This window comes from Leptolyngbya sp. FACHB-261 (assembly GCF_014696065.1).
GTDB lineage: Bacteria > Cyanobacteriota > Cyanobacteriia > FACHB-261 > FACHB-261 > FACHB-261.
The window spans coordinates 1-56,796 of the sequence record NZ_JACJPL010000023.1; the positions used below are offsets into that span (position 1 = coordinate 1).

The 56,796-nt window shown below is 52.6% G+C and carries 54 protein-coding genes and 1 pseudogene (1 of these 55 only partly in view); 30 read left to right on the plus strand and 25 right to left on the minus strand.

What is annotated here, in order from left to right; all coding sequences use genetic code 11:
• Positions 1 to 140 (minus strand): annotated as a pseudogene (locus tag H6F94_RS14150) (photosystem II q(b) protein); the annotation flags it as partial.
• Positions 141 to 351: 211 nt separating this feature from the next.
• Between H6F94_RS14150 and H6F94_RS14155 the strand changes: the two are divergent.
• The 4 genes from H6F94_RS14155 to H6F94_RS14170 all read left to right on the plus strand — a co-directional run bounded on the left by H6F94_RS14155 (position 352) and on the right by H6F94_RS14170 (position 3,340).
• Positions 352 to 915, plus strand: coding sequence for a photosystem I assembly protein Ycf4 (locus H6F94_RS14155; protein WP_190802892.1), 564 nt, complete (start codon positions 352 to 354; stop codon positions 913 to 915).
• A gap of 91 nt (positions 916 to 1,006) precedes the next feature.
• Complete coding sequence (locus H6F94_RS14160) at positions 1,007 to 1,828, plus strand: peptidylprolyl isomerase (protein ID WP_190802893.1); 822 nt, start codon at positions 1,007 to 1,009, stop codon at positions 1,826 to 1,828.
• Positions 1,829 to 1,912: 84 nt separating this feature from the next.
• The gene (locus tag H6F94_RS14165; RefSeq protein ID WP_313949293.1) at positions 1,913 to 3,037 is read left to right on the plus strand and encodes a beta-ketoacyl-ACP synthase; all 1,125 of its coding nucleotides are present in this window, start codon (positions 1,913 to 1,915) and stop codon (positions 3,035 to 3,037) included.
• Between the two features lie 3 nt (positions 3,038 to 3,040).
• Positions 3,041 to 3,340 carry a hypothetical protein gene (locus H6F94_RS14170; protein WP_190802895.1) on the plus strand — a complete coding sequence of 100 codons (300 nt, stop codon included), beginning with the start codon at positions 3,041 to 3,043 and terminating at the stop codon, positions 3,338 to 3,340.
• A gap of 58 nt (positions 3,341 to 3,398) precedes the next feature.
• Here H6F94_RS14170 and truB read toward each other — a convergent pair whose 3' ends face one another.
• On the minus strand, positions 3,399 to 4,307 hold the full coding sequence (gene truB, locus H6F94_RS14175; RefSeq protein WP_313949294.1) for a tRNA pseudouridine(55) synthase TruB: 909 nt from the start codon (positions 4,305 to 4,307) through the stop codon (positions 3,399 to 3,401).
• A gap of 312 nt (positions 4,308 to 4,619) precedes the next feature.
• Between truB and H6F94_RS14180 the strand changes: the two genes are divergently transcribed.
• Positions 4,620 to 5,429, plus strand: coding sequence for a metallophosphoesterase family protein (locus H6F94_RS14180; protein ID WP_190802897.1), 810 nt, complete (start codon positions 4,620 to 4,622; stop codon positions 5,427 to 5,429).
• Between the two features lie 107 nt (positions 5,430 to 5,536).
• Positions 5,537 to 6,643 (plus strand): AI-2E family transporter, encoded by a 1,107-nt coding sequence (locus H6F94_RS14185; RefSeq protein WP_190802898.1) that lies wholly within the window; start codon positions 5,537 to 5,539, stop codon positions 6,641 to 6,643.
• A gap of 74 nt (positions 6,644 to 6,717) precedes the next feature.
• Here the strand turns inward: H6F94_RS14185 and H6F94_RS14190 are convergent, their stop codons facing one another.
• Positions 6,718 to 7,617: a pentapeptide repeat-containing protein gene (locus tag H6F94_RS14190; RefSeq protein WP_190802899.1), complete on the minus strand. Its 900-nt coding sequence runs from the start codon at positions 7,615 to 7,617 to the stop codon at positions 6,718 to 6,720.
• Between the two features lie 212 nt (positions 7,618 to 7,829).
• Here H6F94_RS14190 and H6F94_RS14195 point away from each other — a divergent pair, with 212 nt between their 5' ends.
• The 3 genes from H6F94_RS14195 (at position 7,830) to H6F94_RS14205 (ending at position 11,483) form a co-directional block, all read left to right on the plus strand.
• Positions 7,830 to 8,489: a Uma2 family endonuclease gene (locus H6F94_RS14195; protein WP_190802900.1), complete on the plus strand. Its 660-nt coding sequence runs from the start codon at positions 7,830 to 7,832 to the stop codon at positions 8,487 to 8,489.
• Positions 8,490 to 8,771: 282 nt separating this feature from the next.
• Positions 8,772 to 10,124: a 30S ribosomal protein S12 methylthiotransferase RimO gene (gene rimO, locus H6F94_RS14200; protein WP_190802901.1), complete on the plus strand. Its 1,353-nt coding sequence runs from the start codon at positions 8,772 to 8,774 to the stop codon at positions 10,122 to 10,124.
• 153 nt (positions 10,125 to 10,277) lie between these two features.
• Entirely contained in the window at positions 10,278 to 11,483 is a 1,206-nt protein-coding gene (locus H6F94_RS14205; RefSeq protein WP_190802902.1) for a hypothetical protein, read from the plus strand.
• Between the two features lie 49 nt (positions 11,484 to 11,532).
• Here H6F94_RS14205 and cysS read toward each other — a convergent pair whose 3' ends face one another.
• A complete protein-coding gene (gene cysS, locus H6F94_RS14210) occupies positions 11,533 to 13,035 on the minus strand; it encodes a cysteine--tRNA ligase (protein WP_190802903.1) in 1,503 nt (500 codons plus the stop codon).
• 106 nt (positions 13,036 to 13,141) lie between these two features.
• Between cysS and crtD the strand changes: the two genes are divergently transcribed.
• Positions 13,142 to 14,650, plus strand: coding sequence for a C-3',4' desaturase CrtD (gene crtD, locus H6F94_RS14215; RefSeq protein ID WP_190802904.1), 1,509 nt, complete (start codon positions 13,142 to 13,144; stop codon positions 14,648 to 14,650).
• A gap of 17 nt (positions 14,651 to 14,667) precedes the next feature.
• On the opposite strand, the gene H6F94_RS14220 is transcribed toward crtD, so the two are convergent.
• Complete coding sequence (locus H6F94_RS14220; protein WP_190802905.1) at positions 14,668 to 15,270, minus strand: chromophore lyase CpcT/CpeT; 603 nt, start codon at positions 15,268 to 15,270, stop codon at positions 14,668 to 14,670.
• 275 nt (positions 15,271 to 15,545) lie between these two features.
• On the opposite strand from H6F94_RS14220, the gene H6F94_RS14225 reads away from it, so the two are divergent.
• Positions 15,546 to 18,041: an EAL domain-containing protein gene (locus H6F94_RS14225; protein ID WP_190802906.1), complete on the plus strand. Its 2,496-nt coding sequence runs from the start codon at positions 15,546 to 15,548 to the stop codon at positions 18,039 to 18,041.
• A 70-nt stretch (positions 18,042 to 18,111) separates the two neighbouring features.
• Here H6F94_RS14225 and H6F94_RS14230 read toward each other — a convergent pair whose 3' ends face one another.
• Positions 18,112 to 19,032: a M20/M25/M40 family metallo-hydrolase gene (locus H6F94_RS14230; RefSeq protein WP_199320435.1), complete on the minus strand. Its 921-nt coding sequence runs from the start codon at positions 19,030 to 19,032 to the stop codon at positions 18,112 to 18,114.
• A 280-nt stretch (positions 19,033 to 19,312) separates the two neighbouring features.
• On the opposite strand from H6F94_RS14230, the gene H6F94_RS14235 reads away from it, so the two are divergent.
• Together H6F94_RS14235 and H6F94_RS14240 are read left to right on the plus strand one after the other, a co-directional pair.
• Positions 19,313 to 19,468, plus strand: coding sequence for a hypothetical protein (locus H6F94_RS14235; RefSeq protein ID WP_190802907.1), 156 nt, complete (start codon positions 19,313 to 19,315; stop codon positions 19,466 to 19,468).
• Between the two features lie 73 nt (positions 19,469 to 19,541).
• On the plus strand, positions 19,542 to 20,060 hold the full coding sequence (locus H6F94_RS14240) for a DUF1643 domain-containing protein (RefSeq protein WP_190802908.1): 519 nt from the start codon (positions 19,542 to 19,544) through the stop codon (positions 20,058 to 20,060).
• Here the strand turns inward: H6F94_RS14240 and H6F94_RS14245 are convergent.
• From H6F94_RS14245 to H6F94_RS14285, 9 genes are all read right to left on the minus strand, one after another.
• A complete protein-coding gene (locus H6F94_RS14245; RefSeq protein WP_190802909.1) occupies positions 20,039 to 20,905 on the minus strand; it encodes a 6-carboxytetrahydropterin synthase in 867 nt (288 codons plus the stop codon). The genes H6F94_RS14240 and H6F94_RS14245 overlap by 22 nt on opposite strands.
• A gap of 66 nt (positions 20,906 to 20,971) precedes the next feature.
• A complete protein-coding gene (locus H6F94_RS14250) occupies positions 20,972 to 22,435 on the minus strand; it encodes a TM0106 family RecB-like putative nuclease (RefSeq protein ID WP_190802910.1) in 1,464 nt (487 codons plus the stop codon).
• A 142-nt stretch (positions 22,436 to 22,577) separates the two neighbouring features.
• Entirely contained in the window at positions 22,578 to 24,719 is a 2,142-nt protein-coding gene (locus H6F94_RS14255; RefSeq protein WP_190802911.1) for a pentapeptide repeat-containing protein, read from the minus strand.
• A gap of 106 nt (positions 24,720 to 24,825) precedes the next feature.
• The gene (locus H6F94_RS14260) at positions 24,826 to 26,022 is read right to left on the minus strand and encodes a DUF3095 domain-containing protein (RefSeq protein WP_190802912.1); all 1,197 of its coding nucleotides are present in this window, start codon (positions 26,020 to 26,022) and stop codon (positions 24,826 to 24,828) included.
• A gap of 191 nt (positions 26,023 to 26,213) precedes the next feature.
• Positions 26,214 to 27,125 carry a hypothetical protein gene (locus H6F94_RS14265; protein WP_190802913.1) on the minus strand — a complete coding sequence of 304 codons (912 nt, stop codon included), beginning with the start codon at positions 27,123 to 27,125 and terminating at the stop codon, positions 26,214 to 26,216.
• A gap of 105 nt (positions 27,126 to 27,230) precedes the next feature.
• The gene (locus tag H6F94_RS14270; RefSeq protein WP_190802914.1) at positions 27,231 to 28,145 is read right to left on the minus strand and encodes a Uma2 family endonuclease; all 915 of its coding nucleotides are present in this window, start codon (positions 28,143 to 28,145) and stop codon (positions 27,231 to 27,233) included.
• A 213-nt stretch (positions 28,146 to 28,358) separates the two neighbouring features.
• Complete coding sequence (locus H6F94_RS14275; RefSeq protein ID WP_190802915.1) at positions 28,359 to 29,705, minus strand: dihydrolipoamide acetyltransferase family protein; 1,347 nt, start codon at positions 29,703 to 29,705, stop codon at positions 28,359 to 28,361.
• 99 nt (positions 29,706 to 29,804) lie between these two features.
• Positions 29,805 to 30,260: a YlqD family protein gene (locus H6F94_RS14280; protein ID WP_190802916.1), complete on the minus strand. Its 456-nt coding sequence runs from the start codon at positions 30,258 to 30,260 to the stop codon at positions 29,805 to 29,807.
• A 113-nt stretch (positions 30,261 to 30,373) separates the two neighbouring features.
• Positions 30,374 to 32,251 (minus strand): AMP-dependent synthetase/ligase, encoded by a 1,878-nt coding sequence (locus H6F94_RS14285; protein ID WP_199320436.1) that lies wholly within the window; start codon positions 32,249 to 32,251, stop codon positions 30,374 to 30,376.
• Positions 32,252 to 32,390: 139 nt separating this feature from the next.
• Here H6F94_RS14285 and H6F94_RS14290 point away from each other — a divergent pair, with 139 nt between their 5' ends.
• From H6F94_RS14290 to H6F94_RS14305, 4 genes are all read left to right on the plus strand, one after another.
• Positions 32,391 to 34,076, plus strand: coding sequence for an AsmA family protein (locus tag H6F94_RS14290; RefSeq protein ID WP_190802917.1), 1,686 nt, complete (start codon positions 32,391 to 32,393; stop codon positions 34,074 to 34,076).
• Positions 34,077 to 34,139: 63 nt separating this feature from the next.
• A complete protein-coding gene (locus H6F94_RS14295; RefSeq protein ID WP_190802918.1) occupies positions 34,140 to 34,817 on the plus strand; it encodes a hypothetical protein in 678 nt (225 codons plus the stop codon).
• 278 nt (positions 34,818 to 35,095) lie between these two features.
• On the plus strand, positions 35,096 to 35,254 hold the full coding sequence (locus H6F94_RS14300) for a hypothetical protein (protein ID WP_190802919.1): 159 nt from the start codon (positions 35,096 to 35,098) through the stop codon (positions 35,252 to 35,254).
• Positions 35,255 to 35,444: 190 nt separating this feature from the next.
• Positions 35,445 to 35,651, plus strand: coding sequence for a hypothetical protein (locus H6F94_RS14305; RefSeq protein WP_190802920.1), 207 nt, complete (start codon positions 35,445 to 35,447; stop codon positions 35,649 to 35,651).
• Here H6F94_RS14305 and H6F94_RS14310 read toward each other — a convergent pair.
• Positions 35,648 to 36,640 (minus strand): HEAT repeat domain-containing protein, encoded by a 993-nt coding sequence (locus H6F94_RS14310; RefSeq protein ID WP_190802921.1) that lies wholly within the window; start codon positions 36,638 to 36,640, stop codon positions 35,648 to 35,650. The genes H6F94_RS14305 and H6F94_RS14310 overlap by 4 nt on opposite strands.
• Before the next feature lie 358 nt (positions 36,641 to 36,998).
• Between H6F94_RS14310 and cofH the strand changes: the two genes are divergently transcribed.
• The 4 genes from cofH (at position 36,999) to H6F94_RS14330 (ending at position 41,193) form a co-directional block, all read left to right on the plus strand.
• Entirely contained in the window at positions 36,999 to 38,159 is a 1,161-nt protein-coding gene (cofH, locus tag H6F94_RS14315; protein WP_190802922.1) for a 7,8-didemethyl-8-hydroxy-5-deazariboflavin synthase subunit CofH, read from the plus strand.
• A gap of 42 nt (positions 38,160 to 38,201) precedes the next feature.
• Positions 38,202 to 38,522, plus strand: a complete 321-nt coding sequence (gene trxA / locus H6F94_RS14320; RefSeq protein ID WP_190802923.1) for a thioredoxin — start codon at positions 38,202 to 38,204, stop codon at positions 38,520 to 38,522.
• 99 nt (positions 38,523 to 38,621) lie between these two features.
• Entirely contained in the window at positions 38,622 to 38,822 is a 201-nt protein-coding gene (locus tag H6F94_RS14325; RefSeq protein ID WP_190802924.1) for a hypothetical protein, read from the plus strand.
• Positions 38,823 to 38,928: 106 nt separating this feature from the next.
• Positions 38,929 to 41,193, plus strand: coding sequence for an SBBP repeat-containing protein (locus tag H6F94_RS14330; protein WP_190802925.1), 2,265 nt, complete (start codon positions 38,929 to 38,931; stop codon positions 41,191 to 41,193).
• A gap of 57 nt (positions 41,194 to 41,250) precedes the next feature.
• Here the strand turns inward: H6F94_RS14330 and H6F94_RS14335 are convergent, their stop codons facing one another.
• A complete protein-coding gene (locus tag H6F94_RS14335; protein ID WP_190802926.1) occupies positions 41,251 to 42,927 on the minus strand; it encodes a right-handed parallel beta-helix repeat-containing protein in 1,677 nt (558 codons plus the stop codon).
• Between the two features lie 240 nt (positions 42,928 to 43,167).
• Between H6F94_RS14335 and H6F94_RS14340 the strand changes: the two genes are divergently transcribed.
• Positions 43,168 to 43,791, plus strand: coding sequence for a M23 family metallopeptidase (locus H6F94_RS14340; RefSeq protein WP_190802927.1), 624 nt, complete (start codon positions 43,168 to 43,170; stop codon positions 43,789 to 43,791).
• A gap of 66 nt (positions 43,792 to 43,857) precedes the next feature.
• On the opposite strand, the gene H6F94_RS14345 is transcribed toward H6F94_RS14340, so the two are convergent.
• Positions 43,858 to 44,763 (minus strand): Npun_R2479 family HD domain-containing metalloprotein, encoded by a 906-nt coding sequence (locus H6F94_RS14345; protein WP_199320437.1) that lies wholly within the window; start codon positions 44,761 to 44,763, stop codon positions 43,858 to 43,860.
• A gap of 591 nt (positions 44,764 to 45,354) precedes the next feature.
• Between H6F94_RS14345 and H6F94_RS14350 the strand changes: the two genes are divergently transcribed.
• Positions 45,355 to 46,065 carry an endonuclease III domain-containing protein gene (locus tag H6F94_RS14350; protein ID WP_313949295.1) on the plus strand — a complete coding sequence of 237 codons (711 nt, stop codon included), beginning with the start codon at positions 45,355 to 45,357 and terminating at the stop codon, positions 46,063 to 46,065.
• Between the two features lie 238 nt (positions 46,066 to 46,303).
• Here H6F94_RS14350 and H6F94_RS14355 read toward each other — a convergent pair whose 3' ends face one another.
• Together H6F94_RS14355 and H6F94_RS14360 are read right to left on the minus strand one after the other, a co-directional pair.
• Positions 46,304 to 46,558: a hypothetical protein gene (locus H6F94_RS14355; RefSeq protein WP_190802928.1), complete on the minus strand. Its 255-nt coding sequence runs from the start codon at positions 46,556 to 46,558 to the stop codon at positions 46,304 to 46,306.
• A 315-nt stretch (positions 46,559 to 46,873) separates the two neighbouring features.
• Positions 46,874 to 47,395 (minus strand): hypothetical protein, encoded by a 522-nt coding sequence (locus H6F94_RS14360; RefSeq protein WP_199320438.1) that lies wholly within the window; start codon positions 47,393 to 47,395, stop codon positions 46,874 to 46,876.
• 199 nt (positions 47,396 to 47,594) lie between these two features.
• Between H6F94_RS14360 and H6F94_RS14365 the strand changes: the two genes are divergently transcribed.
• The 3 genes from H6F94_RS14365 (at position 47,595) to H6F94_RS14375 (ending at position 49,327) form a co-directional block, all read left to right on the plus strand.
• Entirely contained in the window at positions 47,595 to 48,083 is a 489-nt protein-coding gene (locus tag H6F94_RS14365; protein WP_190802929.1) for an MOSC domain-containing protein, read from the plus strand.
• Between the two features lie 27 nt (positions 48,084 to 48,110).
• A complete protein-coding gene (locus H6F94_RS14370) occupies positions 48,111 to 48,836 on the plus strand; it encodes a glutamine amidotransferase-related protein (RefSeq protein ID WP_313949296.1) in 726 nt (241 codons plus the stop codon).
• Positions 48,837 to 49,000: 164 nt separating this feature from the next.
• Positions 49,001 to 49,327 (plus strand): hypothetical protein, encoded by a 327-nt coding sequence (locus H6F94_RS14375; protein ID WP_190802930.1) that lies wholly within the window; start codon positions 49,001 to 49,003, stop codon positions 49,325 to 49,327.
• A gap of 239 nt (positions 49,328 to 49,566) precedes the next feature.
• On the opposite strand, the gene H6F94_RS14380 is transcribed toward H6F94_RS14375, so the two are convergent.
• Positions 49,567 to 49,794: a hypothetical protein gene (locus tag H6F94_RS14380; protein WP_190802931.1), complete on the minus strand. Its 228-nt coding sequence runs from the start codon at positions 49,792 to 49,794 to the stop codon at positions 49,567 to 49,569.
• Positions 49,795 to 50,207: 413 nt separating this feature from the next.
• Between H6F94_RS14380 and H6F94_RS14385 the strand changes: the two genes are divergently transcribed.
• From H6F94_RS14385 to H6F94_RS14395, 4 genes are all read left to right on the plus strand, one after another.
• The gene (locus tag H6F94_RS14385; protein ID WP_190802932.1) at positions 50,208 to 50,420 is read left to right on the plus strand and encodes a hypothetical protein; all 213 of its coding nucleotides are present in this window, start codon (positions 50,208 to 50,210) and stop codon (positions 50,418 to 50,420) included.
• A gap of 147 nt (positions 50,421 to 50,567) precedes the next feature.
• Positions 50,568 to 50,780: a QAALIT motif small membrane protein gene (locus H6F94_RS33740; RefSeq protein ID WP_524537852.1), complete on the plus strand. Its 213-nt coding sequence runs from the start codon at positions 50,568 to 50,570 to the stop codon at positions 50,778 to 50,780.
• 591 nt (positions 50,781 to 51,371) lie between these two features.
• Positions 51,372 to 51,713 (plus strand): hypothetical protein, encoded by a 342-nt coding sequence (locus tag H6F94_RS14390; protein ID WP_190802933.1) that lies wholly within the window; start codon positions 51,372 to 51,374, stop codon positions 51,711 to 51,713.
• 1,081 nt (positions 51,714 to 52,794) lie between these two features.
• Complete coding sequence (locus H6F94_RS14395; protein WP_190802934.1) at positions 52,795 to 53,373, plus strand: rhomboid family intramembrane serine protease; 579 nt, start codon at positions 52,795 to 52,797, stop codon at positions 53,371 to 53,373.
• A gap of 25 nt (positions 53,374 to 53,398) precedes the next feature.
• On the opposite strand, the gene queF is transcribed toward H6F94_RS14395, so the two are convergent.
• The 4 genes from queF to H6F94_RS14415 form a co-directional block, all read right to left on the minus strand.
• A complete protein-coding gene (queF, locus tag H6F94_RS14400) occupies positions 53,399 to 53,860 on the minus strand; it encodes a preQ(1) synthase (protein ID WP_190802935.1) in 462 nt (153 codons plus the stop codon).
• A 102-nt stretch (positions 53,861 to 53,962) separates the two neighbouring features.
• Positions 53,963 to 54,883 carry a methylenetetrahydrofolate reductase gene (locus H6F94_RS14405; protein WP_190802936.1) on the minus strand — a complete coding sequence of 307 codons (921 nt, stop codon included), beginning with the start codon at positions 54,881 to 54,883 and terminating at the stop codon, positions 53,963 to 53,965.
• A 140-nt stretch (positions 54,884 to 55,023) separates the two neighbouring features.
• Positions 55,024 to 56,031 carry a tryptophan--tRNA ligase gene (trpS, locus tag H6F94_RS14410; RefSeq protein WP_190802937.1) on the minus strand — a complete coding sequence of 336 codons (1,008 nt, stop codon included), beginning with the start codon at positions 56,029 to 56,031 and terminating at the stop codon, positions 55,024 to 55,026.
• 72 nt (positions 56,032 to 56,103) lie between these two features.
• Positions 56,104 to 56,796 carry the 3' portion of a hypothetical protein gene (locus H6F94_RS14415; RefSeq protein WP_190802938.1) on the minus strand. Its footprint extends 108 nt past the window's final position, so 693 of the gene's 801 nt are visible here — the last part of the coding sequence; its start codon lies off the right edge, out of view; it ends in the stop codon at positions 56,104 to 56,106.

Here is a 56,796-nt window from a genome sequence, read left to right on the forward strand (position 1 = left end):
CAGGTGGTAGCAGCTAGCAGGGTGGGGATCATCAGCACGCCGAACCAGCCAATGTAGAGGCGGTTGTTGGTGGAGGTGACCCACTCGCAGAACTGGTCCCACACGCTCACGCTGCCGCGGCGCTCAAGGGTTGCAGTCATGATTGCTTATGTCCTCTAAGGGGAAGACGAATGTTTCGTTGTTTTATATAGATAACGGAATTCTTACGAAATATCAAGCTGTTTAACATTCTTTCTCAGCAAAAGAGACCTGACCGAGAAAGACAGAACTTAAGGGAATTCCAATTTAGACGAGCAGTGCTTTACCCATATGCTTCAGAATTAAAGATGACGTGATCGAGATGTATTGCCCGTGCAAGTAGCTTCTGCGACTAGTGGCCGTCAGCTGCGCTACGCCGTGTTGGGCTCGCGTCGGCCTAGCAATTACCTTTGGGCAGCGGTGATTACCCTGGGTGGTTTGGGCTTTCTGCTGTCTGGCCTGTCTAGTTATCTCCAGATCAATCTGCTACCGTTCGCCGAGCCAACCAAGCTGATTTTTATTCCGCAAGGGCTGGTGATGGGCCTGTACGGTGTAGCCGGTCTACTACTGGCCACCTATCTGTGGCTGGTTGTCCTATGGGATGTAGGAGGTGGCTACAACGAGTTTGACCGGGATAAAGGAGAAGTCAAAATCTTCCGCTGGGGCTTCCCTGGCAAGGACCGCCGGGTCGAGCTTACTCATCCCCTCTCAGACATTCAGTCTGTGCGAGTTGACATTCGAGAAGGTCTTAATCCACGGCGGGCTCTCTACCTAAAACTGCGCGGTAAGGGTGAAATCCCCCTGACTCGCGTTGGGCAACCGCTGGCCCTTTCTGAAATTGAGGACCAAGGTGCCGATTTAGCACGCTTTTTAGGAGTGCCTCTAGAAGGGCTGTAGGATCGAGTACTGACTGTAAGCGAAAAGCGCAACCGGCTTTGGCTGAGGCTGCAAGCCGGCACATCTGCAACTGAACACAGGGACTGAACGCATGCATAAACGGGTCCAATTCTGGCGACTAGCCGTTCCGCTGGTTGTCCTCCTGCTGACATTGAGTGCCTGTCAGGCCTCTCAATCGACTGCGCAGCCTGAGGCAACAGCTGGCGTAGCAGCTTCTCCCAGTGCTGCAGCAACAGGCCCCCTCTGTTCGACTCCGCCAGTCGCTCAGCATGCAAGCCTATTGCCCTGCCTCAATGGCAAGGCAACTGTCGAAATGAAAGTGAATGGCGGCACGATCACCGTTGACCTAGACGGGGCTCAAGCACCGATCACAGCTGGAAACTTTGTAGATCTAGTCAACAAGGGGTTCTACAATGGCCTGACGTTCCATCGGGTTGTGAAAGAACCTACGCCTTTTGTAGTGCAAGGCGGCGACCCAAATGGCAATGGCACCGGCAGCTACACAGATCCCACCACTTCTCAGACTCGTTACATTCCTTTAGAAATCCGTCCAGCGGAATCCAACGCTGAGAACCAGCCTCTGCCGGTCTACAGTCAGGTATTGGATCCAGCAAGTGGTTCTGGCCCCGCCCTGCGCCATATCCGAGGCGCGATTGCCATGGCTCGCTCCCAACAACCCAACTCTGCCTCTAGCCAGTTCTACTTCACCTTGGATGACCAGGGCTTCTTAGATGGCAGTTACGCTGTCTTCGGCTTTGTAACCCAGGGAATGGAAGTTGTTGACCGCATTAAGCAGGGGGACAAGATCGAGTCGGCGCAAGTCGTCAGTGGTCTGGAAAATCTCCAGTTGCCTGGAGGCGGTGCTGCCACCCCTGGGGCTACTTCGCCAACGGCCTCACCTAGCACTCCCTAAGCTGAGCCTGTTGCAGCAAATGTAGAGGCAACTTTGGGACTCAAGTCAGGAGGGAGCCCGACAAGCTCCTGCGAAGAAATCGTCGTGACTGGCCTAGGCATCGCTTGCGCACTAGGAGATAAAACTACCTCAGTGTGGTCTCGACTGCTCCTAGGAGAGTCTGGAATTGAGACGCAACCAGTCATAACTGGGCCAGGGCAAGCAAGAACTCTACCGCTAGCAAGTCTGATTAAACCCTCTAGTTCGGTGGCGGCTCTGGCCTTGCAGGTAGTGCAGCAAGCCCTTGCCGACGCTGAACTAGAGCCGCCCTTGGCCACCTGTGGTGTGGTTGTGGGCTCCAGTCGTGGCAATCAACGCATCTGGGAAACCCTGAGTAGCGGCCAACCACCTGACTTCACCCAGCATGCCTGGTTAGACTCTCTCCCTCACATGCCTGCCTTGAGCGTTGCAGGTTGGTTAGGTACAGGCGGGCCACTGCATGCGCCAATGGCAGCCTGTGCTACTGGCAACTGGGTGATTGCTCAAGCCGTGCAACTATTACAGACTGGACAGTGCCAACAAGTAATTGTTGCCGCCGCTGAGTTGCCTATTTCGCCGTTGACTGTGGCTGGTTTCTCGCAGATGGGAGTGCTAGCCTCGACTGGAGCCTATCCCTTTGATCAACAGCGCCAGGGCTTGGTTCTGGGCGAAGGGGCTGCAGCGTTAGTGATGGAAACGCAGGCATCTGCCCAAGCACGTCAGAAAAGAGGCTATGGCCGTGTGCTGGGCTTCGGCTTGAGTGCGGATGGCTATCACCGTAGCACCCCAAACCCCAATGGGCTGGCGGCAGCAACAGCTGTACGTCTTTGTCTCAAGACAGCCGGTTTACAGCCAGAAATGGTGAGTTATATCAATGCCCACGGCACCGGTACCTTACTGAATGACCAGACCGAAGCCCGGCTGATCGAACATCTTTTTCCTCCAGATGTCGCCGTCAGTTCAACTAAGGGGGCAACTGGACATACCTTAGGCGCATCGGGCTTAATCGAAGCAGTGTTCTGTCTGCTGGCGCTGAAAGACCAGACCTTACCTCCCTGTGTAGGTTTGCGAGAGCCTGCTTTTGACTTGAATTGGGTGAGAGTAGCAGGTTGCACTCCTGTAAAAGCTGCTCTCAGCTTCAGTTTCGGTTTTGGCGGGCAAAATGCTGTTGTGGCCTTTGGGGAGGTTTAAACCTTGCGGGCCCGAATCGTGGACGATGTGCTATTTCTACACCGAGAGGACGTTCCCCAATTTCAACGGGGTGGCCCAATTGTGCGCAACACCTTCTTTTGGGCACTGCGATCGATCGCAGGTCGCGCCACTACTAGTAAGGATTGGGAGTTCGAGTCAGAAGTCTGGCTAGCTTTGGCTCGAATGCTGCTTTCATTTGGCGAATCGGGCTATTTGGGCTTGAGAGAGACAACCCTAGAATTCTCAACCGAAGAAACTGGCATGATTCCTGAGGTCTTGCGCTCCGTCTCTAGCTTTAGCTGAGTTGCTTTTCTGACCCACTGACTCTGGCCATTGACCTTAAGGCGCTTTATGTAACAGTTTAGATTTCCTCACTGGGCACCGGCGGCTGAGCCGTGACCACAATCGGCTTCAGTTGCCCCTCCCGAAGCTCAGCAATCCCTAGAAAGCTGCCGTTTGCTTCGTGGACCCGCAAAGGTGTTCCGTCTGGTACTACCTCTGCTGCAACGGTGGCTGGTGGCAAGGCAATGATTTGTCCCCAAGCCCAACGACGGGCTGCATCAAACTCCAGGCTAATCGCTGTCAGGTGGCTCAATCCCTTTTCTACTGGTAGCAGACAGTCTTCGGTCGCCGCCAGTTGCTCAAAAGTTAGGCTGGTTGCCAAAGTAAAGCCACTGCTTCGGGTCCGTTGCAAGTGAGCTAGGGTGCCACCGGTGCCTAAGCGATGACCAAGATCGCGAGCAATCGAGCGAATATAAGTCCCTGGTCCACAGTCAATATCAAGATCGAGTTCAGGCAATGGTCCCGGTCGCCAACCCAGTACAGTGAGACGTTGAACGTTCACTGTGCGCGGGCTCACTTCCACCGTCTGCCCAGCGCGGGCAAGATCGTAGAGCCGTTTACCCTGCACTTGAATCGCACTGTATTGAGGGGGCACCTGTTGCAATGTGCCCTGAAAGGAGGGCAATACTGCCTCCACCTGAGCCAAAGTAAGGTGAGCCGCACTAGCACAGGGCAATTGGCTTCCCTCCAAATCATCTGTCGTTGTGGCTACACCCAAGCGGATTGTGGCTCGATAGGCCTTATCCGAGGGCAGAAAGCGCAACAGCCGAGTAGCCCGTCCAACAGCCAGGGGCAAAACCCCCGTAGCGGCCGGATCGAGAGTACCGGCATGACCCACCTGACGAGTCCCCAACAGACGGCGCACCCGTGCCACGCAATCGTGGGAGGTCAGCCCAGGAGGTTTATTAAGGTTTAGGAAACCGTGCACGGAGACAGTCCTTTCAAGAGCTTTTACAGAGCAGTACAAATGCTGCATCGAATCATCTTGGCAAAGGACAGCTCCGTTTTTTGTCAGAGCTCAAGATTTGCCTTATTTAAATTTTTAAATTTCAACCCAATTGAAGAGCAGTAACTTCAACAACTCTGCAACTTTGTGAGGTGAGTACCCCAGAATTTTGGGGAACTCTCTCTAACAAAGGTCCTTCCAGATCAGTAGATCCTGAGCCAGGATAGATGGTTAACCACGGGGAGGTGCAGCTATCAGACCAAGCCAGGCAGTTCAGCTGGGACGAGCTAGTTTATGAATTCATCTCATCAAGATTTTCCACATCAGAGCCCAGAGAGGGGCTCGCAACTCAGCAGCCCTCGCCGGTTGGTCATTGGAGATGTCCACGGTCATTATGGTGGTCTGCTTGCTCTACTCGATCTGCTACAACTGCAAGCCTCGGATCAGGTGTACTTTCTGGGAGACCTAATTGACCGAGGTCCGGCAAGTGCCCAGGTTGTAGAACTGGTGATGAGCCGAGGTTATACCTGTCTGCTAGGCAACCATGAGCAGATGTGTCTCAACGCTCTTTACGGTCGCCCGTTGTCAAACTCCTGGCAGGCCTGGTTAATGAGTGGCGGCAATGACACCCTCGATAGCTATGGTAGTAATGGCATTCCCCGGGACCATCTGGACTGGTTGAGAAACTTACCCCTGTATCTAGACCTAGATGATGTCTGGCTAGTGCATGCGGGTTTAGACCCGACCCGAGAAATTGAAGAGCAGTCTATCCAGGAGTTCTGCTGGATCCGAGAGGCATTCCATAGTTGCACTGCCCCCTACTTTCACGACAAACTGATTATCACTGGGCATACCATTACCTTTACACTGCCTGGTGTACAACCGGGCCAAATCGCTCAGGGACAAGGTTGGCTGGACATCGACACAGGGGCCTACCACCCCCGTAGCGGTTGGATGACAGCTCTAGACTTATCAACAGGCATCGTCTACCAAGTCAATGTCTTTCTGGAGCAACGCCGGAAACTACCGTTGAGTGAGTTGGTAGCAACCGTGGAGCCTAGCCGGATCGGTCGTCCCTTTCACCGCTCAGCTTTTAGGGGTTAATGCCCAACTGAATATAGAATTTCCCTCTCAGCACTGATAGTCAATGGAACTGGCTGTGGGAATATAAAGCGCAGTTGATCTGTGCGTATGGGAGTGTGAAGGGAATCATGACGCTGGCTCGCTGGATTGGTCTGATTGCCCTACTCACATCCGTTTTCATTCTTTGGCAAATTCGGCAAGTACTGCTGCTGCTGTTTGCAGCCGTGGTTCTAGCAACAGCGATTAACACGCTAGCAATGTGGCCGCAGAAGTGGGGCTTACCTCGTTTCCCAGCTTTGCTAGTAACGCTGGCTGGACTGGTTATTGTGGCCTTGGGCTTAGGAAATTTAGCTTTTCCACCCTTTGCTTCCCAATTGGCCGAGTTGCAAATGCTGCTGCCTTCTGGTCTGGCACGACTTGAGGGCCTAATCGAGAGAATGGAAACTCAAATTCCCTTTCTCTCCAGGGATACGCTGGACATTCAAAACTTTTTGCAGGGCGCTCAACCCATTGTGACCCGGGTTTTGGGTGGTGGGTTTACAGTCTTTTCTACTACGTTGGGAGTGTTGCTCAATGTGCTGCTGGTTCTGGTTCTAGCACTGATGCTGCTAGCCAATCCACGTTCCTATCGGCAGGCTTTTATCAGCTTATTTCCGTCGTTTTATCGACGTCGGATTGATACCATTCTTGACCGTTGTCAGCACGCTTTGCAGGGCTGGCTCAAAGGCATCTTGTTCAACATGTTCGTGATCACCTCGCTGAGCTTGATCGGCTTGCTGTTTTTAGGGGTTCGTTTGCCGTTAGCCAATGCAATTCTGGCAGGGCTATTAACGTTTATTCCTAATATTGGCCCAACGCTGAGCGTGATTCCGCCTGCGGTAGTGGCTTTGCTAGATGAACCCTGGAAAGCTGGAGCTGTGGTCGGGCTTTATGTTCTGATTCAACAGATAGAAAGCAACTTGCTTACGCCAGTGGTGATGGCCCAGCAGGTAGAGTTGCTGCCTGCTGTCACGCTGCTGGCTCAAGTGGTTTGTGCGGTCTTTTTTGGGTTTGGGGGTTTGCTGCTGGCATTGCCAATCACGGTAGTTTCCCAAGTCTGGCTACAAGAAGTGTTAGTTCGAGACGTGCTGGACAAGTGGCAAAAAGGCGATGACCGTCCAGTAGTTGAACTGACAAATAGCAGTACCGAAGCAGATGATTTAGCAGACAAACCAGATGGCAAACAAAAGGATTAAATGGGCAAAATTATTGAAGATTTCGAAGAGGATTTAACACCCTAATCACTAATCATTCTGTACTTTTCTGTACTTTAGGAATGGACAGTACCATCCGGCATTTGAGCACCGGTTAAATTAGCGCCCCGCAAATCTACATTGGGCATGTAGGCACCACTGAGGTCTGCATCGGCAAGATTAGCTTCGCTGAGCATTGCCATACTGAGATGGGCGCAGCAGAGGTTAGCGCCGCTCAAGCTGGCACGGTGCAAGCTGGCCTGTCTGAGGTTGGCTTCGCTCAGGTCAGCTCCGTTGAGGTTCGCCCGCCGCAGATCTGCTTCTCGCAGAATTGCCAGACTTAGATCGGCTCGTACTAAGTCAGTTTCACTGAGATTTGCTTTTTTCAAATTAGCGTTGCTGAGATCGGCACCGCTGAGATTAGCCCGTCGCAAGTTGACCCCACTCAGATTGACGCCGCTGAGATTGGCGCCAACCAAGTTGGCACCTACCAGGTTGGCACCTACCAGGTTGGTGTGGCTGAGATCAACATCGATTAGGTTAGCCTCGCTCAAGTTAGCGCCAATCAGGTTAGCCTTTCGCAAGTCGGCTCCATTCAGGTTGGCCTGGCGCAGATCGGCACCGCTAAGGTTCGTTGCCGTGAGATTGGCACCCACTAGACCTGCGCCGCTTAAGTTGGCACTGCTCAGATCAGCCTCACTCAGGTCGGCTTCGGTCATATCCGCTTGGCGCAAGCTTGCACGCCTCAGCAGAGCTTGTCGCAGAACTGCTCGGCGCAGGGTAGCCCGTCGCAAGCTTGCCAAACTCAAGTCGCTACCGCTGAGATCAGCGCCGTTCAGGTTCGCCTGATTCAAGTTTGCCCGGCTCAGCTTAGTGCCAATTAGGCAGACCAAACTCAGGTTCGCCCAGCTCAGAGACACTCCTGGGAAAGTGCGCTCTCCAGATGCATACCGTCTCAGTAGGTCTTCAGCTGACATTATGCTAGGGGCTAATCTTTCACAGACTTCAAGGATTTAGCCTGCGCTCAGGAGTGCTGCCCCCCAGATTTGACCGAGTCGCTTAATAACCGCTAGTTTGACCGGTCTATGAACAAAGAGATCCAGCGCCTTGAGGGTATCTGCGATACTCCAAAGAGGACAGAAGTCTTCCCGTTGCGCTGGAGCTTTTGTAGGCGAGAGGTTTAAACAAAATGGTTAATCTGCCTGCTACTGCCCAAAACTTGCAAACAGATACCTGGATTAAAGCAACCTGGGAAGAGTTTCTGGCGTTGGAAAATGACCCAAGCTGGGCTGAGGGCAAATTTTACTATGACCAAGGTTATTTAAGAATCGAAACGTCACCCCTAGGCTTTGCTCATAGTCGGGATAGCTCGATCATCTCCACGGCAATCATTTTGTTCGCGGCCCTTAAGAACCTCCGCATCGTTGAACTGACCAACGCTAGTTTCAGAAAAGCAGGAGCGCAAGAGTGTCAGCCTGATACTGCTTTTTATATCGGCGCAGACTTTAGTCTGCCTCCTCGTAACAATGAACCTGTTAATCTTGACGAGTTTGACCCACCGACCCTAGTAATCGAAACAGCTGCCTCCTCTCTGAACGACGATCTTGGCCGCAAGCGCCTTCTTTACGAACGCTTGGCAGTTCAGGAATACTGGGTGGTTAATGTCAATACTGAAGAGGTGATTGCCTTCTCTATTGCTAATGGCCGGAGTGGTCAAGTTCAAGAATCTGAAGTCTTACCCGGCTTGTCAATTTCCTTGATTGAAGAAGCCCTCAAACGTAGCCAAACCGAAGATGATGGAGCAATCACGCGTTGGTTGCTTGAAACCTTCAAGGGAGCATCTATTTGAATTAGAAAGCAATACTTTCTGATGCAAAAACGATGCGCTTTATCAGATTGACCAATCTCGCTCTCTGCAATAGATGAACAGTGACTAGAGAGCTTTAGGATCAATACTCAACTCAGATAATCTGATGGCTGACTGCTCCACTTGTTGGCACTCCTAGTCCCTGTAGCGGACTGTAGTAGGCCACGGCAAACTCCCTTCTTGCCTTGGGCGCTTATTTCCGCTATGAGGTTTGGGCTTGCGTTACGCTAGAAAAGCTGCAATTTCCCAGAGCTATCGCCTTCTATGGGCACCAAACCCACCATTGCCATTTCCCACTTGGGCTGCGAGAAAAACCGCGTCGATACAGAACACATGCTCGGCTTGCTGGTGCAAGCAGGCTATCAGGTTGATAGCAACGAAGAACTCGCTGACTACGTAGTGGTCAACACTTGCAGCTTTATCCAAGCGGCCCGGGAAGAGTCGGTGCGCACGCTGGTAGAAATGGCCGAAGCTGGCAAGAAAGTTGTAATCACCGGCTGCTTGGCGCAGCACTTCCAAGACGAACTGCTCGAAGAACTACCAGAAGCCGTGGCTGTAGTAGGAACGGGAGATTACCACAAGATTGTAGAGGTGATCGAGCGAACGGAATTAGGTGAACGGGTCAAGGAAATCTCAGCTGAGCCGACCTACATTGCCGATGAAACCGTACCCCGTTACCGCACTACCAACGAGGCTATCGCCTATTTGCGCGTGGCTGAGGGCTGCGATTACCGCTGCGCCTTTTGCATCATTCCGCATCTGCGTGGTAACCAGCGCTCACGCACCATCGAGTCACTGGTGACTGAAGCCAAGCAACTGGCGGCAGAGGGTGTACAAGAGCTACTCCTGATCTCGCAAATCACCACCAACTACGGCCTAGACATCTACGGCAAGCCCAAACTAGCTGAGCTGTTAAGGGCGCTAGGTGAAGTAGACATTCCCTGGATTCGGATGCACTACGCCTATCCAACCGGACTGACGCCAGACGTGATTCGCGCCATCCAGGAAACGTCCAACGTGTTGCCTTATCTGGATCTGCCGCTCCAGCATTCGCACCCTGAGGTGCTGAGAGCGATGAACCGTCCCTGGCAGGGCCAAGTCAATGACAGCATTATCGAGCGCATCAAAACGGCATTGCCCAACGCCACATTGCGTACCACCTTTATCGTTGGCTTCCCTGGCGAAACAGACGAGCACTTCGAGCACCTGCTGGAATTTTTGGAACGCCATGAGTTCGATCACGTTGGCGCCTTTACCTTCTCGCCAGAAGAAGGTACACCGGCCTTCAGCTTGCCCAACCAGCTACCACAAGCCGTCATGGATGAGCGACGCGATGCGCTGATGGCGCTCCAGCAGGAAATCTCCTTGAAGAAAAACCAGCAACAGGTGGGCAGAACGGTTCAGGTCTTGATTGAGCAAGAAAATCCTGAGACTGGCGAGTTCATCGGACGCTCAGAGCGTTTTGCGCCAGACGTGGATGGACTAATCTATGTGCAATCGCAAGATGCAGAGATTCGCCTGAATAGCTTTGTGCCGGTCACCATTACCCACGCAGATGCCTACGATCTGTTTGGTCATGTAGCCACTGCAGCATCACTGCTGCGTCCAATGGTTTAAGCTAGCGACTGAAGGCTGTAGTCAGCTTTACAGTGTGGGGACAACGACGGATGGTATGTCTCACTGCGAGCATTCATCGCCATCATCCGGCCCTAGGATTAGCAAGTGAGCGAGACAACTCTCGGATTAGAGGTCAGGCCAAGGGAATCTCCGGTGAATGAACAACCCCCGGTGAGTGAGCATACCCTAACCAGCAAGCACATCGTCCTGTTAGACCAGCCGGACCCATTCCAGCAGCGTTTATGGCAGGCGGCCCTGGCAGCGCAGGAAGCGCAGGTAATCAATCGGGAGGGTCAGGAACCCGTGGAGTCGCTGCTGGTGCGTTACCGCCCACAGTTGCTGATTCTGGACATGAACTCGACCTACCGGGCTGAGTTGAATCCCTATTCCTTCTGCCGTCAGTGCCGACACCTTTATTCAGATTTGCATATTCTGCTCACGAACCATCGCAAGCCCCAGATTGAAAATGTTGAGGTGCGCTGGGCCAAGTACCAGGGTGCTGTCGGCTTACTACCTGGCTTTCGCCGGGTTAGTGATGTGATTTATGCAGCTCGCCTAGTCAATGAATTGTGCCTGGGCGGTGCGCCGCTTGATTCGACCACCTTAAAGCGCTACATCAGTCAGGCAACGCAGGAAGCGAGAAGCAGGGATCAAACGGTAGGTGAAATAGAGCCGATTGGTCGCTCTGTCCCTAAATACCCAGAGCTGGTTGATCAACGACCGCTTCCTCAGATCTCGTTGGTCCCTAAACCAGCAGGTACTCCGGCTCCCAGGCCAATTTCTAGCTTGCGGCCTCCTCTGTTCGGCCTGAACTCGGTTGCTAAGCCACCAGAGGAACCAGAGGTTCTAAAGGACTCTTTAGCAACCGGACCTCAAGATGGCTCTGAGGATGATCCACTAGCGTCTATGGTTGAGCTGCTCAACGAAACCTATCCTAGCCAACCAGGCACTCCGCCAACTCAGTCCACTCAGGAGTCTGCCCCCAAGCTTAGCTTTGGACAAAACTCTGCCTCGAATGGTTCTGGCTCAGGCCTTAAACCAAATCCCCGTCGCTCACAATCCAGCAATGGTTCGTTGCCGGTACAACCCGATTCAGCGTTGACGGCACGTCCCCCTAGGCATGAGCCCAGTTCGCCAGCCAGCAAAACCCGCCTGATGTTCCGGGGCCGTCCGATTGAGCCCGATGAGATTGAGCCAGAGAACATCCCTGCGGCTCCAACTATCCCTCCGGCTCCGGCCCCTCCGGCTGCGGCCCTGAATAGCACCCCCATCGAACCTGTACGGCCACCTGAGCCAAAACCAGCCCCCGAGAAGCGAAGTGTGATGCGCTTTCTCAAGCGCCTCCGTCCTAACGACTAAGCAACGGGTAAGTCGGCATGAGAGCCCAGGCGAAAGTCAGTGAAGTCGCTTAGCTATCCTGCCAATGCCAGAGAGTAGTGCCGTCGGGCTGGTCAGTGAGGAGCACACCCTGAGCAGCTAGCTCCTGACGAATACGGTCAGCTTCGGCAAAGTTGCGAGCTTTACGAGCAGCGGCTCGTTGGCCAATGAGGGATTCTATCTCGGAGTTACTGAGCGGGCGCCCAGCAATGCCCGCCGTCGCTGGACCTGCAGTTGCGCTTATTTCACCAGTAGGAATTTCACTAGTAGAACGGACTTCCAGCCCCAAAGCCTTTGCTAAATCAATCAACGTGCGCCATTGTCGCCCTAGCACATCGGTTGAGGCGTCTGTTTTACCTTGATGAATCAAAAGATTGCCCTGCCGATTTAACTCCTTAGCTAACTCAAACAAGACAGAGAGAGCTATCGAGGTGTTGAAGTCATCGTCCATTGCCTCCCTGAAGCGGCTTACAGCTTCGGAGTCTAAGTCTGCTTCAAGTGCGTTCTCGGATAGGTCGAGTTGTTTTGAGAAGCGACTACCGAATAGGAGCGCTGATTCTAGAGTGCGCCAGCCACTTAAAGCAGCATCTAAACCCTCCTGGGTAAAGTCAACCGGCTTGCGGTACTGGGCTTGGCAGACGAACAGGCGGAAAGCCATCGGGTCATAAGAGGCCAGAAGATCGCGGGCGGTGCGGAAGTTGCCCAGGGATTTGGACATCTTCTCGCCATCGATATTGATGAAGCCGTTGTGCAGCCAATAGCGGGCCAAGGGCTTGCCAGTCACAGCCTCGCTTTGGGCAATCTCGTTCTCGTGGTGCGGAAATTGCAGATCGACGCCACCAGCATGGATGTCAATCGTTTCACCTAGCGTGTCGCGCACCATTGCTGAGCACTCGATGTGCCAGCCCGGTCTTCCTGGTCCCCAAGGCGACTCCCAAGCAGGCTCACCTGGCTTGGCAGACTTCCACAAAGCAAAGTCAAAGGGATCCTTCTTGCACTCGGCTTCCTCTTCGACATCGACCCGACCACTGGCACCGGCTTGCATGTCCTCAAGCTTGCGGCCTGAGAGCTTGCCGTACTCGGGAAACTGACGTACCGCATAGTAGACATCGCCACCGGCAGGGTAGGCGTAGCCCCCTTGCTCCAACTCATGGATTAGACGTTGGATCCCATCTAGCGAGTGAGTAGCGCGGGGGTACTCGTCAGCCCGCATGATATTCAAGCGATCGGCATCTTCAAAGTAGGCAGTGATGTAACGCTCGGCGATCTCCTGCATGGGGACCCCTTCCTCAGTAGCCCGCTTGAGGATTTTGTCGTCGATATCAGTGAAGTTCTGCACATAGTGAACGTCGTAGCCTCGCCATTTGAGATAGCGACGGATGACATCAAAGGCAACAAAGGCACGGGCGTTACCCACGTGAAAGTAGTTGTAGGCAGTAATGCCGCAGACATACATGCTCACTCGACCGGGCTTCAACGGCTCGAAAGGCTCTTTGCGGCGCGAGAGGCTGTTGTAGACAGCGAGGGACGACATGGGTACTCAAGAGGGTGATTATTTCGAGGCTACCACTGGCTCCTAGTCTCAAGCTGCAATTCGCTTCTACACTAAGAAGTATTGCAAAGTGTAAAGGAATTTTCAGGTGGCAAAGTCGCGTGAAAAGGTAGTGGTGGTTGGCGCTGGTATCGGCGGACTCACAGCGGGAGCGCTGCTCGCTAAGCGTGGCTATGAGGTCATCATTTTTGATCAAGCGCTCGTGCCAGGCGGCTGTGCTTCTACCTTTAAGCGACGAGGCTTCACCTTCGATGTTGGGGCGACTCAGGTTGCCGGGTTGGAGCCGGGGGGCATCCACCACCGCATCTTCAGCGAACTGGGTGTAGAGCTGCCCGAAGCTACAGAGTGCGATCCAGCCTGTGCTGTGTTTCTACCCGGCGAACGGGAGCCAATTTCAGTGTGGCGCGACCCAGAGCGCTGGCGGGCCGAGCGGCAACGGCAGTTTCCTGGCAGCGAACCGTTTTGGCAACTTCTAGAGAGCCTGTTTACTCACAGCTGGGCATTCCAAGCTCGCGACCCGGTTTTACCACCTCGTAATCTGTGGGATCTGGGGCAATTAGTGCAGGCCCTACGCCCTGACACCCTGCTGACCGTGCCCCACACCTTCTCAACCGTGGGCGATGCTTTGGCAGGCTACGGCCTACAGGACAATCAGCGTCTGCGTACTTTTCTCGATTTACAACTAAAACTTTATTCCCAAGTTGATGCCAGTGAGACAGCTCTGCTCTACGCAGCAACAGCTTTGGGGGTTTCACAGGCACCACAGGGGTTGTATCACCTACAGGGTAGTATGCAGGTGCTCTCTGACCGTCTGGTTACAGCGCTGGAGACCTATGGTGGCAAGTTATTGATGCGCCATAGCGTTGAGGCTATCCACACTCAGCAAGGGCAGGCGACTGGCGTTGGTGTGCGTAGCCAAAAGACGGAGGATGTCTGGACCGAGGCGGCTGACCATGTGGTTGCCAATGTCACGGTGCAGAATTTGGTAAAGCTGCTGGGCGAGCAAGCACCCCAAGGCTACACGCAGCGCGTCGAAAAGCTACCGTCAGCTAGTGGGGCCTTTGTCGTTTATCTGGGTGTGGAGGAGCGGGCGATTCCACAAGCCTGCCCGCCTCACTTGCAATTTCTCTACGACTACGAGGGACCGATTGCGGAGAATAATTCTTTGTTTGTTTCGGTCAGTCATCCTGGCGATGGGCGAGCCCCAGCGGGCAAGGCCACCATTACGGCTTCCTCCTTTACCGATGTGGCGGCTTGGGACCGGTGCCTTGACTATGCCGCAATGAAGCAGTGCTACACCGAGAAAGCCATAGCACGCCTGGGTCAGTATTTTGACCTGAGGGAGGAAAATCTCGTGCATGTGGAGGCGGCAACACCACGCACCTTTGCTCACTACACCGCCCGTGAGCAGGGAGTCGTTGGCGGCATTGGTCAACGGGTGCCAACCTTTGGTCCTTTCGGCTTTGCGACCCGCACACCTATCAACCATCTGTGGCTGACCGGCGATAGCACTCATCCAGGAGAGGGCACCGCAGGCGTGAGCTACTCGGCGCTAACCGTGGTTCGGCAGATTGAGGCCCAGAGCACTGGGTTGTAAGGCGGCAGGCTCTTGCCCTAGAGGGGTAACTCGCCAGCGAAGTCTTGGCGCTTTACAAACTCATAGGGTCCCATCATGGCTCCCCACAGTACCTTGCCAGTTTCCGGGTCCACTCCTCGGTCATAGCTACGAAATTGCTGGACACTGGCTTCAAAACCGAGGATGACCTGACGCTGTTCCCCCTGGTATTCGAAGTAGCACTTGGTTTCGGAGGGGGACTCAGCGTAAAAAACTCCGTTACGCTCAGCCACAGTGAGCACACAGCCGGGTAGCAGTTGCAGTTCGCTGAGGTTGACCTGCGCCAAGCGATCTAAATCGGCTCCTGCTCCCTGAACGGCGTCTGGCTCTTTAAAGGCGAAATACTGTACTTGAATTGAGCCTTGCTGTTCCTGCAGGGTCAATATGCGTTGGCGGTAAGGGTTTTGTAAGTAGAGCGCATTGGCCTGCTCAGCAAACAGGGCTAGATTCCCGTTCAATAATTGCGGCAAGGGGCGTTGCCATAGGCGCAGATGTACAAACCAGGTTGGGGCATCCAAAGCCTGAACCGAGTTTTCAAACTCCCCCGCCAAGCAGCGAGCCAAAATCGAGAGCGATTCGGAATTTTGGGTGAAGCCAGTCACGCTATTAGTAAAAGTTCTATAAAGGAACAGCCTAAGTCTATAGCTTTAAGTTTCCAGTGTATGTATTGGCAAGGCAGAAACTCAAGGCGACAACGAGTAGCAATAAAAAGTAGTAATAAAAAGATTACAGCAGAATTTTGGAAAACCAGCGATTGAGCGGATCGCAAGTCGTGGTGTTGGATTTTAAGCTAATAGAAGATTTGGCACCATCTCCTGGTTTCACTGCTGTGAACGTGCAGGCAGGGCGGTCTCGTTATCTGAATTTGGATTAAATCATGTTGAATCAGGAATATACGTATGCGTCTATGGACACAATCGTCGGTGGTGAGCAACAAGTTCGCCATTTATTAGTTATTGAATACAGTCAGGGCAAGCAAATTATTTCTCTTGAGGAATCCACCTATTCTATTGGCCGCGATCCTAGTAATTCTATTGTCCTACATTCAAAGGAAGTATCACGCCAACACGCGACTCTTCTCCGGTTGACCAATCCTAAGACGACTCACTATTCATTCCGGATTATTGATAGCAATTTACAGGGCAAGCGCAGCACTAATGGCTTATTCGTCAATGGCCAGCGCTGCTTTTCTCACAGCTTAAAACATGGAGATGTCGTCGTCTTTGGAGGTGCGATTAGGGCTAAGTATTACATTGCCCAAAATTTGTCTAATGAAGAAATCTTACAGAACTGTGGGCCTGAAGATATTTCTGGGTTTTTGGGCACCTTCAGCGATTCTTCTCAAATGCTAGGACTTTCGAACGCTGAGCTAGACAACTTCGATGAGGCAGCTCTGCTGCGCCTAGCCTCTTTTCCAGAACTCATTCCCAATCCGATCTTTGAGATTCTTCCAAGTGGCGAGCTTACCTACCTCAATCCAGCAACCAATCGGCAATTTCCAGATCTAAGACGGATGGGATTAAAGCATCCCATTCTCACAGGCTTGTTGCCAATTTTCGAGAGCAGGAAGGGCAAGTATTTTGTTCGAGAGGTTGAAGTTGGCAATCAAGTCTTTAAGCAGTTTGTTCATTGCATCTACGAAAGTGACTTAATCCGTAGCTGTGTGATTAACATAACCAAGCAAAAGCGAACTGAGGAAGCCTTATACAGAAGTGAAACCAAGAACCGAGCGATTTTGAATGCCATCCCTGATTTAATGCTTCAGCTCAGTAAAGATGGAACTATTTTAGAGTTTAAACCAGCTAAAGACTATAACTTATCTGTCCCATCCAGCGAACGGGTCGGCAAAAATCTCCGCGATATTCTGCCCTTGGACGTGGCGGAGCAAGCTATCCACTATATTAAGCAAGCACTACACACCCACGAAACTCAGGTTTTTGAGTACCAACTAGCGCTTTTAGATGAGTTACGCCACTATGAGGTGCGCATTGTCGTAAGCTCTGACCATGAAGTGTTAGCCATCGTGCGTAACATTACCGAGCGCAAGCAATTTGAGGAGAGATTGCTCTACGATGCCCTCCACGATACACTAACAGGCCTTCCTAACCGTACTCTGTTGATGCAGAGGCTAGCTCAGGTCATCGAGCAAACGAAAGAATTTAAAAATCAACGCTTTGCTGTGCTATTTGTCGACCTAGATCGCTTCAAGTTTGTGAACGACAGCTTGGGGCATATCTTGGGCGATCAACTTTTAATTGCAATCTCTCGTCGTTTCGAAACTTGCTTACGAGCTGGAGATACTGTCGCTCGGCTAGGTGGCGATGAGTTTGCAATTCTGCTGGAAAATATTAACGGGTCAAACGACGCGACCTGTGTTGCCGAGCGGATCCAAGAAGAACTGGCCTTGCCATTCAACTTGAACAACCATGAGGTCTTCATCACAGCTAGCGTTGGCATTGTTTTGGAAACAACTAATTACGAAAAGCCTGAAGAGTTGCTGCGTGATGCGGATACAGCCATGTATCACGCTAAATCTTTGGGCAAGGCACGTTACAACATTTTTGACCAAGCTATGCATGCTCGAGTTCTAGCACTCCTTCAGCTCGACAATGACTTGCGGCGCGCCGTTGAACGCCAAGAATTCCAGGTTTATTATCAACCCATTGTTTCTTTAACAACTGGTCGGATTACAGGTTTTGAAGCCTTGGCTCGCTGGCAGCATCCTAGTAAAGGTATGATTCTGCCCAGTGAATTTATCCAATTGGCAGAAGAAACAGGATTGATCGTACCGATCGGTGAGTGGGTACTTCATGAAGCCTGTTATCAGGCTAGTCTGTGGCAAGCCCGTTTTCCATCTCCCTTAACGATTAGCGTTAATTTGTCAGGTCGGCAACTCACACAACCGGATCTCGCTAGCAAGATTAGCCAAATTCTCCAGCGGACAAATCTCGCTCCCTCTAACTTGAGATTAGAGATGACCGAGAGCGTGATCATGGAGAATACACAGCTTGCAACTGACGTGCTACTGCAATTGAAGGCACTGGATGTTCAGTTGTGCATTGATGATTTCGGAACGGGCTATTCGTCTCTTAGCTATTTACATCGTTTCCCGGTCAATTCTCTCAAAGTGGACCGTTCTTTTGTCAACGACATAGATACTGATGCAGAAAATTGCGGCATTGAGATCACCCGAACAATTATGATGTTAGCTCACAAGCTCAACATTGATGTGGTCGCCGAAGGCATCGAAACAGCTGAGCAGTTAGCCCATCTCAGATCGCTCAATTGTCAATACGGACAGGGTTACTTTTTTGCCAAACCCTTGAATATCCAGGCAGCTGAGGCTCTACTCATAGACCAACCCAGTTGGTAGCTCACGGCCAAAGGTGAAATAGGGCAGTCAGTTGCAAGGAACAGATTCATTCAGCCAAGGCATTGGTTGCTTAAGGTGTTGGGATATTCACCGGTGTAGCTTCGGTAGGCGCAGTTGACTCCAGCAGCGCAGTCGTGGCATTGATCACCAGTTGTGCAGCCCCGGCAAGAAATTTAGAGTCCAAAGTTCCGATGGTGTCACTGGGCTGATGGTAATGGGGGCTACGCAGGTTGGCGGTGTCGCTGACGAGGAGCGCCCCGATACCTTTCAACCAAAAAGGCGCATGATCACTACGCAAAGTATCAGGCAGCAAAGCCCCACGCAGGGGAACCGGCAGAGTCAGAACTGGTGGTAGGTCTGGTGGCATTGAGGCTGCTTGAAACGGCTTTAGCAGAGGCGAGTGTTCTAGGTCTCCAAGCACGGCCAGAAAATCGCCTTGGTCGCGCAGAGGTAGCGGCGGTAGCCCGTCTGGATAGCGCTGGCAACCGGGGCTACGACAGGCAAAGCCAATCATGTCCAGGACAATGACCCCACGCAGATCTTCTAGGAGCGAACGGTTGCCAACAAAGGCTCGGCTACCGAGCAGTCCTGCCTCTTCGCGATCAAAGAATGCCACTTGCAAACTACGGGCTGTGGGCCGGGAACGAAGCAAACGAGCTACCTCCAGCACTACAGCCAGTCCGCTAGCATTGTCATCTGCACCCGGTGAGCCAGGAACTGTGTCGTAGTGGGCTGCAACCAAAATCGCCCCGGCGGTAGGGTCAGTACCAACCCGTTGAGCCAAGAGATTAACACCCGTCTCAAAAGGCAATGACAACGGCGACCAACCCAACTGCTGCAAGGTCCGAACCAGGTAAGCGCGGGCTTGTTCACGCTCAGCCTGTGTGTAACGCTCTGAGGCTAGGGCAGTAATATGGCCAAAGAGGCTGTCAGCATCCACTAGGGGAGGGTTGGTGATGGGATACCTGACCTCATCTGAGGGGGGAGACAAAGGTGTCGTTTGGCTTGAAGGGGCCGGAACTGAAGCCTGAGGATCTGAGCTGCCTTGTAGAAGGTGAGGTCTGTACGTCGCTAAACCAATTGCCAAACCAAGAGCCATAGTTGCTAACACCCCCCAAAGCCAGCGCTTCACCCACCTGTCCCCCACAGCTTTTTTGTCCTCTTTCCCAAGCGCACCACAAAAGCCCTCAGACTAGCAACCATCCGGAAGTTGAAACAAGGCGGATGAAAGCATGGAGTGACCTTCTCAACTTGTAGGATCGGTCAGAGACATGGGAGCTAAAAACAAGCATCGCCAGAAGATCGATACCTTACAAACCGTAGTATCCAGTTTGCAACTGAAGATTGCGACTCTAGAAGGCCAGTTGATGGCAACCCTAGAGCGACTCAAGCAGGTCGAAAATCAGCAGGAAACGTCTGAGCTATGACAGCATAATCGAGATTAAATCAGCAGCTAAATCTAGCTTAATCAGCTGTCACTCATCGCCGAAACCGAGAGCTGTGAACACAGGCGCTACTTTCGATTCGACTGGACATTATCGCTATAACCTATGGCGAGAGTGGAATGAAGGCCCTCGTCTAGTGTTTGTGATGCTGAACCCCAGCACAGCTAACGAAACCAAGAACGATCCCACGATTCGTCGCTGTATTGGCTTTGCCCAGGCTTGGGGATATGGGGCTGTCGAGGTCGTAAACTTGTTTGCCTATCGCTCAACCCGACCCGAGCAATTGAGCCGCGTTGCGGATCCGATTGGGCCAGAAAATGATCGCTATTTGTTAGCCGCTCAAGAACGAGCCCAAATGCTTTTGTTTGCTTGGGGAAATCAAGGAGTCTTACAACAACGCCATCAGGCAGTTTTGAAGTTGCTCCGACCCAGATTTCAATCCTGCAAGCCGTCCTACGAGTTGGGTTACTGCTTGGGCATGACACAAGTAGGCCAGCCTCGCCACCCTCTTTATGTGAGAAGCGAGACTGCCCCCATTCCTTACCAATGGGCTCAAGCCAAAACGGGCTCTTGAGCTGCTAATTCTGGCTTGAGAACGCTAGGGCTGGGGCCATAGACTTCAGCAGAATTGTTGGGGCTTTCAATCAGTTTGATGCAGTGTAGTTCTGCGCCCAGTTCCCGAATTGGGACAGTCAACAAATCCCGAATGTGCACAGCAATATTCTCAGCCGTTGGCACAACCTCAGCAAAGTAGGGAATATCTTTGTTGAGAAAAGTGTGGTCGAAGGGCTCCACAACATAGTCCTCAACCGCTTTTTGCAAGGCAACCAAATCAGCAACCATGCCCGTACGCGGATCTAAGTTGCCTTTGATCGTCACTTCCAAATGGTAATTGTGGCCGTGGCCGTGAGGACGAGCACACTTGCCGTAGATCTCACAGTTTTCTTCATAGCTCAAATGGGGCAGAGCTAAACGATGGGCGGCACTGAAGTGAGTGCTGATGCTCAGAAAAGCTTCCATGTTATTTCCTCGGTATTCAGCCCAAAGTTCGGGATGCTCAAATACTTGAACGCGGACGATCGGCAGGTGGGGAGCTAAGCGTTGCCAAATTACGCGAGCGATATTTTCGGTGGTGGGCAATGTTTGCTCAAACTCAGGCCAAACCTCATTCAAATACGAGAAGTTGAGAGGCTTAGTCACTTCCCGCTTGATCACCTGCTTGACATCCGACAGGTTCAAAACCATGCCGTACTCGTCCAGGTCGCCTTCCATCGCCACATAGAGCACGTAATTATGGCCGTGGCCAGGAAAGCGTCCGACTGGGCCAAAACGCTTCTGGTTCTCCTCATCGCCTAGTTCGGGTAACCAGTAGCGGTGGCTCGCCGAGAACTCAGCACGGCGGTTGATAATACACTTCATGCAGCACCGGGTTAGGGCATTTTGTAAAGTTCTGCAACCATTCTGGCTCAGAATTACCTATTCTGCTCAGCCAGAAGCCTCCTGACATTCAGTTTGATTGAGACACTCACGCACCAACCAGTCTTTCACCACGTAGGTTGCGCGACAATCGTCCTCGTTATAGCGCACAATCGCATCTAAATAAGTGTGGTCTCCCGTTTCGCGCCAACGGTTATACCAAATAATGGCCTGGGCACCATCCACGCCCTGATCGCGCCAGCGGAAGCCCAACCAGCGGGCGATGAGCTTAAGCGCGTAGCTCTCAACAGGCAGCGTTACCGAATTAGTAACTAGATCGTGTAAATCTACAAAGCGGGCAACTAAAGCCTCAATAACAGGCGGTGGCGTGCCATAGCGCTGACCTAAGCGATGAGCAGTCTGCACCTCATAGGCACAAAAATGAAAAATGGGACTCTGGGGATAGCGGTGTACTAAGTCTAAAAATTGCTGCCAAATTATTGCCTCCTGATCCGGTTGCTCTGCCAGCAGCGGATAAAACGTCTCTTCGCCAGTAACCCGATTGACGACTAACACCCCATGCAAAAAGGCCAACTCTAGATCGGGCTCGGCCTCAATATCAAAGTAAAGCTCAACCGGAGCAGTCGGAACCTGTGCTGGTGTAATCGTTTGATAGGGGATAGCCTGCCCTAAAACCGTGGCGCGGGCTTGGCGAATCAGGCGATGGGCATTCATCTCACCGAAGCCAGGAATGCCTTCGAGACTCTTGGGCGTGGCGGTGGCTAGAGACTCTACACTGGTGAGGCCCAGTTCTTGCAGAGCGGCATAGCGGGTTGGGGTGACCCCTGGCAATAAAGAAAGGTGATTGGTTTCGTGTGCCACTTCATAGCAATGGCCATACCAGTGGCACAAGCTACATCGGCTACGCGAAATGAAAACCTCTGGCACCTCAGACGCTCGCAGCGTTTCTTGCAAACCTGCCAATACTGTTTGCATCTGGGGAACGCGCTGCCAGAGATCGACTTCGTACAGCCCCGCCTCACGCAGTACTAACCAGGCCTCCTCCGGCCAAGCGCCCTGAAAGCCCGCTAGCAACTGAGTGTAAAAAGCGGCAACGATCTGGTATTCCAGTTTGGGACGCTTGCCCAGCTTAACTTCGATGGGGACATAGACCCAATCACCAAAGTCCGAGCGTCCAGGTCGCTTCTCCAGCAGATCAACAATACCTGCTAGAGCCATATCTTCTGGTTCTTCTGGCGGTACAATCAGCACGCCCTGGAAGATGCGCTCAACGCCCTGCCCCATGAGAGCTTGGGTTGCAGCTGCTCCCGCTTGCCAATCGCCCTTGGCATAGACTGGGCTCTGCCAGGTCAAGTCGCTTAATTTTTCCCGTCGGTGCAGCGCGCTGTCTTCCAGTAACTTGCGCAAAAAATCACTGGGTGGAGAGCGAAATGCTAGGTCGCCGCGCTGGTCCAGAAAGGCCCGCCGCTGACAGCGCTGGTAGTTCAGCAGGTGCTCAGCTGTTAGCAGCATGGGCAATCAGTTGCAGTGCTGGCATGGAGAGGGGAGCCGGTATTAGTTTGTCAAGCTCTATCTTCAAGCTAACAGAAAAACAGCAAACCGCTGACTTCAATCCGGCATAGCTCGTCCCCAGGACAGGTTCCCTACTTGTAAATCAGAAGTAAATAAACAGATTTAAGCCCGGAATCGTGCGCGACAGGGTCCACAGCAGCAGAACAGCATAGGCCAGTCCCAGGAGCCACTGATACCAAACCAAAAGGGCAACAAGTGGGGGAAGCTGCTCGTCGCGGAGGCGTAGGTCATTGAAGCTGATCTTGAAGAAGTTATCTAGACTCAGATCAAAATAATTCAGCCAGTTCCAGGAGTTGCGCAACTGTAGGGGCAGATAACGGTCGCGAAACCAGGGAAAGCGAGGACGAATGGGTAAGCGGCCAATTTGCAGATGCAATTCTCGCTGGCTGCCGTCTTCAACAAAGTAGCTAGCTTCTGGCAAAGCAGTCGGCGGTGGTCGCCGCAGCGTTCCCAGTAAAGCCCACAGCGGTAGGGGCAACGTCAAAAGACCGCAGAAGTCTAGCATCCAGCCTGGCGTTGCAGAACGGCTGAAGATGATGATCAGGGCAATCGTGCTCAACGTCGAGGCCAAACTCACAACTCCAATACATTCGCTAGCAGGGGGCAGGGAAGCTCGTAGCCGTAGCCGGTCAATCGCCCAAAAGACCAACGCGAAGTAGGCCAGGCCCAATAGTCCTAAACCAAAGGCCAGCCAGAAGTCGGTGCCATATTCACTCAGGAGCAGCAAGGCTTGCAGCCACAGCCAATAGAGGGCCAGAATTAGCTTTTGGCTCCAGCTGAGCGGTTCACCAACAGCCAGACGATTACGCAGCCGAGCAATCACAGCCAGGTCAATCTCCCGGACGTTAAGTAGATCGGTAGTCTTGCGGAAGGGAGCCTGGCGTCGAGACTGCATAATCGCCTCGACTTGCACGGGGTTGAAGCCCAGAGATACAAGCTGCTGAGGTGTGGCAGCGTTGATGTTGACATCTACGAGCTGATGCCAAAGTTTTGCGGCCCGCAGTCGCTCGCTGGTGTACTCGATTTGGTTAGCATCCGCAATTTGTTCTAGGTCGCGGAAGTTGCGCACTAAACCGCGCAGAACTTCATCATTGCCAACCAGGGTAGGGACCTGGAGGTGCCGTCCGATCTCCCCAGGATTGCCAAAGATGCGGGCCTGCTCAGGATCGAAACGCAAGCTAGAAACGTTTAGGTAAGCGCCGGGGGCGAATAGCGCATAACTGAAATCAGCCCGACTGCGAATGGCAGCCCCGCGCAGATTCACAGGCTGGGCAAATTGGCTCTCTCGAAAGCTGACCAAGTTCGCAAAGCTGGCATCCGAGAAAAAGGCACCTTGACCAAATTGACTGGCCTCAAAGTCTGCTGGTCCCAGCCATTGCGCCCCTGCGAAATCAGCATTGCCCTGCCAACGTACCCGTCGCCAATCGGTTGCCTGTTGGAAATAGCAACGAGCAAAACTGGTGCTTTGCTGAAACTCTGCACCTTGAAAGCTCACACTGCCTGCGAACCGAGCCCCCGCCCAGTTGGCTGAGGCGAAGAACAGGGCCGACCGGAAACTAAGGTCAGAACTGAATATTGCTCCGGCAAAGCTGACTGGCTTGCTGAACCGAGCCTCTGACCAATCCACGCCGCCTTCGAAGCGCGCCCGGGTGGCATCCAATTTCTCTAAGAAGAAGGTGTTGACAAAACGCGTGCGACCAGTAATGCGAGCCCGTTGCAGCCGTAGAGGGCCTCGAATCAGGGTCAAATCAAGTTGTGGCAGCCGATCAGGGTCATTCAGGAGCGTGCGAGACAAGCGGCTGAGCTGACTCAGGCGGCGGCGGTCTCGCGCCAACTGCTCCTGCTCCTGAGCGCTGAGGGTTGCCAAATCAGGTTGGCTGAAGACCGGAATGCGAATGCCCAATCGGTCCTGCTCCAAGTCACCCCGAATAATCGAATCACTCAGATCTAGCCCCATCAAAGCGCCATCAGCTTTTAGCAGACGTGCCCGTAGTTGCGTATAAAACTGCTCCTGTAGGGTGCGGTTGGTGTCTCGAAGGTCAATCTCTAGCTGCCGCAGGTCAATCCAAGGCGTGCCATCACGCAGCAGTGGATGACGCACCCGATCACGCAGCAGTTCTGGAGTCAGGGACAGACGGGTTAAGGAAGGCTGGGCCAAGGCCGGGCTTTCAGGACTCCAGAAAACCAGCAGCATCAAGATCAGAAAACACCAAAACCAACGCACGCTACACCAAGGGAGTGAGGCTCTCGATTGTCGCTCGCTTGCTACAGCCTCGACAACGTTAGCCTCGCATAGTTAGGCCCATAGTTTAGGCGCTCAGGCGATTTCTCTAGGCGCTGATCAGATCACCTTCAGGCTGCTCCATCATCTGTTTCATAGCTTTGGCCGCTAAGGTATAACCCCCATCAGCACCATCGACAAAATGCACTTGCCGACCATTGCGCTCGAAGACAAGGCAGGTCATGAGAGCCCGGTTAGAAACATGTAAACCGTAGACGAGCTTACCCGCTCGACGCTGTTGTTCGAAATAAGCCGTTAGGATTTTGCGTTGGGTGGCGTTACCAGCAATGACCATGCGTAGCATGTCATCAAATTTTTTGTAATCCGCTGTGGCTGTTACGATTTTTTTATACAGTCCCCAGTTGATATCGCCGAATTTAGCTTTGGATTGCATGAGCAGAGAGCCCAGTGCATTCTCTAGCCTAATTTTTGATAGATAACTCTGGCAATGTAAAAAACTACTAGACCCAGAACGAACTCTAGTTTCCTGAGAAAGATTCTGGCTTGAGAATGTCAAATTGAGATTATCAACAGAGATCGGATTAAGAGACTCTTCATTGCCATAAATCTGCTGAATTTTACCAATAACAGCTTTATAAATAGAGTCGGCTTGCTCGACTTCAGGTGTTGTTGCCATGACCAGCAAGCTGACAGTCTCGCCCCGTTTGCTGGTGATATCTTGCCAACGGCATTCTAAACCACCGAAGTCAGCTTTGGGTGTCACAAATTTAGAATTGAGTTTGTATAAACCAGTGGTATTTGGATCTTTGACCAGATTGGTTGCCTGGGTTAAGCCACCACCAGTAAAAATTGCTTGGTGATAGTGCTCAGAAATTTTGAGTTTGGCAATCTCAACAGTGTGAGGCGTTTCTGCCAGGTGCCAAATGGGCACGATGCCTACGCGCAATTCCATACCGAACTGCTTTATTGCCAATTCTTGAGTTGCTAGCAAAGCCTGTTGGGCTTTATCTAACAAAACCGGCGGAACCAGAAGGGTAGCGCCATCCCCACCAAACACAAACGGGATCTCAATTTCCTCGGCAATGTTCAGTACAGCAACAACAGAACAAGCGCCTAACAAATTAACTTCTTTGTAACGACCTGACTCAATCGCCTGGGTAGATTTACAAATATCGGTAACAATAATGTGCCAATCATTGGGCACAGACACAAAATTTGTGGAATCGGTTATATCAATAAAATGCTCTAACGTAGGCAACTCGGAGTAGAAATTATGCGTGGCCATGCTGCTATTGCTACTTGGCTTGTCTTAATAAAAAGATCCTAGCACTCCAGCCTGTTCCACAGATCGCTAAAAACACGCACAAAGGTACGTGCATCCCCTCAATCTATCAACTGGTTGTCACTGGCAAGAAATACATTTAGTCAAACAATCGAACTGCTGTAGTGGGCCTACAGCAGTTGCAGCAAGTCTTCTTAGCTACACACCGCATTTACAAAACGATGCATGGCTTTTTGCATATCGACTAATTGTCGTACACGCTCTCTGGCAATAACTTTAAAAAACTGGAGAAAGACCTCTTCTTTTTGAGCTGCAAATCGGCTCAGCCAACGCAAAGTTCGCTCTAGTTCGACCCGCTGAAGCACATCAGGCAACATTGCCTCTGTAGCCCCTTCTCCTTTTATCTGAGTCAGCCACCCCTGATCCGGCCATTCCCAGGCGTGGGACAAAAAGCGGTCGCTCACGGCTTCCTCAATGAACGCCAGCAGGGGTGCAGGCAGCTTGCTGCCGGGCTTAGCAGGATAGGCACCGGCTGCGTTTTTCACTTCTTGTCTCAGAACTAGGTACAAGCCTCGCAGTTCAGGTGGTAACTGGGCAGGTAGTTGAGCGTACTCCTGCTGCAACGCTTCTGAAAATTGAAACTGTTCTGAAGACTCCCGAGTCCAGACATGAAAACTGGGCATGGGATGAAGCATGGCATTGACATAGGCTGTCCCTGCCGCTTGCAAGGCTGGTGGCACTGCTACCCAGTCATCTGTAGACAACAGAATCTTGAGCCCAGGTCTAGTCAGCCTGCTGATACTGCCATCTTCTAAGGTGAGGGAGCCACCGTAGGGAGCAAAGTAGTTCCAAAAGCCAAAGCGCTCGCGATAGGTTTTGGTCGTTTGCCAGGTGTAATGGCCACGACTGTTGGCTTCGAGGTTCTCCCCTGCATGAGGGTCCAGGTAGAACACAAAGGGAACTTTGGGATAGAGCGGCAAGTGCTTGTACCAACTGTGAGCGTCAGAAACGAACCGAGCAAACCGCTCGCTCTGCTGCCAAGTGGGCAAGGGGAGTTGCTGCACAATCTGGGCATAGGTGCTGTCGCCTGCATCCCTGCTGGACATGCTTAATTTGCCTCTGGGCAATCTGCTGCCATTATCGCCAACTCTTCCAGTTGACCGTGGGGGTTAACTGAGGGCCACTCAATTGTTCGTTCAAATCGGATTGAGTCAGGAGGTTACAGGATTTCCATCACTTTCACCCATTGACGCCATCCGCTCGACTTCTGCTACAGGTAACTCCAGGGCCTGTGCAATCTGCTCTACGTTCAGACCCATGGCCCGCAGTCTGGGAACTGCTGCGCGTCGGGCTTGGGCTTCTGACTGGAGGGCCTGTTCAGCCTGGATCTGGGCTTGTTCGGCTTGCGCTTGGGCTTGTTCGGCTTGCGCTTGGGCTTGTTCAGCCAGTTGCCGAGCCTGTTCAGATTCTCGATGGCTTAAGAGCTTTTCATTGGTCTGTGGGTCGTAGAAGCGCAGTTCTCTTGGCATCTCAGCGATAGCCTGAGCGGAGCCGATAGCAACAGCAAAGCCGGGCTCCTCCAGCCGTAAATCCAGCCCTAGCACCTGGCTATGCAGCGAAATAACCTCTGACATTCCCATTCTGGGAGGGGACAGTGTTTGCGTCTCAATGGCTTGATATTGCCCATCTATTAAGCGCGAGCCTTTTAACTGAGGCTGCAAATAATCGCCGACTGGATCGTATTGGAAGTACTCCTGCACGCCTAACTGAGCGTAGAGCTTGGGCTTCTCTTCCTCATCCTGTTTACGAGTCGTCCTCGATGTAACTTCCAGGACAAAGGCTGGAGCCTTGTTGCCCTCGCGCCAGAGTTGATAGCTGCGACGTTTGCGTTTACTTACGCCAAATACCACAAACACATCGGGAGACACGACCGCAGAGGGATCGCCCTGTTGGTAGTAGATAAACAGATTGCCAGACACGTAGACGTTTCTGCGGCTCTGAAAATAGATGTCTAGAGCCTCAACGCCATAAATCAGGTAATCGCGAGCCGGATCGCTCTCCGCCATAGGTTCACCGTCAGCTTCGGGATATTCAATTTGGAAGGATTGACCTGTTAGCGTTGTCATCAGTTCTTGACCCTCCCAATCACCCAGATCAAAGGTCTTCTAGCTTCTTAGCGCCCGGTCTTCTAGCATCTAGTCTCCTAGCATCTGGTCTGACTAGCCATGCTGCCTAAGATCAGGCTGCAACAAACAGACAGGCTTGGCGATTGCTTTTAGCTTATGCCAAGCCTGTCTATATCATCGGTTGTTTGTCGAGTCTGTCACTTCAGAAGCAGGTTACAGCGTTAACGACTGTGGATTGGTTTCGATCAGAGCCGCTAGGTCCTTGAGGAAAGCAGCTGCGTGGGCCCCATAGATGATGCGGTGGTCTGCGGTAAGGTTCACCTGCATCTGGGACCGTACCCGCATTGCCCCATCGCTGTCAGCCACGACTTGCGGCCGCGAAGCACCAACCGCTAGGATGCCGCCTTGGTTTGGTGGCAGAATCGCATCAAACCGATCAACGCCGAACATCCCCAGGTTTGAGAGCGTAAAGCTGCCGGAGCTGTATTCCTCTGGCTGCAGTTGCTTGAGGCGAGCACGCTCTACCAAATTCTTCCAGTTGCGAGAGAGCTGATACAGGTCGGTTTGGTCGGCGTCTTGAAGCACAGGGGTAATCAAGCCACCATCGTCCATAGCCACTGCCACCGCTACATTGATGCGCGAGCGGTACTGAATCGCGTTCTCGGCATAGCTGGCATTGAGCAAAGGATGCTTGACCAGGGTGACAGCGACGGCTTTGGCCAACAGGGCTGTCATCGTTACGCCCTTGGACTTCACCTGCTTGTAGAGTGCATCCAAGCCGTTGGTAGTGATCGTGTAGCCGACCCGGTAGGTAGGCACTTGCAAGCTCGCCATCATGCTGCGCACCACTGCCGCTTGCAAGGTGGTCAGCGCCACCTTCTCGACCGTTGCTGTCTCGCTGCTGTGGGAAGGGGCTGGAGCTGCTTGGAACTGAGGAATGGCAGCGGGGGGCGGTACCAAAACTTTGGTGGTCGCAGGAGCTGGGACTGAAGCTGAAGGCTTCGCAGAGGGCTTGTTGGCAGCCGCTTCCACATCTTCGGCCACGATACGACCGTTGGGGCCGCTGCCTTTGAGTGTCTTGAGATCAACCTTCAGTTCAGTAGCTAGCTTGCGGGCCCGTGGGGAGACAATCAGGCGCCCGTTAGTCGCACCATTGGTCGCGCCGGTGTTGCCATTGGTTGTGCTGACCGAACTGCCTTGTGTTGATGCTGCGGCCGATTCAGCCGGGACCGAACCGACAACAGCCACGGGCTGGGGCGTTGGTTCGGGGGCTGGGCTGACTGCATCTGTGCCCCGTTGCTTCGCCTCTTCGATTTCCGCTTCGGTTTCAGCAATCAGGGCCACCGTAGCGCCGACTGGGGCAGTTTCCCCGGCCTGAACGATGATGACCCCTACATAACCTTCATAGAAGGACTCCACATCCATGTCGGCTTTGTCAGATTCCACGACAACGATGGTTTCACCCTTCTCAACCCGCTCCCCCTCTGACTTATTCCAGGAGACAATTTTCCCCTCGGTCATCGTAGAACTCAGGGCGGGCATGAAGACTTCGTAGATCATGATGAGCGTCTCGGCTGGCGTGCAGATTGCTAATTATTGCAGCCTCTCATTCTACAGTGCACCTGATCCCCCTTCAGTTGGTTTCGGCACTGCTTAGGCTCAAATCTCGCCGCGAATTGCCTCAATAATGCCATCACGCAGCAGAATCTCTACTTGCATTTTGCCAACGAGATTATCGCCCTTGTTGACCTGAAAGTAGCTATCGAGCTGTCCTTGCACCACTTCCTGCCCCATCTCCAGAATCTGCACCTGGTTGAGTTGCTGCAATACCTGGTTTTTCTGGTTGAGCAACTCCGCCTTGCGGTTGTTGAATTGCAACTGCAGGTCATCAAGTTGCTGCTTGCTAGCGCCACTAGGCCCTGTAGGCAACTGGATGCTTTGTTTTTGGATTTCGGAAAGCATACGTGAGTACTGCTGCTCGACTCGCTGAATTTCACCGTCGAGCTGGTTCAACTGAGCTTGCAGTTGCTGCTGGGCTTCGTCGCGCCAGCGAGGGGTAACTACAGCTTTGATCGTGACGTTGCGCTTGAGCAGCAGAGAGGAGGCAAGATCCATGTGTGGGGCAACTAGAGTGACTAAACTAACGTGAACTGAAAGCGAACTGGACCAGAGCTTGAGCTAAATTGAGCGACTGGTTGAACGAACGAGAACCCGTCGAACAGCAGGCGCTAATCGAACATCTCGCTAATCATATCCCGGTAACGCTGGGCGACAACCGGACGACGGACCTTGAGGGTTTGCGTCAACATGCCATTTTCTTGAGTGAAAGCTTCGCTTAAGAAGCGCACTGGCCCAATCCGGTCATCGGCACGGTAGCCTGGTCGGTTCTTGACTTCTCGCTTGAGTTCTGACTGGATCAGCTCGTAAAACGGCTTCTTGCTAAGGTCAAGCTGCTCTGGCTCAGCAGGGGTAATGCCCTGAGTAATAGCCCACTGTGCTAGCGCTTCTCGGTTAGGAACGATCAAGGCACCCAGCATTTTTTGGTCCTGTCCCACCAGCATGATCTGCTCAATGTACGGGCTGCGCAGGCAAGCGTCTTCAATCGGCTGTGGCTCGATATTCTCGCCATTGGTCAGCACAATCGTGTCTTTGGCCCTGCCAGTGAGCACCAGATCGCCATCGGGACTAAGCCAGCCCAAATCGCCCGTATCGAACCAGCCTTGAGGGTCAATGGCTTTGTTAGTGGCTTCCGGATCCCGGTAGTAGCCCTGCATCACCTGCGGTCCTCGGGCCAAGACCAAACCTTGCTGCTCGGCAGGCAGAGGCTGGCGACTGTCGAGATCGACAATCTTGATTTCAGTTTTGGGTAGCGGTCGTCCTGCCGAGCCTCGTAGATTGTGATCGGGCCGACGCACAGTCAGCACTGGCGAGGTTTCGGTCAGACCGTATCCCACCAAGATTTCAATTCCCACCTGCTCAAAAAACAGATCCAGGTGGGGAGCCAGTGAGCCGCCGCCACTGATCACCCAATCCAGATTGCCCCCGGTGGCCTCGCGGATTTTGCCATAGACCAGGCGCTCCCCCAAAGCATATAAAGGCCACAAACTAGCAGCCCGAAGACCAGCCAGGGCACGGGTTGCAGCCGAAGCGTTTAGATGCTCCAAGCTCATGTTGTCGGCAATGCGACGGTTGAGGAGGTAGTTTTGACCAGCCTGCAACAATGTCTGGACTAGCCTGCCTTTAGCCCCAGTTTGCTCGCGTAGATTCTTCTGAGCACCTTCGTAGATGGTTTCCCAGATGCGCGGTACAGCAACCATGTAGTTGGGCTTGTACTGCTTTAGGTCAGCTTTGATGTGGCGGATCGACGTGTAGATCTGCGTGCAGCCACAGGACAGCAAAAAGTATTCACAGGCGCGCTCGTAGGAGTGCCAGGTGGGCAAAATGCTCAGTATATTAGCGCCGACTTCGGGCCGTAACACGGTACCAAAGGTCGTGACCTGATGCAGCAGATTCCCGTGGCTGAGCATGACCCCCTTCGGCTTACCAGTCGTGCCCGAAGTGTAGATTAGGGTTGCCAAGGTGTCAGGAGTGATTTCAACTGCGCCAATATCGCGGTTGTCTCCTTTTTCCAGAACTTGTTTAAAGTTCAAGATGCCCTCAGGCGGGGTCTCATCCGAGAGCAGAATTGTGCGCTCAATCGGCAGTTTACCGACCTCCGGCTGGAGTTTTTTCAGGGCAGCTAGAGTTTCAATCACTAGAGTGTTACTGCCGCTGTGCTCCAGAATGTACAGCAGTTCTTCACGGTCGGCTTGGGGGCTGCGGGTAGCATCAGCCGCTCCTAGGGCCAAAATGCCCTGGTCTGCAATCATCCAGCGCGGGCAATTATCTGAGATCAGGGCAACGCGGTCACCAGGTTGCACGCCCAAACTGCGCAAGCCAGCCCCGAAGCGTAACAACTGATCGTAGAACTGGTCGAAGGTCAGGCTGACTTCTGGTTTGCTGTGGGGATCCCTGAGCGCAACCCGGCTTCCATAGAGCTGGGCTGCTTGTTGCCAAATCTCACGGAGGCTACGGGCGTTAGAAAAATCAGTAGGCGTCTTGCTCATGGGACTATCCTGACAGGCTACAGATTGCTGAACCATTTCAATAGTGGTCGCTAAAGGGCAGGGTTTTAGCTGACTTTGTGCCACGACTATAGTTGGCCTGACAAGTGGACAACAAAGCCACTGGCATTATGGTTGAACTATGCCAGAGCCTCTCCCACCGTCAAGACTGCATCGGGTTCTCATTCGCCTGTTCGGCGTCGGCGCGGGGGTGTTGCTAGCTCTCGTCTTATTGGCGGCGGCCCTGCCGGTCTTAGTTGACCCGAGCCCCTATCGATTGCCCTTGGAACAGGCACTCTCGCAGGCCACGGGGATGGTGGCTAGTTTAGAGCAATTAGAGGTTCGCAGTCCCCTTCGGCATTGGGGACAACCGGCCTTGGTCGCTCGTCTCCGTCTGGTGGAGCCGAGCTCTACCGAAGTAGCGCTGGCAGCACCTCAGTTGGCGGTTCGGCTAGCCTTACGGCCACTTCTGCGAGGACAACTCCAACCCAGTCAGATCACGATTGAGGGAGCTAACTTGCTGCTGCATCGCCACGTTGATGGCCTCTGGAACTGGCAGCCCCTTCTCAACCATCTAAACGAAACGCCGGGACAACCCACTGCGCTGGAATGCCTGAATACAACGCTCACGTTGGTTGACGACACAACAATTACAGCAAACCGTCGCACACCAGCCACCTATCGCCTTACCCAGACTCACCTGCACCTAGCTAAGCTCGGTGCTAGCGGTAGCCCACTCAAGCTTGATGCTCAGTTTCTGGGGGAGCAGGAGCCTGTGCCCCTGCACTTGCAGGGCAAGGTGGCCTGGAATGGGGAAGTAGATGTGCAGTTGCGAGCCACAGGACTCCGGCCCCAACGCTTTCGTCCCTATTGGCAGCCTTGGTTGGGCTTAAGAGAACTCGATGCAGCGTCTGACCTCAACTGGCATCTGAGTGGACGCTGGCCTGAGGGTTTGAGCATTGTGGGCAGCACGCAGTTGCAAGACTTGAACTGGCAGTGGTCAACTATTTGGGGGCCTGATCCCTTTCATCTAGACGAACTCAAGCTAGATGTGAATGGGCTGTTTGGACCTGACCAAGTTCAATTGCAACGGCTGACCTTAACGGCAACTGATTGGGCAGCGCTAGCCACAGGTAGGATCCAGACTTTAGAGCCAAACCGGAACCCTCAAGTTGCTCTAGAGATTGTCACTAGCTGGCTCGATCCCTACCGCGCCCGTCATAGCCTGCCGCTGGCTGCCGTACCGGAGCCCTACAGGGGTTTGTTGCAAACTGCTTCTGGCCAGGGTGACATGCGATCTGAACTGACCCTACAAGGTCACCTCAGTAAGCCTCAAATCGAGGGGATTGTCGAGTTCAATCACTTGGCAATAGCGTCACCAGAACTGGCTCGGCCCATCGATGCAGTCGATGGCCAAGTGCTTTTGAAGGATGGCCAACTCAAGTTTCGAGATTTGCGTTTGCGGCTGAGCGATAGCGCACTGGTGCTGAGTGGTCAGTTAAATTCTGAGCGAGTTCAGGTGCAGGTACAAGGGCAGGGCGTTCAGTTAGTGCAACTTCAGGCTTTGCTTGCGTCCAAAAGTTTGCAAGCACTGCGCAACCAATTGCCAATTCAACCTTCGCTCGAGGGGCTAGCGGATCTGAACTTGCAGGTGCAGGGAACGCTAGCGGCTCTAGAGATCAAGGGGGAAGTAGCTCTAATTGAGGCAATGCTCCATCCAGGAGCGCTTCAGGGAGAGGTTCAAGGTGAAGCTCAGACCGTCGAATTCAGCCCCCCGGTAGCTGAGCCTAGCTCGTTATTTTCCCCCAGGCCGCCGCTGTTGCAATAGACTCTATATAAAGAGCCTCATCAATAGGTACAGATATTTCCATTTGCGGTAGGTAAGCTGGACGTGGCAAAGGTTTCTTCTGTTTGGCAGCAGGTACAGGTGTCAGCCCGTCGATTGAATCTGAGTGTCTTACAGAGTGGATTAGCGACTTGGGCATTGGTGCTTCTGACCAGTGCTGCGTTGCTGCTATGGAATTGGAAGCTAGTTTTAGCAACCGGGGTTGGTGTGACGATGATGGCGCTGGTGTATGTGCTCCAGTCTTGGGACTGGCGGCTGCACTGGTCTGATATCCGCCGCTTCTTGAGTGGTCCCAATCGCCAACTGGTGCTGTCGGTGGGCACAGGGGCCATGGCGACCCTGACCACTTACATTGCCGTCTCGATCTGGACCGATGCTCAGAGCCGTTGGTTAGCCTCTGGCGCAATTCTGCAAGGTCTGGCAACCCTGGCGGTACTGCTATTGCTGGTGTGGGAGATTATCAATCGCCACGCCCAGCAAGATGACGAGGAAATCAGCCGTCTGCTCAGCGACCTGACCGAAACCGATCCGCTCAAACGCCTGATCGCAGTGCGTCAGCTGCATCGCTTTGTCCGTCGCATTCCTCTCAACGCAGACCAGCGTCAGACTCTCTCGGATTCTTTTCGGATGCTATTAGGGCGCGAAAGCGAAGAAACAGTGCGCGAAGCTGTTTTCGAGAGCTTGGAAGTGATGGAAACCCAGTCCTTAGGACGGGGGCGTTAGGCGCGAGCGCTAAATTACGGTTAATGAACCACGTATAGAAGCCAATAGAAGTCAGAAGAGAGGCAACAATTCTGTCTCTCTTCTGACTCCTGTTGGTCATTAGAGGCTTGCTCTTCAGCTCAAGCCCTAAGCACAAGCTTTACTCAATGAAGAATGGTGTGGTTCTGTTCCTAAGCTCAGAGCAGATTTTATGATGGAACTAAAGGCAGAGCGAGGGAGTTCAACGCCCGCTGGTGGAGTCAGAGCTTCAAGCTTTGCACCGTAGCGAGGATGGGTTTATGAATTTCTCCCGATCGTTTCAAGCGCTCTTGCAGTATCTTTCCGAAGCAGTCGCCCGCATTTTTAGTCCTAGAGATGACGACTACCCAGCTACCGGCATGCAGCCCTATACGGGTGACCCCTATCGTGATGGTTATTGGCGGGATGGCGAGTTTTAGTTCTGTTCTCTTTAAGCCTTCTGACTCAAATTGTAAGAGTCATATTGTGACCAGAAAGAACCCCTGAGTGCAGGCATCACGGGTTCTTTCTGGTCTAGAGCTTGGGTTTCCAAGACTTGCCTCCAAGTCAGCGTCCTTTCGCGGCCTATGCTAGCTTCTAGTTAGCAATGTAACTTTCTGTAACCAGATAATGGACAGCGCAGAACTGGCTCGCTACTTAGAACAGACGAATAGTATTAGCAAGCCTTGGCTCTTGGTGCAGTTGCGGTTGCAGAAATTACAGGAAGAGCGGGCTCAGCTATCAGAGGCCGAGTACGTTCAACGCCTCAGTGACATTCACTCAGACTTGATGAGCCTGGGCGAATGGTGGGTGGGCATTGAAGATGAGGTGTTTTAAGCCGCGCCACCGCTCTGCTCAGCAGGATCGGGTAGCCATTCTTTCTGACGCAAAACCTCTGCTGCCGCTGTGCGCAACTCCTCGGAACGGGCTGTTGCTAGCGTTTGTTCTAAAGCCAAACGCACGCGCTCATCATCGTGATTGCTCAATGCCCGGACAGCCTGCCACTGTACCCGGCTATCAGTGTCCTCTGCTAGAACTTTCAGTAAAAACTGCAAGATGTCAGGTGCCGGAATCTGCCCCAGCGCTCGCACTGACTGCTTGCGGACCTGCCATTCCGAGTCACTGAGAGCCTGCACTAGCGCCGGGATTGTGCTGCTATCCACAATCTGTCCGAGCGCGCTGACGGCCTGCCAGCGCACTTGCCAGTCTGGATTGGCCAGCAATTTTTCTAGCGCCGGCACGGTTTGAGGGTCGCCAATCTGACCGAGAACCTGGGCTGCCTGACCCTGAACCAAAGGACTGCCGTTTTCCAAGGCCGTCATCAAGGCTGGGGTGACTTGAGGATCGGCAATTTGCCCCAAGGCGCGAAAGGCATGTTCCCGTACTTCGCTACTCTCATCTTCAAGCGCACAGGCGAGTAGGGCAGGGATTGCATCGGGAGCGCCAATTCGACCCAGCGCCCAAGCCACTCGACAACGGACCCGCCAGTAACTATCCCGTAAGGACTGAATCAAATCGGGCACAGCGGCCGCGTCGCCAATTTGGCCTAGGGCCTCGGCCGCTTCAACTTGGTGTCCACTGCGGCTATCTTGCAAAACGCGCACTAGCGACGGGATAACGCTAGGGTCGGCAATGTATCCTAGCGTCCAAATGGCTTGGGTACAGACATCCCAGTTAGAGTCCTCCAAGGCTCGCACCACCGCAGCCACTGCCTGGGGATCTTGGATCTCTTGAAGCGCACCCATGATCTGAAGTTCGCTGATTCCTTGAAGCCGGACGGTAGGCTCAGGGCTGGTTAGGGCAGTCAGCGCCTCACTCAGATTCATGATTCACCTGCGAATGTTTGCCTTCTGTGTCTAACATAGCGGTCCTGTTCAGAACCAACATTTATCGCATGGTAAGACCTGGAAGAGACGGGCGGGCTAGCGTTCCAAACCTTCAGGAACGGCATTGCTTAATCCGGACACTCACCTGCAACTTGGGACTAGCGCTCAGCTCCTCGGAGGGACAATCCAAGGCAGAAAGCTGGTACCACAATTCTTTGTAATCCCCTGGCACAAAATCAAGACGTTTGGCCGGTTATTTTGTTGCCGAGCAGACTGAGAATCTGCCGTTTGAGTTCCAGTCACAGTGTCAAGATAAATGTAGGTCCCTTCCCTCACCCCCCGTCTCTCATTACCGCTTATGACTGCGCTGCTGACTATTCTGGACCGGGCTCTCTCAGGTCATGATCTACTACCTCAAGAGGGATTGCAGCTGCTTACTCAGATTGAGCCAGAGGCCATTGCCGCCATTGGCGCAGCTGCAAACCAGCTGCGGCTTGAGCAGGTAGGTGAGACGGTCACTTACGTTGTCAACCGCAATATCAACTTCACTAATATTTGCGAACAACACTGCAATTTCTGTGCCTTCCGCCGCGATGAAGGGCAACCAGGAGCCTACTGGCTATCACCAGAGCAGATCCGCGCCAAGGCAGCCGAGGCTGTGCAGCAAGGGGCAACAGAAATTTGCATGCAAGGGGGGCTGCACGTGGGCGCCAAGCTCAACGGGCGCTCTTTAGACTATTACCGGCAGCTAGTACACACACTCAAAGAAACATTCCCACAGCTGCATTTGCATGCCTTTTCACCGCAAGAGGTTCAATTCATTGCCCGTGAAGACGGCTTGAGTTTTGCTGAGGTGATCACAGCTCTGCATGAAGCAGGCGTGGATTCGATGCCAGGAACGGCAGCTGAAGTGCTGCACGACAGTGTGCGCAAGATTTTATGCCCAGAAAAAATTGACTCCGCAACCTGGCTAGAAATTGTCGGGACTGGACACCGGCTAGGCCTACCCAGCACTAGCACCCTACTCTCTGGGCATATCGAAACGCCGGAGCATCAGATTCATCACTTGGAAGCCCTGCGTCAGTTGCAGCAGCAATCACTGCGCCATAGCGAGACAGCGATTACCGAGTTCATTCTGCTGCCCTACATCGGTCAGGATGCCCCTCCAGCTTTACGCAAGCGGGTAGGACGGGACCAGCCAGTGCTCAAGGATGCGCTACTCCTGACTGCCGTAGCGCGGCTCTATCTAGGTCGTTGGATTGTTAATCATCAACCTAGCTGGGTCAAGCTGGGCCTGACTGGGGCGACAGAAGCGCTGCGTTGGGGCTGCAACGATATTGGCGGCACCTTGATGGAGGAGCATATCACGAGCATGGCAGGGGCACAGGGGGGAACTTGTCAGTCAGCGGCACAGTTGCAGGCGGCCATTCATTCCTTGGGACGGCCTGCGGTCCAACGCGATACTCTGTATCGTCGGCTCTCAACACCTACTGTGGCTCCCCTTTCTGTGGCCGTATGACATCTTGGAGGAAAGGGTTTCTTTTAAGGTGGTCACCGCAATATGAGCGTCAAAAAACAGTTTTCTAGCTTTGAAGACATGCTTCAAGAGTCTTCGACCCCGGTTCTGGTTGACTTCTACGCGCCTTGGTGTGGCCCCTGCCAGATGATGGGACCTATTCTGGACGAGGTAAACCGTCGGCTCGACGGTCAGGTGAAGGTGGTGAAGATTAATACAGATAAATATCCTGAGCTAGCCTCCCGCTACCAAATTGGGGCGTTGCCAACCTTAGCCCTGTTCCAGGGCGGTGAGGTGCGGGAGCGCTTAGAGGGGGTAGTGCCCGCTGAGCAACTAGTTGCCCGCATCCAGCAGGTGCTCGCGTAAGGGTATTCCGCTAGAGGCAAATTGATGGCGCGTTGGGGTTTCGAGTTGTAACGTTTTGCAAAAGAGCGTAGAATATGCTTGGTAAAGAAAAATCAAGCAATGTTTAAAGTAAACACAGCCGACTACGACTTCGCAAACCCCAACGCGCTCTACGTCGCCAAGCAGAATCTGGAGTACTGGGTAGTCCAGTACATGTCTGAGGATTCGGCTGGGGTTGGTTACGGCAGTGACCTGCGCACCGCCATGATCAACGCTGAGTGCGACGCCTTTGTCCAGTACCTGGCGACTGTCAATTTCTAGGCCGCTTTACTCAAAGTTCATGCCGGCTTCCTGCAAATTCACCGATATGATCTGGCTTGGGTAGCGAGCGCACCAGAGAATGGGCGTGTTGCCACGTAAAGACAGTATGTCGCTTGATAGTGCAGGGAATACACGCGGGACAGCCAGAGAGCTAACGCTCACAGCTAACCCGCAGATCATCTCAGAGTCGATTAGCCCCCGCGATGCTAATGACTACTACAGCTTTAGCGTCAATAGTCGCAGTAGCTTTAGACTAGCTGCTGATGGCTTTGGTTCAAATGTGAATGCTCAACTGCTCAACGCCAAGGGAGCAGTCATTCAGAACTCGTTGAACCCTGGCACCGCACCTGAAATTATTACCAGGCTGCTCAATGCAGGCAACTACTTTATTCGGATCTTCCGAGCTGGAGCTGCCACAAATTATCGGTTAAACGTTTTTGCTGACCTAGCTGGCAACGACATTCCCAATGCTCAGGGTTTGGGACGGTTGACCGGCCCTCGGAGCTATACAAACTTTGTCGGCAATCCCGATTCTGTCGATTACTACCGATTTAATGTCGGCGTTCGCAGTACCTTTAACCTAACGCTCAACGGGTTGAGGAATAACGCCAACGTACAGCTTCTTAGTGGTCAGGGTAACGTGCTACAGGCATCTAATCGCCCTGGCGCCAACCCTGAAATCATTAATAGAACCTTGAACGCGGGGCTCTACTATATCCGCGTTTCTCAAGGGGTGCGCAACACAGCCTACGGCCTTAACTTAAATGCCTCGCCAGATCCAGGCAACAATTTACCAGCAGCTCGCCCCTTAGGGGTTAGTTCTACACCCACGTCCTATGCGGATTTTGTCGGTGTAACGGACCCCAACGACTACTATCGCTTTAGCCTAGCAGAGACAAGTGATTGTGCTCTAACGCTTAGTAGCATGGGGGCGAATGCCAATCTGCAGCTCCTCAACGGTAGCGGGGCTGTGCTGCAAAGCTCTAATAACTTAGGTCGTGCCACTGAGTCGATTAGTCGTAATCTAGGCGCGGGCGATTACTATATTCGGGTGTTTTCGGGCGGTGTCGGCGTGAACACCCGCTACACCCTCGGTGCTACAGCTATCCCGACGGCTATTACTCCCAATCCAAACCCTAATCCAAACCTCAATCCCACATTGCAATGGGTAAGACAGCTAGGTAGCGCAGCCAATGACTACTCCTATGGAGTTGCCGCCGATAAAATAGGCAATGTCTATATTGCAGGTGCAACCGAAGGCAATTTAGGCGGTGCTTTTGTTGGCGGTAGTTCTGATTCTTTCCTAGCGCAATACAACAGCAGTGATGTTGCTGCCGCTAACAGTCCTCGTAAACCGAATGGTGCCAATAGTGCTAACCGGGACGGCTTCTCGAGCGTTGTTGTAGATGGTTCCAATAACTACTACGTTGCGGGTGCTAGAAACGTCACGGCTCCGTCACCCCCTTCCTTCACCGGTTCGGGAGATGCCTATATCGCTAAGTACAACAGCGATGGCAGTCAAGTGTGGGAGAAAAACTTGAATATTGCTGGCATCGAGTTAGCAACTGGTTTAGCTGTAGATAGTAGCGGCAATGTCTATCTGTCGGGCGTTACTGCTTCGCTAGGAACACCTGGTCTAGCCGACGCCTTCGTTGCTAAATACAACAGTAGCGGCGATCTAAGCTGGAGCCGACAGCTAAATTTGAATAATGCCGATGCTGCCTACGGTGTGGCGGTTAATAGCACAACTGGCGATGTCTACATCACTGGTATTAGCAATGCCACGATTAACTTGAGCAGTAGTACGCCCTCTTTTAGTGGTGGAGATGCCTTTATTGCTAAGTACAACAGTGGCGGTACTTTCCAATGGTCCCAAACTCTGGCTAGTGCAGCTAGTGACTATGCTCGGGGCATTGCAGTAGATAGTTCGGGCGGCATTTACATCACAGGTGAAACCGCAGGCGCTCTGCCTGGGCAAACCTTTGCTGGCGCGACGGATGTCTTCGTTGCCAAATACGACAATACTGGCAGCCGAATTTGGCTACAACAGGCCGGTACCGCAGGCGATGACCAAGGCCAAAGCATTGCCACCGATAGTGCAGGCAACGTCTACGTCGCTGGTGAAACCAAAGGAGCCCTGCTGGGCAGCACGCCGATTGGCGGCTCTGATGCGTTCATTAGCCGATTCAGTGGGGACGGAGCGCTGCAATGGATTCAGCAACTGGGCACCGCAGGCGACGACGAAGCCTACGGCATCACCGTGGATAATCTGGGCAGTGTCTATGTAACTGGTCAAACTTTCAGCGCCTTCGCCGGAGCCTCGAATGCAGGCGCTTATGATGCCTGGGTTGCTCGCTATAGCCTTAGCTGAGATTACTAGTCCCAACTCGTTGAGTTGAGATTACTGAGCCCAGTTCAGAGATTGGGCTCAATCCTCAACCACCCTAAAGCCCTGGTTTCTCGCCAGGGCTGTCGTACCTCGCTGGTCCTTACTGTGGACTGGCTGACCGATTAAACGGATTTTGCCGGTGCCGTTGGGGCGGGTATTGCCGCTAATTTCGTTATCTTTGGACTCAGGTTGGCTGCCGCTGAGGGTAATATTGCCCGCCACCGTGTTGTTGGTAATGCGGTTGTTACGAGCTAACCCAGGCGAACCATTGCGGTCAGCTGCTAGCAGAATATCTGCGCCATCAGTGAGCGTATTGCCCTCAATTCTTAAGTCTGTAGCAACACCAGTTTTGTAGATGCCGATATAGGCATTGCCCCGGTTACGACGAATGCTGCCGCCCCGAGCTTCCGTCCCGCTCGATTCCTGGTGCAGAATACCTTCGCCATCGGTGAGGTTATAACGTCCTCCCTCTAGCTTGCTGCGAAAATCGTAGAACTCGTTGTCCTCAATGCGGTAATTCCAGCCAGCAATATCAATGGCGCGGTGCTCGTTGGTATCGTGACCTTTGGCTAAACGCATGCCAGTGACCGTATTGCGCTCGGCCCGCTGCCCTTGAATGAAATTGCGCAGCACTTGAGCCCCGTCCCCACCAACATGAATGCCAACTCGACCGCTCACAAAAACATAGTTATCGGCAACAATAACGCCCTTGCGAAACAGATGGGGATCGCTTTCCGGTGTCGCCGGTTTGGCTTGAGTGGCCTCACGATTAACCCGAATGCCATAGCGGTTGTCGTAGTCGAAGACAACATCCCGCTCGGTTGTCACTCTGGGAGTGCCGCCCCGTTCTTGCAGCACATAACCTCGCTGCACAAAGTTATCAGTTGCACGGGCTAGCCGATTGTTGGCTACTAAAACGTTCTCACAAACTGACACTTCAATGGCGCTGGAATGACGGTCCGTCCAACGTTGCTCCGGTTTCTGCCAATCCTGTGGCACCCGCTTTTCTTGCCCTACAGCATGAGTGATGCGATTGCCATAGACCAAGCAATTGCTCAAGCGTGGAGCTTTGAGGGCAATACGAGCATGATTGAGCGTCAAGTTGACAACGCCAATCTTGCTAGCCGTCTCAGCCTGACCTAAATTAATCGATTTGAAGCCCCGGGCAGGGAACTCAAACCGCGTAGGTGGCATGTATTGATCATCGCGGGCATGAGTGATGCCCTTCGGGTCTGCCCCTCGCAGAATAACGCCGCTCTTGAGTTCTAAACTGTCTTCAAAGCGATAGGTGCCTGCTGGAAAGAAGAGCACGCCGCCACCTGCGGTCACGATGGCAGACTGGGCCGCATTGACTCGGTCAAGCAGGGTTGCTCCCTCAAACTCCTCAATGCTGCGTACCGTGCTCCAGTTGAGTTGATCAGTCCAGCCAGGGCGGGAAGCAGCACCCAACGCGGGTTGCGCCTGTCTTGTTTGGTTAGAGGACTGACTGATAGCCTCAGCTGAGACTCTTGAGTTAGATTCAGCCCCAGGCTCAGTTGGCACCTCAGCTTTAGGCTCAACCTCACTAACGGGGGACAAAGCTTGTGAAGGTATCGAAGGTGCTGGGGTACAGGCTGCAAGTACCAGACTGAGCATCAAGCTCAGCCCCAAACTCAGCACAATTCCCAAACCAACGCTTAAACCAAGCCGGACAAGCCAGAGAAGGGATCGCAGCATGGGCACCACGTTAGCAGGCTGACTATGAAGTTTCCGTGAAAGTCCTGAGACGATTTATAAAACCTTCCCTGTCAACGTATAGATGCGGAGAAAGCTGTTTAGACAACTTTACTAAGCTTGCTGTGTGGCAGAATTGGGGACGGTGAATTGAAGTAGCCCCCAATTCTGGGGAGATCACCTCCTGTCAACTCTCCTCTGATCGACTTTTGAGTGTGGTGTAGCCGTTTCACCGAATCCTTCATGCTGAATTTGTTTCATTTGCGACGGTGTGCTAACCGTCGATATTGGTCTACCTTAGCCCTCACTGGAATTGTCACTAGCTCAATCGCTGCTCTCGTTAGCCCGCTCCCGGCTCAATCGCAGCGTGTTCCTGCCTCTACCTGGCGACATGCCTCGTTTCCAGTGGATAACTTCCGGGGCTATAGCTCGCTGTTCGGGCATCGTTCTTCGCCATTCCATGCCGATAGCGGTGGTCCTGTCAATTCTGAGTTTCACAGTGGCCTGGATATTGCAGCACCACGCGGCAGCTACGTACGGAGTTGGTGGGGCGGCCAAGTTGAATCTGTGATTAGCGATAACCGTTGCGGTACAGGTCTGGTAGTCCGCTCGGGGGGCTGGAAGCATACATATTGCCATATGGAAGGCACAGTCTTAACCGCGAACGGTCGGGCCTATTTAGAAGATCCCGAAGGGCGAGTGCGAACCTGGGACGGCCAAGTCGTTCAAACAGGTCAACCGATTGGACGGGTTGGCATGAGTGGGCGGACGACAGGTCCCCACCTGCACTGGGGGCTTAGTTATAATGGTCGCCGCATTGACCCAGCCGTGGTCTTGCGAGCCATGTACGGACAGCGACGGCGTTAGAGTTGAGCCGCTGGTTGAGTGCCTGGGTGACCTCAGATTGATGACCTCATTGATAACCTCAGCGTCTCAAACCTGACTGCTCCCCAAGGCACTCCCGTAAACACTTCCTAAGGGCCCACCAAAAGACAAGGTGACTCGGTCCTTGGCCCGGTGAAGATTGAAGTCCAGGTTGGCTGTGATCTGTCGGCCTTGCTGCGTCAAGGCTAGATAGTCTAGAGCGTCCCGGAGGTAAGGATATGCTTTGGCTCGATAGAAGTTTGGGTAGCCCTGCCGCAGTTCATCTGGATTACGGTAGCCCTGCTCCTGATTGACGCCAATCTCTTCAAATTCATAAAAGAGAGCATTAATCTTAGTCAGATAACGAGGATCGCTGAGCTGGCCAATGAGATCAGCAGCTCGGACTAAACCTGGGTAACTGCAAGTGTCTTGGTGGTCTTCGGCACTAGGAACCGGGAAGCGAGTTAGTTCAATGTTGGTCTTGATGGCGTCCACGTTGATCACGCCCTCCTTGACCAAGAGGTGACTACCAAATCGCTCTTCAACAAACAACTTACCTCGGTCGACATGCACCGGTTGCAGCGCTGCGTCTGATGCACCAGGAGGCAGTTTGAGCTGGTCGCCATTTAGTCCAGTCACGTACTCATTCTCGGTATCTCCCCGACAAACGCCTTTGACGTAACCGATGTCGTGACAGATGAGAGAAACAATAAAATTGAGCCAGTCTTCGCAAGAAACTTGACCATCTCGAATATGCTTGCCCCGCAGAATTTCTTGCCCTACTAAGGTGACAAGAATTGTGTGGTCAACATTGTGATAGAGCGCATCGCTGTTGGCAATGTATTCTAAGGCCATTACCCCCACCCACCCGATAATGTCCTCATAGTCACGCTTCAAGTTGCCGTAGTTGCGCCGATAACCGTCTTTAAGTTGATCCACAAAATTGTGAATCAAAACTTCAGTTGTGTTCAGCATGCTCACCAAATCTTGTGGTAGAGGGCAAGAAACAAGACCATTAGCCGCCTAATCCAATCGAGATTTATAAACGACAGCATCAGCTAGCATCAGCTCTAACATTGCTGTCGCTAGCCCTTGAGAATTGTGTCAGAGCAGGTCAATATCTTGACGCCTTGAGATTAGGAAAGATAAGGCCTAGCTTTACTCTCTCTTGCTCTTCCATCCTATGCTGTGTTAACGCCAGCCTCGTGATCTGGCGCACTGGATTGCGGTGATACTGGCTCAATTTTCACCCAGATTCGAATAAAGCTTCTTGCAGGCATTGAATATAACTGGTCTTTTCCTTGTAAATTAGAGCTAGTTTCAATACTTACCTCAGTAGACAGAGGTAGAACTGTTGCAGGTTTCTCTGGTGAAAACTTGGAGCTGTTGGTGAAGTCTGAACCACCTGTCTAGTTTACTGATAGCCCAAGCGAAGAGTTATGCCACAAGAAAGAGGATCAGCTAGCAATTAAAGCTGTAAGGTTAGCCTAAAAACTAAATCGAACGAGATTAATACCCAATTTGAGTAATACTAAAAGATCTAAGACTCTGAGTCCGACAGTGGTTGTGTCACCAGAGCTAATGCAAAAGGCAATGCTGATCCATGAGCGGCTTTGCCAAGCTTATGGTTGCCCTGTACCTTTTTTTCGGGATTTAGACCCCATCAGTGAACTGGTTTGGTCGTTACTATCGCATCGCACCTATAACGCTGACTCAGACCGTGCCTTCAAAAGCCTAACGGCTCGCTTTCCAACCTGGCCTGCCGTTCGTGATGCCCCTTTAGAGGAAGTCGAGGCTGCAATTGCCGCTTGTACCTGGCCTGAACAGAAAGCGCCTCGGATACAACGGGTGCTCCAGCTGATCAGTGAGCACTGTGGCGAATTATCTCTAGATTTTCTGGGCGAGCTGGAGGTGCCAGCAGCCCGAGCTTGGTTGGAATCGTTGCCCGGTGTTGGCCCCAAGACCAGTGCTGCCGTGTTGATCTTCAGCCGTCTGCACCGTCCAGCACTGCCGGTCGATAGCCACCACCATCGAGTTGCTCAGCGCTTGCAGCTTATCCCGGCTGGAGTAGCAGTTGGTCCTGCCCATGTCCTATTAGAGGCCCAATTGCCGCCCGATTGGAATGCTCAACAGGTCTACGACAACCACGAGGTCTTAATGATGCATGGACAGCGCTGCTGTTTTTACTACAATCCAGATTGCAAGCGCTGTCCTGTTCTGGACCTTTGTCCTTCCGGCCAAGAGCGTTTAGGCTTGCTCAGTCAGGAAAAAAATTAGCTTCCTGCTGCCTAGCTGAAATCTACAGGGTGCAAAAAAGATTGCAATCTTAGTGTCTGAATTCATCTGATCGATTCATCTATAGACTCATCTATAGACACTGCAACACAATAAACTGGCTAGACCCATTCGGTTCAATGAATCGAGCCTAACCAGACTGTCTAGTAGAAAAGCAAGTAGGGAAAAGTAAGTAGAAAAGGCAATTGCTCTGTCAGGTATAACCCTCTAGGAAAACGCCTTAGGGAGTTGTTGGTGTACCAGGAGTTGCAGCGCCTGGGCTTGTTGTGTCACCTGTTATACCACCTGTACCCGTACCATCAACACCTACACCTGGGCTTGTTGTAGTGCCACCTGTTGTGCCGCCAGTACCATCGGTACCCGTACCTCCACCTGTACCGCTCTGCCCGCAGCCAGACAAAGCCAAGGGCAAAATCGTTAAAATCAGGGCAAAAACACCAGTCCAAACAGTTTTGGACAAATCAGAAGCCTTCATGGCTGTAGTTCCTCTAAAAATTATGGACTCTAGCAGGCTCTGAACATTTAAGAACATCAAGCCTTTAATTCCCTCTTTCCAAAAGCTACTTGTTACCGATCTAGCGCCCCACCAAAAGCTAGGGTTCTGATTAAGCCCGATTGTGCCCGCGAAGACAAAAACTTCTATTGCTATTTACAAAACTCTGCTCTACAAAGCATATTGCCCTGTACACTACCTATTAAATTACTAATAACTTGCAATCGCCTTTGGCAGCTTACAAGTAAGCTGCCAAAAACATTAACCTGATCAACGAGATCAGGCTAACCCGAGCATCTAGGGCTGAGTCGTCGTTCTAGGCTGACTGGACGACGATTGTGAATTAGCCGGTCGGTTGGAATTGGAGCGGGCTTGTTGATAGTAGCTGAGCACTTGTTGAGTGTAAGTTGCGGTCTGAGCGCTGTTATAGCGATCTGAATCCCCAGTCATCCACCAAGCGGCAGCTCGACGTACCGCGACAGACTCATTGCCGCTGACCCGATACTCGTCCTGCAAAACATCGCGCATAACGCAGGTCAAGACATTGCGGGCCGTCGCTGGACTGGCTTCAAACTGCGCGGGGGTTAACTCGCGACCGATACAAGATCTCGACCAGCGCGGAATGTTACCTGGCATCACTTGCCATTCGCTGTAAAGCCCATCATTCGCAATGCCAGTTTTGGGGGCAGCTTGACGCAGAGCTTCTACTAGAGCTGCCACCTGAACAGTTGAGACTCGTGCTGGAGCAGTTTGCGCCTGTACGGGCAGGGTTGTGCAAAGGGTGGCACCGACTAGCAGGCTGCCAAATAGTCTGTGCATCGTTCAGTTCCTCCTCAGATTGAGTCCATTGTTGGAGAGCACTTGTCCAGGATGAATATGCCTGAAGACAGATCCGGCTGTGTAGGTGGCAGAAAGCACTACCCTGTAAGACTGGCTAGAACTGACCCAGTGAACGGCATGGTCACGGGCATTGGCAGGACGTAATGAAGACAGCAGCAACGCTTTCAGGGTTTATCAGATGGCTTACCTGATTCAAATCAATGTCAACCCTAAAGGCGGCGTGCCCAAACATCCTGTACCGCAAACTCAGGTACAAATTCAGGGCGTGGTAGGGGACAAGCAGCGCTATCGACGCTTCCACGGAGGACCGACACGGGCAGTTTCGCTCTATTCCTACGAACATCTGCAAGCTCTGCAAGCCGAAGGACATCCAATCACGCCAGGAGCAACGGGCGAGAACTTAACGATTCAGGGTCTAGATTGGCCAGAATTGCAGGTTGGCGACCAGCTGCAGGTTGGCGAGCAAGTCTGTTTGGAGATCACCAGCTATGCCGTCCCCTGTAAACAGATCACTTCCTGCTTTATCGACGGCGACTTCAGTCGGATCTCGCAGAAACGGCACCCTGGGTGGAGTCGGCTTTATGCGCGGGTGATTCGGGAAGGACTCGTTGCCCAAGGTGATCTAGTTCAGCGGATCAGGGTTAAGGGCTGCACAGTACAAGGGTAATAACTGTACCCTTTCAGCTCTACCCCTGTGACCCCACAAAAAATTTTGCTAGTCGTGCATCAACAGACTTCTGAGTCTGGCAGTGTTGGGCAGCTTCTTCAACAGCAAGGCTATGAACTGGACATGCGCTGCCCCGGTTTGCAGCCATTGCCAGCACATCTAGAGAACCATGCAGCAGTCGTGGTCTTTGGTGGGCCGATGAGCGCTAATGACAGCGAAACTCTGCCTTCTATTCGCACAGAGCTCGATTGGCTACCGATGGTCTTAGCTTCTGGCAAACCTTACCTGGGCATTTGCTTAGGAGCACAGTTGCTGGCCCGGGCTCTGGGAGCCCGAGTCGCACCCCATCCTGAGGGTCTGCGGGAGATTGGTTACTTTCGGATCCAGCCCACCCCTGAGGGGCGAGCGCAAATCCCTTTGCCCATGCAGGTCTACCACTGGCACCAGGAAGGATTTGAGCTGCCTACGGGAGCGGTGCTGCTAGCAACTGGGGAAACGTTCGCTAATCAAGCCTTTCGTTATGGCCAAAATGCCTACGGCCTCCAGTTTCACCCAGAGATGACCCAGACGATTATGGAACGATGGACCGCCACTGCGCCTGAACAGCTCAGTCTGCCAGGCGCACAGTCTCGCACTGAGCAACTTCAAAAGCATGCTCTCTACGGTCCTCTACTCAAGACCTGGCTGCAAGGTTTTCTGGAGCACTGGCTGCATCAGAGGGCAGAACCGCAGCTAGTAATCGAGAGCAACTAGTTGCGTCACTGAGAACCACTGCTTTTCTCCAGTTCTGACCGCACTTGCAGGCTCTCTAGTACTGGAGAAGAAATCTCACGGCCAGATTGTTGACACTCAAACAATACTGGTGGTAACTTAAGAGTTGAGGAAGGTTCCTCAGCAAATAGTTTGAGGTAAAAGATATGAACACTGTACTTAAAACCGCTGCTCTTGCCGCTGTCGTCACGATTTCTGTTGCGACCACAGCTGATTGGGTAACCGCTAGCCGCAGTCCTTCAGTTGAGCATATGCTCACAGCTACGCTGCCCAAGGATGTTGTAGACCACATGCTGACGGCTGAAGTACCAAGTCAGGTCCGCAACCACATGCTGACGGCTGAAATCCCAGCTAAAATTCGTGAGCGTATGTTGACGGCTGAAATACCAAGTCAGGTCCGCGATCACATGCTGACCGCTTCAGCCTCTCCTAGGGACAATGGCTACTACATCGATCTGATTCAAAGAGCCTAGTTTGGTTTAATAGCTACAGTAGGTTGCTAGTTTGCTGTAGCTTAAATTAGGTTTTGTATTTGAATTGATTGGCAGAGCCCTACTGTTTTCGGCTAGGGCTTTGCTAATTTAAATTTGTCCGTTTCCCTTAAAATCTTCGAGTTGCCAGTGCCAAAACTGCCACTTTAGAGCACTGTTCTGAGATATCTGCAATCGAGTGCCTGAGTTGGGCTCAGGTGCCTGACTTGAAGAACCTTAAACTAAATGCTTTCTCCGCAAACCAGCTCAATTCTAATTAGAGGTTGAGTATTGAAGCGGAACTCGGCTGAGCCATAGACATAGTCAAGCATATTGGCAACAGTGCCCATGGGCGAAAGCTCAGTGAGGACTTCTAGAAGGGCGAGGCTGACTAGTTTTAGCATGGCGGTGAAGAACTCTTTGAGAGGAGTATCAAACTGAACGAGGGTCAAATCCCTCAGGGTATGCACCTAACTTTTAAATTGGGTTCCAGCAAGCAGGCTTCAACGTCGGTATTTGTGAGGAAAAGATCGGAATATACGTAGAGATCAGTGGCAACAGACAAGTTTAAAAGTTTAGATTCTGATCGAAGCAGGTTCTTGCGTTCTTCTAGTCTTTGGAGTCGCGCAACAAACTGCATCAATCACGTCAAGCTCTGTTGATTTAGAGCTTAAGAGAAAAGCTAAGACCTGTCATGCCGCCTTCCTACCAATCTGTTGGCAGAAAACTGTCAGCGATTGTCAGCCCAGTTTGAATCTGGAACTCTTCTTTGCCATTTTCGGCAATGCTAGTGGCCTAACCTGGCAAGCAAACTCGCCTAAATTGGGAATGCAGATTGCTAGCAGTCGTCCTACAGTGAGAGTCATCTCACCAGGGCACTTCGATGATGACTGTTGCCAACGCCACTTCCCAGCCCCGTCCTGCCATCGCCCAGCTCGTCGCCAGGATTCTAGAAACAGGTCAAATCACCCGTTCTGAACAACATCTTCTGCTATCCGATCTGATCCCTCTGCTGGTGTGCAATTTAGCTGAGCAACAACTCATTGCTCAAGTCTTAGAAGTTCTGCAAGCCGGTCGATTGAGCGTTATTGATTAGAGGTTGCACCAGTTCTACCTGTGCAGCTCAGTTTCACCCTCAGTTCCCAAAGCTTTTAGGTTCATCTGATCGGGCGAGTCAACTGGATGATGCGTCAGAGCCACCGCCAGTCGTATTCTGAATTTCCCAAGGTTGAGGGAGGCTAATATGCTTGAAAAACTACTCTTAGCAATCGCTGTTACGCTCTCGCTCAACTTGTCTTTTGGGCTGCGCTCCAGTGTAATTACCCCTGAGACTGAGTCCGCCCAGCAGAATTTTAAAGGCTCATCTCTGTTGTTGAGCCTGAGAGCAGCTTCTGCAAAATCTGTATTGCCAGGTGCATTGCCAGGACAGATAGAAGAACCAGTAGTGAATGACTAATAGAGCTTTGTCTGTATGACTGAAACCTGCAAGTTATTCTGTTACAGGCTGAGAGCTTAATCCCATCTTAATGCTTAATGTTGTAGCAACGCACATAACGCTAATACCAACGTTAAGACTAAGGCGGGATCAAAACAATCACAACATCATCACACCATCAGTAGAGAACTACTGGCGTAGTTGAAACGGTCTACCAAGGCGCAAATTCTAGGGTCTCGGTTTGAACGCTCTGATAGCGCTTAGTCACTCGTCCTACTTGGCTGGCGCCAATTAGCTTGGGTCCGCTAGGAGCTATTCACTAGAGCTCAATAGAAGGCTAAGCCATACTTTGCCCGTCCCAACATGCAGGGGAACTGGGGGCGACCAAGCCTCTACTGGTGTGTAGCTCGGCACGTCTGCCCGAATTGCTAGCCCTGCCAACGCCGCCGGCCGTACAGTTCCTAGGCATTCTCTACCTGTCTCAGGGGTGGAGAGAACGGGAGCAAACAAAATACGAGTGCTGCTTTTAGGCTCAAGTTGCATCTCTCTATTGGCAGATCTCCCAAGCGCATGGAACACTTGAGGGAATAGATTACTCGCCTGCCGAGGTTTATGGAATCTCACCGTTCGCCTGACCACCTTCGTTGCCCTATCGCCGCAGCCTTGGTTCTGGAATTGCAAGAGCGCAAAGCTGCTGCTGTCAGCACCCAACACCTGGCTGACCAATTTCAGTATTGGCTAGTTGAGCAGCAGCACTGGCCCCTCACACGTTTGCTCCGCCGTTGCTGGTGGCACTTGCAGATGGGTACCAATGGCGAATTGATGTTTAGTGTGATTGCCCCCAATCATCAAGTGCTGTGCGAGCTTCAGAGCTTTGAAGCCTGCTTTACAGCCTGGGCAACTGAGTGCAACAACCGCAGCAGCAGGCTCAAGGTTTTTTGTCTGCGAGGTTAGGAAAGCTTCTACTCGGGTAGAAGGCGCCAAATTGCCTTGTCTGGCTCGGCCTCGTCACCCAGGCCGAGAATTCACTTTTGTCCTTGGGTAAGCTCAACTCCGGACTCAACTGAAAAAGTTGAGTACTACTTGCCTGCCGTGGCGTTGTGCAGAATAGGACACTCGCATAGGTGAACTATAGAGTTACTGCCCTGCTTCAAATAGCTCTCCTCAGTTAACTTAATAGCGGTACTTTGAAGTGGCAGGTGTGCTTCAATAAGTTTACGTACTCCTGACTAAAGCCCTCCGTGATTCAGAGTAACCCACTACTTAAGCAATCGACATTTGACGAAACGTTGCAGGGTCTAGAAGGATTCCACCTAAGGGAAAACGTAGTTTCTTTATGTGAAAAACTAGCTAAAAATCTTCAAGAAACAACTCGTTTATATAAGGAATTGACTCAGAAATATGAGGCGTTGCTAATTACCCGTACGGCGTTCACAGCTCTTAGTAAAGATCTACAAGAGAACCGCCAGCAGCTCCGCGGAGCCTGTAGAGCCGCAGCTTTAGCGCGCCAAGAGTCAAGCCAAAGCCCGAGAGCAGTTTTCCATCTAAGGGATACTCTTACCGCTCACGCAAACTCTGAGCAGCAGGTTGAGTTTTCGTATCGCTCTTACACGATTCGAGTCACTAATACCCGAGATGGCTGGCAACCCCAGATTTCCGCGCTGTTGTTACATCCCCATGACACGTTAGGACAGGCATTGCGCTCAGTCTGTAATTTTATTGACTACGCTTCTGTTTTTACTTCAATGTCCAAACTCCTGGTAACGCTGTATCAATCAGAGAGCATTACCAAATCCGAACTCCTCAGTCTTCTGAGTTCAGTTCATAAAAGCGGAGCCTGGTGACTGCCTGAATCACTTTTTAAGCTGATTAATGGGCGGTTAATAGCTGGCCTAGCAAGTCTCCCGATGTCCTCGGTCCAGGAATAGAAGTACTCGAACCCCTACTCATCGACTCCCAAAACCAATTGAATGGAAAGAGTGAACTGCAAAAGAGCATGTACTCGTTATGAACTATCTAATCCTGAGGTACAGGAATGAGCCAGGAAAACACTAAGGCCATCACCCAAGAGTTGAAAGTTCAAGCCCTGATTCTGGGCAGTTCCGTCGCCATCTTCTGGCTCCTAGAGCTGGCGGATCTGTTTGTCTTTGGCGGTTCGCTCGACCTTTATGGCATTCGTCCCCACAGCTTGCTTGGTTTGCGGGGCATCCTGTTTGCGCCTTTTCTGCATGGGGGCATGGGGCATCTAATTGCCAATACGGTTCCTTTCGTGGTCCTGGGCTGGCTCACGATGCTGCACCGCACCCGAGACTTTTTTGTGGTGACGGTGGTGACTCAGTTGGTCAGTGGCTTTGGGGTTTGGCTCTTCGGCTCGCCCAACTCTATTCACATTGGAGCCAGTGGCCTGATTTTCGGCTACCTCGGCTTTTTGCTGCTGCGCGGCTATTTCGAGCGACGACTAGGCTCGATCCTGGTGTCGCTGGTAGTTGGTATTCTCTATGGCAGCCTGGTTTGGGGTGTCCTGCCCTCAAGTTTTGGTATTTCCTGGCAGGGGCACCTGTTTGGCTTTTTAGGGGGGGTATTGGCGGCTCGCCTACTGGCTCGCCGCTCCTAACCTAAATTTGCTCAGGGGAAATCAGCTAATTTCTAACTCCAAACCCCTTCTGTCGGTCGTAATGCACCTCAACCACGGTGTGCACATTGCCGCGCGGGTTGTAGTCACCCTTGAGATGCACCCGCCAAGGATCACAAGCGGCAACAAAGTCATCCAAAATCTGATTAATCGCTTCTTCGTGGGAGATATAGCGATCGCGATAGCTATTGATGTAAAGCTTGATCGTTTTGAGTTCTACCACCCGCTCATTGGGCGTGTAAGTGAGATAGATGGTTGCAAAATCCGGGTAGCCCGAAAACGGACATTTGCAGGTAAACTCTGGCAACGTCATTTGGATGTCGTAATCCCGTCCCGGTCGAGGGTTAGGGAAGGTGATCAACCCTCCCTCTTCGATCAGGCGTTCACCATATTTGGGCTCTTTTTCTGAAGTAGCCGGAGAGATTTCAAGCGAAGCAGAACTGGTTTGGGGATTGGTCAGATCAGCCATGGCAAATACACAGTATCAGGAATATCAAGACTAACGTTTGGGGTTTCAAAGACAGGCCAGTACCAGACAAGAACAACTTCTAGAGCCTGGTCCTAGTAGATCCTAGTTCTGGATCTTAAACAGAGGAGCAATGCCTGCTAAATCGAGAATCTGAGGAATCAAATTCTCTTTCTTGACCGCCATCAAATGAACGCCCTGGCAGAGATCGCGTGCAGCACGGACCTGCTCAGCCGCGATCTGCACACCCTCGGCTAAAGGATCAGGTGCCTGAGCTAAGCGTTCAATAATCGAGTCTGGAATATTGACACCTGGTACGCAGCGATTAACAAACTGAGCGTTTTTAGCCGACTTCAGTAAAAAGATGCCAGCCAACACGGGCTTACCGCTAGGGTTACCCACCTGGTCCATAAATTTCGACAGACGATCGAAGTCAGTAATCATCTGGCTCTGAAAAAATTGGGCTCCAGCGGCTAACTTACGCTCAAACCGTCGCTGCAATCCCGACCAACTTCCCGATTGCGGATCTACCGCAGCACCCGCAAACAGTTCAGTTGGCCCATCACAGAGCGGCTGATCGCGGCAGTCAAGGCCAGCATTGAGCTTACTGATCAATTGCAGTAGTCGCACTGACTCCAGATCGAAGACACTTTTCGCTTCTGGGTGATTGCCGGCTTTGACCGGATCGCCCGTGAGTGCCAAAACATTCCAAACCCCCAGCGCCGAGGCCCCCATCAGATCGGCCATCAAAGCCAGACGATTACGGTCGCGGCAGGCTAGCTGGCACACTGGCTCGATACCCTCACGCAACAGTAGCGCTGATGAAACCAGAGCACTCATGCGCAACACAGCCCGACTACAGTCGGTAATGTTGACCGCATGGACTCGGTCTTTGAGCAGGCGAGCGTGACTGAGCATCAAAGACGGGTCACTGCCGCAGGGCGGCGCCACCTCTGCAGTAATCAAAAACTCACCCCGTGCTGCGGCTTGGGCTAGCGCTGAGCGACGGGGAATAGGAGCAGTCATGGGCACATCACTCACCGGGTCGGGCGCATCAAATTACGTGTTCTCAGTTCTTAGACCTTGGACCTTGGACCTTAGACCTTGGGCATTCTATTCTTCCATCTGGTTGATTTCTAGGGTCAGGGTAGGGTTCACAGACCAGGCTAGGGCATTAGGAGCCCCATCGCAGCCTTAGCTTGATGCAGGGTTGCATTGGCTGCCTCGGCAGCGCGTTCGCTGCCCTGTTGCAGCACAGTATCGAGATAACCGGGAGTGTCTACCACCTCAGCGTAGCGCTCTCGAATCGGCTTCAGTCCCTCAATCAGAGTTTCGGTCAGCAAAGGCTTGAACTGCCCCCAACCCATGTCTGCACATTCAGTAGCTACCGCTTGCTTGGTTTTGCCAGAGAAAATCTGGTAAAGCCCCAACAGGTTATTGCACTCTGGCCGTTCCAAGTTGTCAAACTCTAGGCCTCGGATTGGGTCAGTTTTGCAGCGTTTGATCTTCTTGGTAATTTCCTCCGGCGAGTCGAGCAGATTGATCCGGCTCAGCTCTGACGGGTCCGACTTAGACATTTTCTTAGTGCCATCGGTCAAACTCATCACCCGCTTGCCCTCAGCCCGAATCAAGGGTTCTGGCAGCTTAAACACGGGCTGCTCCTGGCTTCCGAAAAGGTGATTAAAGCGATTGGCAATGTCGCGGGTCAGCTCTAGATGTTGCTTCTGGTCTTCACCAACCGGTACCACATCAGTCTGGTACAGCAAGATATCTGCCGCCATGAGCACGGGGTAATCGAGCAAGCCTGTACCAACATTCTCGCCCTGCCGTTCCGCCTTTTCCTTGTACTGAATCATGTCAGTCAGCCAGTTAATCGGCGTGATGCAGTTGAACAGCCAGGTCATTTCAGCGTGAGCACTGACCTGAGACTGCACAAAGATGGTAGAGCGTTCTGGGTCAATGCCACTGGCAATATAAAGCGCTGCCAACCTGCGGGTATTACTCCTCAATTCCTGCGGGTCGTGAGGCACGGTCATCGCGTGCAGATCGACCACACAGAAATAATTTTCGTAGGCTTCCTGTTGCTCCACCCAGTTGCGGAACGCGCCCAGATAATTGCCCAGATGCGGATTGCCAGTGGGCTGGGCACCGGAGAAAATGCGGGGCTTACTCATCAACCTGCATGACTTAAAAGGGTGGACGGGTGAACGATCTCACCATTTTAACGGTCGGGCTAACCGAGCAGATTACTGAACGGGCAAAGTCTGCGCTGAGATAAGCAAGCGGCATTGGGTCGGTGGGTTAGCAATTGCAGTGCCCGGTTGAAAGTCGACCCGACAAAAGGGCTGGGAGCCACTCCGCCCGAGGTCGCCCTGAAAACTAGCTGGGAGTTGGCCGATTAGCGCTTCCTGCACCTGCAAGTCCTGGCTATCGGGCGCGAGTTGGTAATAAACCGTCAGAGCGTTATCTGGAAACCAGGCTTGCACCAACGTCATCAGTTGCGATAGTACAAAACCCTCTTCTTGAGGGTCGGGCACCAAACGCAGCCCCACTAGGCGGTCATCAACAAAATACGCATAGCTCAGAAAGCCTCTGGCATACACCAGTTGCAGATCAGGCGGCGGGGTGTATAGTCCTTCGCCTCCCGGCTGCATATAGTGCCGCACCGCCTGACCCCCGTTTCCGCGTCGGGCGATCGCTAACCCCTCCCAGTTGGCATCACTGGTATAGCGACGGAACTGCTGCGAGTTCATGCCTATATACAGACTGCCGGACCAAGGACCAGAACGGGCACGAGTCTGCGGAGAGGACCAACCGGAGATTTGGCCGAGTTTACGGCTGTCTTTACGGTTCAATCCGCTGAGGCGGGGGGTTGCAGGCGCTAGTGCTTGAGCACCTTGCCAATGGACCGGCAGCAGCCGTCCCTCCCGCCCTCGCCT

What these genes read in the sequence shown, in the direction of transcription:
- H6F94_RS14245 (WP_190802909.1), bottom strand. Translation starts at nt 20,905, where the DNA reads ATGAAGTGTATTATCAACCGCCGTGCTGAGTTCTCGGCGAGCCACCGC.
- H6F94_RS14355 (WP_190802928.1), bottom strand. Translation starts at nt 46,558, where the DNA reads ATGAAGGCTTCTGATTTGTCCAAAACTGTTTGGACTGGTGTTTTTGCC.
- H6F94_RS14405 (WP_190802936.1), bottom strand. Translation starts at nt 54,883, where the DNA reads ATGACTGCTCCTATTCCCCGTCGCTCAGCGCTAGCCCAAGCCGCAGCA.
- H6F94_RS14185 (WP_190802898.1), top strand. Translation starts at nt 5,537, where the DNA reads ATGACGCTGGCTCGCTGGATTGGTCTGATTGCCCTACTCACATCCGTT.
- H6F94_RS14335 (WP_190802926.1), bottom strand. Translation starts at nt 42,927, where the DNA reads ATGCTGCGATCCCTTCTCTGGCTTGTCCGGCTTGGTTTAAGCGTTGGT.
- H6F94_RS14325 (WP_190802924.1), top strand. Translation starts at nt 38,622, where the DNA reads ATGTTTAAAGTAAACACAGCCGACTACGACTTCGCAAACCCCAACGCG.
- H6F94_RS14235 (WP_190802907.1), top strand. Translation starts at nt 19,313, where the DNA reads ATGGGAGCTAAAAACAAGCATCGCCAGAAGATCGATACCTTACAAACC.
- H6F94_RS14300 (WP_190802919.1), top strand. Translation starts at nt 35,096, where the DNA reads ATGAATTTCTCCCGATCGTTTCAAGCGCTCTTGCAGTATCTTTCCGAA.
- H6F94_RS14385 (WP_190802932.1), top strand. Translation starts at nt 50,208, where the DNA reads ATGATGACTGTTGCCAACGCCACTTCCCAGCCCCGTCCTGCCATCGCC.
- H6F94_RS14280 (WP_190802916.1), bottom strand. Translation starts at nt 30,260, where the DNA reads ATGGATCTTGCCTCCTCTCTGCTGCTCAAGCGCAACGTCACGATCAAA.
- trpS (WP_190802937.1), bottom strand. Translation starts at nt 56,031, where the DNA reads ATGAGTAAGCCCCGCATTTTCTCCGGTGCCCAGCCCACTGGCAATCCG.
- queF (WP_190802935.1), bottom strand. Translation starts at nt 53,860, where the DNA reads ATGGCTGATCTGACCAATCCCCAAACCAGTTCTGCTTCGCTTGAAATC.
- H6F94_RS14270 (WP_190802914.1), bottom strand. Translation starts at nt 28,145, where the DNA reads ATGACAACGCTAACAGGTCAATCCTTCCAAATTGAATATCCCGAAGCT.
- H6F94_RS14180 (WP_190802897.1), top strand. Translation starts at nt 4,620, where the DNA reads ATGAATTCATCTCATCAAGATTTTCCACATCAGAGCCCAGAGAGGGGC.
- H6F94_RS14395 (WP_190802934.1), top strand. Translation starts at nt 52,795, where the DNA reads ATGAGCCAGGAAAACACTAAGGCCATCACCCAAGAGTTGAAAGTTCAA.
- H6F94_RS14305 (WP_190802920.1), top strand. Translation starts at nt 35,445, where the DNA reads ATGGACAGCGCAGAACTGGCTCGCTACTTAGAACAGACGAATAGTATT.
- H6F94_RS14375 (WP_190802930.1), top strand. Translation starts at nt 49,001, where the DNA reads ATGAACACTGTACTTAAAACCGCTGCTCTTGCCGCTGTCGTCACGATT.
- H6F94_RS14340 (WP_190802927.1), top strand. Translation starts at nt 43,168, where the DNA reads ATGCTGAATTTGTTTCATTTGCGACGGTGTGCTAACCGTCGATATTGG.
- H6F94_RS14190 (WP_190802899.1), bottom strand. Translation starts at nt 7,617, where the DNA reads ATGTCAGCTGAAGACCTACTGAGACGGTATGCATCTGGAGAGCGCACT.
- H6F94_RS14365 (WP_190802929.1), top strand. Translation starts at nt 47,595, where the DNA reads ATGGCTTACCTGATTCAAATCAATGTCAACCCTAAAGGCGGCGTGCCC.
- H6F94_RS14310 (WP_190802921.1), bottom strand. Translation starts at nt 36,640, where the DNA reads ATGAATCTGAGTGAGGCGCTGACTGCCCTAACCAGCCCTGAGCCTACC.
- H6F94_RS14250 (WP_190802910.1), bottom strand. Translation starts at nt 22,435, where the DNA reads ATGCTGCTAACAGCTGAGCACCTGCTGAACTACCAGCGCTGTCAGCGG.
- rimO (WP_190802901.1), top strand. Translation starts at nt 8,772, where the DNA reads ATGGGCACCAAACCCACCATTGCCATTTCCCACTTGGGCTGCGAGAAA.
- H6F94_RS14285 (WP_199320436.1), bottom strand. Translation starts at nt 32,251, where the DNA reads ATGAGCAAGACGCCTACTGATTTTTCTAACGCCCGTAGCCTCCGTGAG.
- H6F94_RS14345 (WP_199320437.1), bottom strand. Translation starts at nt 44,763, where the DNA reads ATGCTGAACACAACTGAAGTTTTGATTCACAATTTTGTGGATCAACTT.
- H6F94_RS14195 (WP_190802900.1), top strand. Translation starts at nt 7,830, where the DNA reads ATGGTTAATCTGCCTGCTACTGCCCAAAACTTGCAAACAGATACCTGG.
- H6F94_RS14265 (WP_190802913.1), bottom strand. Translation starts at nt 27,125, where the DNA reads ATGTCCAGCAGGGATGCAGGCGACAGCACCTATGCCCAGATTGTGCAG.
- cysS (WP_190802903.1), bottom strand. Translation starts at nt 13,035, where the DNA reads ATGTCGTCCCTCGCTGTCTACAACAGCCTCTCGCGCCGCAAAGAGCCT.
- H6F94_RS14275 (WP_190802915.1), bottom strand. Translation starts at nt 29,705, where the DNA reads ATGATCTACGAAGTCTTCATGCCCGCCCTGAGTTCTACGATGACCGAG.
- H6F94_RS14360 (WP_199320438.1), bottom strand. Translation starts at nt 47,395, where the DNA reads ATGCACAGACTATTTGGCAGCCTGCTAGTCGGTGCCACCCTTTGCACA.
- trxA (WP_190802923.1), top strand. Translation starts at nt 38,202, where the DNA reads ATGAGCGTCAAAAAACAGTTTTCTAGCTTTGAAGACATGCTTCAAGAG.
- H6F94_RS14330 (WP_190802925.1), top strand. Translation starts at nt 38,929, where the DNA reads ATGTCGCTTGATAGTGCAGGGAATACACGCGGGACAGCCAGAGAGCTA.
- H6F94_RS14260 (WP_190802912.1), bottom strand. Translation starts at nt 26,022, where the DNA reads ATGGCCACGCATAATTTCTACTCCGAGTTGCCTACGTTAGAGCATTTT.
- H6F94_RS14160 (WP_190802893.1), top strand. Translation starts at nt 1,007, where the DNA reads ATGCATAAACGGGTCCAATTCTGGCGACTAGCCGTTCCGCTGGTTGTC.
- cofH (WP_190802922.1), top strand. Translation starts at nt 36,999, where the DNA reads ATGACTGCGCTGCTGACTATTCTGGACCGGGCTCTCTCAGGTCATGAT.
- H6F94_RS14225 (WP_190802906.1), top strand. Translation starts at nt 15,546, where the DNA reads ATGTTGAATCAGGAATATACGTATGCGTCTATGGACACAATCGTCGGT.
- H6F94_RS14390 (WP_190802933.1), top strand. Translation starts at nt 51,372, where the DNA reads ATGGAATCTCACCGTTCGCCTGACCACCTTCGTTGCCCTATCGCCGCA.
- H6F94_RS33740 (WP_524537852.1), top strand. Translation starts at nt 50,568, where the DNA reads ATGCTTGAAAAACTACTCTTAGCAATCGCTGTTACGCTCTCGCTCAAC.
- H6F94_RS14290 (WP_190802917.1), top strand. Translation starts at nt 32,391, where the DNA reads ATGCCAGAGCCTCTCCCACCGTCAAGACTGCATCGGGTTCTCATTCGC.